Below are 57,671 nucleotides of genomic sequence, written 5' to 3'. Positions count from 1 at the left end.
ATTATCGGGCAACTTGAACCTCTACCAGGCACTATTCTCCCTTATATAGATCGGATTTTTATGATTATTTTCGCTACATTTCTAGCTTATATGTTCATTTCATGCATTATAGGTTATATGTTACATAATAAAAAAGAGGATTTATCTTATGCATATCAAGACTCTGCAATAGACAGACCAATTGAATTAATTGAAGAAGACATGCTACAGAGAAAACGATTTGCAATGCATCTTGTGAGCTACCTTAATCGACATGAAAAAGGCGGATACTCAGTAGGAATCATGGGAGAATGGGGTAGTGGAAAATCCTCTGTTTTCAATTTTCTCCAATCTTTTTTACCTGATGATACGATACAGATTAATTTCAAACCCTGGTACTTCGGTAAGGATAATCATAATATTATCCAGAATTTCCTCGAACAAATGTCAGAGAAACTGCGAACAACTTTCTTTTATAAACCTAAATTAGAAAGAGAATTAGCAGCATATGCTAAACTATTCTCTTCAATTCAAATGAAACAAGGCTTCATTACATTTTCTTTCAAAGATATCATAGATAGAACAATTTCTAGTGGTGACACAAGCCTCACACAACTGAAAGGTGAGATTGAACACTCTCTTCGGCAACTGGACAGGCCAATCTATGTCTTCATAGATGATCTTGATCGACTTGACCCACAGGAAATACAGACAATTCTTAAAATGATAAGACTCGTAGCTGACTTTCCAAATATAACCTACATTTTGGCGTTAGATGAGAATATCATAGTCAAATCTCTACAGGGGATGTATCAACAGGATCCGAATGAGAATACTTCGGAACAGGCCAGAAGATATCTGGAAAAATTCATACAGTTACCAGTATATCTGCCGCGGGTGGGGCAAACAGAACTCGGAGAACTGGCATGGAATATGTTGACTTCTTTAATGAAAGATCTAGACAAGACTATGATTAATATTGATAAGTCGGTTTTGACCAAATACATCACTCGTCTAAAATATAATATTCGAACCCTGAAGCGACTTATGAATATGTGGGAACTGATGATTGGAATGCTCGATCAGGAAGTTGAGCTGAAAGATCTGCTTCTTCTCCTGATGGTGAAGGTCAACAAACCGAACTTGTATGATTATATTTATGCAAATTCGACATACTTCCTGGAACATCAAGCAGACGTAGAAAAGGAACGGGTACGATTCATCACACTGTTTCCCGACTATCCAATCTACGAAGATTTACTTAAAGAGCTTCTGCCTTATAGTGAACAATTGTGGAACCCCGATTATAAAATAAAACTAAATTTAGTACGGGATTCGCAATTGAGTATCACTAATTCTAGAGTATTTAACCGATACTTCCAGTATGGATTACCTGAAAAAGAAGCATCCAACAAACAAATCGATGGACTCCTTTCTGCCTTGGAGAACAGTGATAAGAAATCGATTCTTAAGACATACTCCGATTTCATGAATCTGTTTACTCCAGATCAAACGAATGACGCTATCCGACGTAGAATTTCTAAGTTCCACGACTCCAAAACCAAGCTAAGTCAATTACTACTCGCTGTATCTTTACGTTTCTCCTCGCTGTATGATAAAGATAAACTATCGTACACAGCAGAACAGAGCAGTCTAGTCGGTTTAACGCGGGATCTGATAATTTATGTCCCTCAGGAGGCGCTTCTGAGCTTTATTAAATATGCAAATATCGCCCTCAGCGCCCACGTATACAGATTCGCTGCTAGAAAGAGAACAGATTTGCAGCAGCAACTTCAGAGTACCATGAAAGCAAACTTATCCTCAGAACTGAGATCCCCCCCCTCGCAGAAATACTTGTCTGAGGATGCGCATCTCATATTCACATTATGGCGTGAATTGGAAAATGAAGATAATATAAAAAAATCTGTAGAAAATTGGATCTCTGATACCAACTCACTATCCAATTTTCTTGAGTATGCTCTACCGATTTCCAAGATACAATTCATCGACTATACTACTCATGTGTACCTGTATAATCAGGTTGTTGAACTGCTAAAAGTTCTTCCAGCTAAACGACTATCGAATCTACTCATACCGTTAATTCAGCTTCCCGATCAGCTGGAAAAACTACAGCCTCTTCAAGAGACAAATGATGAGCAATTAAATCTCAAGGCATTTAGCTATGCTTACCATACGTTATCTAATTTTGTCGCTATGAAACTTTGTGAAATCATTGAGAATGCCCAACTAGCCAAAGAGATAGGTCCTCCAAATCAGGCAGTGATTAAACTAGCAGAAAATATCCACCTTTTTCCAAATAGCAAAGAAAGGGAGAAAGTGAAAAATCTCCAACAGCAACTTCATAATTTGATTTAAAGTATGAACAACATTTGATTTGGCAAGGTATACATCTATATAAATACCCCTTCAATTATTGAAGGGGTATTTATATAGAAAAGACGCTCCTGTTTTGAACGTAGCCTAAGAATTTAGTATTACCACTGGCCAAGCGAATTTCCGTTCCTTTCACCGTAGCTTCAACAAACTCTCACACTCAGGAATGGCCCCTTCGAAAGACAAAATGTTTGCATCACATGCATTTCTGATGGTGGAGATGTAATAATACACAATCAATATCCTCACCTGTATGTTAAACATTTGATCGGGACTGATTTATTCAATAAGCTCTGCTCTCCTCAACCTCTACGAGAATGCTCTAGAATATCTGAATTCAGAATCATCCAAACATATCAGTCCACATTTTCACTAAAATCTCCAGAGTCAATTCACCTGTTTTATTCATAAAGATCAGACTTCACGGTATTCTTGAAGCATTTTAAAAAAGAGCAACTCAACCTGCTTCAATAGGTTAATATTTCAATATTTAACGTGATTTTGCTCTTTCATAGCCTTGACCTTAAAGTATACTTCAGGCTTTATACTTTGAATAACTTAATTCAAATAGGAGAGGACGATCCTTAGATGAGTGTAAATATATATAACAAAAAACGCTCTATCAAGAGCTATTTACTAGAAAAATACATCGGAACTTTAGATAGCAAGAAGAATTTATCCACGCGAGAAAACACCCTGAAGCACTTGGAACACATGGGTGTAGAGAACACTAAGCCTTATGAGCTGGGTAAGGTTAAATTAATCTCCTCAGTCAACAAACGTTCCTTTGAAGACATGCAGGTGTTTACATTGAATGACCAGAAATCTGCTGATCAAAAAGTGATCCTATATATACATGGCGGCGCTCATACACACCAGCCTCTAACCTTTCATTGGAAGTTCATGGACCGCATCGCACAATCGTTGAATGCCAAAGTTATAGCCCCCATATATCCCAAAGTGCCTCATTTCAACTACCAGCATACATATCCAAGACTCTTGAACTTATACCGGGAAATCATTGAATCGATAATGAGTCCTGCTCAACTTACCATTATGGGAGATTCAGCGGGCGGAAATATTTCGCTTAGCTTTGCACATTACATCAAGACGAATCTTCTTCCTCAACCCAAAGATATCATTTTGTTATCTCCATGTGTGGATATGGTTCTGGACAATCCGGTCATATTCGATTATGAGACCCGAGATCCGATGCTGGCTGTGGAAGGCTATGATGTAATTCGAAGAATATGGGCGGCAGATAAAAATCTGGATGATCCATTGATCAGTCCAATCTACGGAGACTTCAAAGGACTTGGAAAGATTACCATTTTCATCGGAACTTATGAAGGTTTATTTCCCGACAACATGAAGCTCGACAAACTGCTTACCGACCAGGGCATTGACCATAATACCTTTGTATATCCCAAAATGAATCACGTCTTTGTGCTTTACCCTATTCCTGAAGCCAAGGATGCAGAGCGCAAAATCATTAATATTATTAAGCCTGTATCACAGGAATCGCATAAATAAGACTGCTACTGAAAAAAAACAGGAAAATAACATTCAACCCTTGTAAATTGTATTATTCCGGGTATAATACTCGGTATATAGAAAAGCGTAGCTGACTGGAGTGAATAACGCCATGGATTCTTTGACACAAACTTGGGTTAACGATTATTTGGACTTATATAATTATGCCCGTACCATAGAAGACTTGGAATGGGCTGAAGATATTCTCAGGAAGCTTCAAGATCAGAAGGACGCGTTACTGGAGGAAGAACGAAAAGCGATACTGCTCCGTGAGCTGCTTACAAGCTACGACCGAATCAACAAACAACTGATAGACATTTTCAGCAAACTGAGAGTCGCTTCAGAGGGTTACCAGACTGAGTCTTTACAGGAGCAATGGTTCAAATTGAAGCTAATGCGGATTGATGTCTCTCGGAAGATTCTTCAATATAAATAAAATAAATAAGAAAAAAAGCCGGTCTGCAGTTCGTCTGCTTAACCCGCCTTGATTAAAGGCTTGCTATTCTTTTGATGCGTACAGTCAACTGTTCCGCACATATGTAAAGCCCGCCAGCTTTACATGAAATGAATAATCGATAATTACATGGATGCTTTCTTCATGTTGCTCATCATGCCCATCATTGTAGTCATCATTTCGTCGCATTCTTGCATACAGGACATCATTTTATTCATGTCCATGCCTTCCATCATGCTTTTGTCTTCCATGCATTCCATCATCATCTTCATGGATTTCATCTTGCACATCATTTCTTCCATACACATGTTCATCATCATGTTCATACACATATTTTCCATTTCAACTTCCTCCTTTCAAATATAGTAAACTTCCTTTTTTTAGCATAAACGATTCCCCACTTAAAAGCAATCTTTTTCCTCTTGCCTTTTCTGTAAAATCGATGTATAATACGCACTTCACTTATCAATCCAGTCGGAAATAAAGGCTTTTGTGGAGAGATGATCTCTCCGCAAAGGCCTTTTTGTATGCCTACCTAAGTCTTGAATAACTGGATTATCTATCAAATTTATCCTTGTTCAGCAAATGTAGGTCCTTTACAATAACTTTAGAAATTCCCGTATATCGATTTCTTTATTGAACAATATCCATATATGGTATATGGAATAGCACTTCCTTAATTACGATATAAGCTCTTACTTGAGTTTATATAAAAAAAATGATACAGGAGGCTATCGAATGTTCAGATTCATTTTACCGTCTTCAAAGCTAGTAATGATTTGCTGTCTGCTGGTGCTCACAACGGTAAGCATGCTGTTCAACAGTCCCAAGGCGTTGTCACATGGTTACGTAGAAGGGCCAGCGAGCCGAGCTGCACTTTGTGCTTCGGGAGTCAATCAAGATTGCGGCAGTATCGTGTATGAACCCCAAAGCCTGGAAGCACCTAAAGGCTTCCCTACTGCAGGACCTACGGACGGCCATATTGCAAGCGCTAACGGCGTCTTCCCTAAGCTCGATGAGCAATCCGCCACACGTTGGTCGAAAGTGAATATGTCTAGTGGCAGTAATACGTTTACTTGGAAGCTGACAGCTAACCATTCAACGGCAAGCTGGAAATATTATATTACGAAAACGAACTGGAATCCGAACGCACCTCTATCCCGTGATTCGTTTGACCTGACACCGTTCTGTTCAGTTCCCTATAATGGCAGCCAGCCTCCATTTAGCTACACCAACTCATGCAACGTACCAGATCGCAGCGGTTATCATGTCATTCTGGCAGTCTGGGAGGTTGCGGATACTCCCAATGCCTTCTATAATGTCATCGACGTAAACTTCTCCGGGACGAACCCGGTTGATAATGTGGCACCAACACCTCCAACTGCACTTGTGGCAACTGCAACTGCTGCGACCAGTACATCCTTATCGTGGAAGGCTTCCTCAGATAATGTAGGGGTAACAGGGTATAAAATTTACAACGGGGCTACCTTAATAGGCAATGTATCTGGCACAACTACAAGCTATACCGTAACAGGGCTTACAGCAAGCACGGCTTATACCTTTACTGTCAAAGCAGTCGACGCAGCAGGCAATGAATCTGCAGCCAGTAATAGTGTAAGCGTTACCACAACTACACCTCCTGCAAACGACACTACCGCACCTACATCTCCAGGCGGGCTGCATGTGATGGGAACACCAACCGCGTCCAGCATTCAGCTGATGTGGACGGCATCCACGGATAATGTAGGCGTGACAGGGTATAAAATTTATAACGGCTCTACTTTAGTTACAACAACATCCGGGACGGCAACGTCTTATACGGTAACCAATCTTGAAGCGAACACAACCTACAACTTCTCGGTTTATGCTGTTGATGCAGCAGGCAACCAATCTGCTGCTAGCACAGTCAGCGGTAAAACAGCCGCAGCTGCTACTGCACCTGCATGGGCAGCCAACACGCAATACACAGTGGGCACAATCGTGAGCTACAATAACCTGACGTATAAATGCCTTCTTACACACACGTCTCAAGTGGATTGGATTCCTTCGGCAACACCAACCCTCTGGCAGGTGCAATAACTGGATTGACTGGAGGATTAGTTAAAAAGAAGTCCTTATAAGATTCTGATTACAACCATAGCCGGTCCATATTCAGGGGATCGGCTGTGTATTACACCATGCAAAATAAGACGCTTCAGGAATTAGTCCCGAACGTCTTATTGCTTGCTTTTTATGTTTCTATACCGATTTTATCATATGTCCATCTTCCAAGAACGACTCTGGCGCCTGAATCCTCACCCACCCCAAGGCCATAGCCAACAATGCTGTGATCCAGACGTGCAACCAAATAGATAAAAGCTTCAGGCACAGCGTAGATGGAATCGATTGAATTTTGCAGGAGGGCTCCACATTCCAAAATTCTTTGAACTGCTCCAGATCGTTCTTCTCCACACTAGAGCGAAACTGCGGATTCGTTAGATTGGATGACTTCCAGCAAATATTGCTCTACATTTTTTTCTTTTAGCCTCACAAAAAGCCGTTTAATCCACCAAATATATGCCCTAAAACATGAAAATATATCATAATGAACGACAGAACTATAGAAATTGGTAGAACAATCAGAAATCTTAACGGACTTTTAGGAACAATAAAAAGTAAAACAATGACCATAATCAGATATATTCCCATAAGTATAGGGATCAAATAGTAGTGAGTGTGCTCAGGTAAGTAAGCGTGCCGCAATTGAAATCCTTCTGACAGTAAGGCTGTAATCGGAAAGGATAAAATCAAACTAGATATGATTCCATAGCCACGTGCATACCATATTACATAAGCACATACCGGCGATATCAACGCGCATATTCCCCAAAATATAATTTCTCTCTTGGGGAAAAAGTGCAAAAAAAACACGGTGTACACATAGTAAACAGTTAATAGCGATACAAAAAAAGAGGATATCTTTAGAGCTGCTAATTTGGGAGAATAACTAAAAACCGATAAGAGTGTTGCAACAAAAATCCATATACCTAAACGTCCACCGATAGCGTCAAATATGGGGTTAATCCCCTGTGCATCTACAAGCTTTGCTGCTAAACCTAAAATTACCCCGATCACTATCGCACTTACAATGGAATTTTTTTTTTGTTCAGTTGTTGAATTGTTTCTAATTCTAATTTGATTCAACTTATTATGTATTTCCATTTCAACCCTCCAATTCCCATAATCACCATATACTTTAACATGATTTATTTGATATTTTCATATATTTTGTGAAATAACCCTGTTTTTAAAAGACGAATACCCTTTCTATACAAAATCTCATCCAAACTGAATAAAGATTACCTCCCCTAGTAAATATAGACGGAGTGGAAAATGTTCATGGTTGAGTCATAGAACAGGTTTACTTTTATGGTTTACATTATAAAAATATTCATGAGTAAAAATTCTTTTTAGCCCAAATAGACCGCTCCCTGGTCAGGAAACGGTCTATGCAGAAGATATTCTATGAGGACATCGATTTGGTTAAACCAATCTTGGTGATGACCGTATCATACGGAGCCAGTTCGAGCGTTTGTTTTCCGTAGTCCGTATCAATTGTCGTGGTTTGAACCTGATCACTATTGTTAATGACGACCAACATTTTACTCTCCGGATAATAAGTACACTCTGTAAATAAGTTATCCGTAATGTACTTCGAATCATGGAATTCATGACCTGCAAAGCGAATCAGATTCAGCAGCAGCCTTGTGTTCTCCCAACTGAATTCGAATGAAGGCAGGTAGATTCCTTTTCCTTTACCAAAATCATGTGTAGACAATGTAATCATGCCATCCGTTTCATCCACCACAGCAGCTGTTCCATCGGTAAGATATATGTTATTCTTCGGCGTTATTTTTGACCCTTCCGGCAACAAACCACGCTCATCGCGAGTCTCATATGTCCATTTTCCATGAACCACCCTGGCGCCAGTATCCTCATCCACCCCAAGAACATGTGCCATTCTAAAAAAGCTGTCGTAGCCTTCAATTGCGGATGGTTGGTTGATGCCAATAAAGGTACCGCCATCATACACCCATTTGGTCAGCAGGTCCACACATTGGTGGTCATTCCAATGTTCTCCGCCGCTCCAGGCTGAACCGGCAGAGCCGGCATTGATCACGACATCTATATGTTGCAGCACGCCCTGACGGATATCTTCAAAATCAATGAACTGCACTTCAACCGGTAAGCCTGACAAGGCTTCATTTACATGAATCAAGTCATGCATATACGTTTCATGGAAGTGGCCGGACAACGTCCACGATCTTAATTTGCCCCAGCTATGCAGAACCGCTACCCTCGTCTTAATCTGATAGGGCTTGCCTTTATGATGAAGCTCTTTTATTTCCCTGAACTCGTCCGCAATCTTCTCGATGTAATCGCAAAAGTCCGGGTAAGGCTCAACCAGATGCAGATATCCACCCAATCCAATCCGGTCAATCGGCTCCCTGAGCAAAGCGCGCCTGATATTGATCCAATACTTTTTAGCATCCAGTGTAGGGTTTCCGCCCTCCTTAAAGGTAGGAAGTCCGCCTAAACCAACCGGAAACAAGTAGGGATGCAGACGAATCTCATGGGTATCCACGTTGACACCTGAACACATCCTCGCCTCATAACCGGAAAACACACATTTAATCATCCCATCGAATCCAAACTCCTGAAAGCGGTCATTATAAGGCTCCTTACCAACCCAGCTGTCATCATAGAAGACATACGCCAGCTTGCCGTGGTTATGCACGATATCAATTAACTTCTTCCCAAATTCGATGACAAAATCATTGATAAACGCCATCCAGTCCAGCTTGCGCTGCTGCGCCGGGATATGACTTACGCGATATTTGCCGCCATTCACAAAATCCTCAGCAGAGAGCGAATATCCAACTTTTTTGGCAAACAGATCAAGTGCTCTTGAACTTACCGTGAAATCATATGAGCCCCAATCCGAGAAGAGATGGCGATTACGCTCGTCGCTGCCCCAGATCCAGGCGAAATTATAAAACAATGAGGTGAAACGAACCACCGTTGTTTCCTGATGCTGCTGACACCAGTCCTCCATCCAATCCAGCAGATATGTCTGCGTTTCCGTATAGATCGGATCAATTTGCATCAAGTGCTCCTTGTCCCAATGGTTCGTGGTGTGATTGTACATCGAGATTTCTTCCCAGATCCGATAGGCCATGAAGCTTACTGTGTATTTATGCCAAGGAACAATGCCGGTAATGACTACATGGCCGGATTCCCTCTCATAATTCCACTGTCCTCTTGGCACTTCCTCCCCGGTTGTCCGGTCAAAGACCTGCCAATACTTAAAGGCCTCTTTGGAATCATTCACCTTGAATTGTTCAGCAAAAAAATCCTCCATCAGATAAAACGATACATAATCTTGTACAGCTACCTTCGGATTCGTAATAAGAAAACATTGCTGGAGCTTATCTTGATTTTGGGATGCCCATTCGTTATGATCCCGGATGATGCAGATGGTCGAATAAATGCCATACCCCGCGTTGATAATTTCATCGGATAATTGTGTACCGTCACTGTCACGAATGACATCGGCACCCCACCGTTCGGCAAGTTCCAAAGTCAGTGCCTCATAACCGGATTCGCCGGGTAGTGTAAAGGAGCCTTTGATTGGTTTGGACAACTTGGTTCCCTCCCTATTTCAACATGTCAGACAGGAAAGCGAGTGCCAGGCCCTGACCCCAGCCCTGAATCCAGTCTTTTGGAATATTGCGATATCCTTCCCGATCTTTCATCACTGCTGTACCACCCGATACACCAAGCACACGTCCATCTTCACTAATGTTGTTCAGGATGCTTTCCAATGCTTTTTGCACGTATTTGGTATGTAACGGATTACCGTTATTGAGCATGGCTGCTGCAATACCAGCGGAAGCCGACACCTCTTCATACGACTGCTCGTCATCCAGAACTGTCCGCCACAAGCCATTCTCTGTCTGCACGAGTTTCAGAGCTGCCAGTTGATCCCGGAGCGAGCACTCCACGTCCATGCACTGTGGATATAGATACCAGTCCTTCAACTGTGGTTTTACTTGCGACATGGTGTAAGCACCCCAAGCGTTCGCTCTTCCCCAATACAATCCGGACATGTGGTCCTTGTTAACGTTATTGTAGCCGTGATACCAGAAACCGCTGCTCGGATCTTGCAAGTATTTGATATGCCAGTAATATTGATTAAGGGCATCCTGGATCATATCCTGATCCTTTAATTTGCTTCCTACACGGAGCAGGAAAAATGCCGCCATAAATAAGGTATCCGCCCATGCCTGCTCGGGAAAATCATTGGAAACGGATACGGTATGCTGCAGCACGTTATCTCCGAATCTGAGCGCATGATTTTGTAGATAATCCACCTTGCTCATCACAATATCCCAATATTTTTGGTTCCCTGTTTCTTCATATAAAGTAATCAGCATATGGCCCATCGCACATGTATTTACGGTCCAGTCCGGCAACCCCAGCTCGATGTATTCATCCGCCCATTGGACAAGCCTGTCCAAGTACTCTTGGTTGCCGGTCGTTTGATAAGCTCTGGAAACACCATAATACGCCACACCGCAAGGCCAATCCCACGTCAAATCCATTGCCAGTGTTTTTTTCGTAACGTTATCAATAACGTTTAAAATTTCTTCCCTGTCATATTTCACTTGAAGCATCGGTGATTCCCCTCTCGTGGCGCACATGCCCCCAAATGCGCTTGAGAGCTGTCCGTCCTTGGTTTGAAAACGCTTTACTTATTCCATTGTACGCAGTAAAATAGGGTCAATCTAAGCATATTCGCAACAAAACTGCGCAATTTCAATCATTTATGAATGGGAGTTATCGAATGTGCCCAGAAAAAAGCAGCCTATTATTGAATACCGCCACTATAGCTTGCCAATCCACTTTCCTATTCTGCTGTTAAGCGGTGAACGTTGGAAAATATCCGATATCAAAAGTGAGCATCTTCATTTCCATAACCATTTGGAGATTGGTATTTGTCATTCGGATAGCGGCATTATGGAGATCAAAGGAGAATCGGTACCTTTTAAAGCCGGTGACGTGACCTTTATCCCCAGATATCTTCCTCATACAACGTATAGTTCACCCAATGAAGCCAGCCTATGGTCTTATCTCTTTTTCTCGCCTGAGGACCTCTTTCAACAATCGTTTAAGAGCAGTGCCTACAGTAACTTTGAACCCAATTTGAGGGCCATTAAGGGATTGAACTGCATTTTAAACAGGGAGGAACATCCGAGGATTTATACCCTTGCGACATCTGTGGTAGAGGAATTAAAGCAGAAAAATCCTTTTTATCAGGAAAGTGCCTACGGCTTATTATTATCCCTTTATATCGAACTCCTGCGAATCCATTCCCGGAATGAACCCTTGGCAGACCAAGAAACGCAGCATAATCTAAAAGGTGACCTTGTTATTTCTCCGGTTCTGGAGTATATCACCAAAAACTATATGTCGCCCATTACCATCGATTTTCTCGCTGATCTGTGCCACCTAAGCACCACTCATTTTCGAAGAAAATTTCATGACATTATGGGAACCGCGCCTCTGGATTTCCTGAACAGCACCCGGATTGAAGAAGCCTGCAAACAATTAAAAAGCACAGACGCTTCCATTCTTTCGATCTCTGAACAAGTCGGTTTTCAGTCCATTTCCAGCTTCAATCGCTGCTTCTCCAAACTTATGGGGAAATCGCCGAAAGAATGGCGCAAAGGCGCACAGTCCGAAGTGCAATCTGCGAAAGCCTCCATTTTGGAGTTTACGGGGTGGGTGTAGGGAAGGGATATCTGCGATAGAGTTTATAGGCAAATTAAAGACGCTTCGGGAGCGAGTCTCGAGCGTCTTCTTTGAACTGAAATGTTTAGTTTAATTACTATGCTAACTACAGTACCTCTGTTGTAAGCGTGAACCCTTCAATCACGACATCTTCGTCCACTTCAATCATGATACACCGTCTGCCTTGAAAATTCACTTGTTTCACATATCTCAAGTCTTGTGGGCTAACTGAAATCGTAGCAACTTTAGTTTCAATTTTAATGGACTTGGACGTAAACTTCGGCATAACACTGGTCGCTTTCATTTCATAATTCTTGTTGTCGACGATGGTTTCAAATGCACGTTCCACCTTCTCCGACGTCAGGTCCTCTACACCGCTTGCCGTCAGTACACGTTCCAGATCTTTATAATCCAACTTCGGAGGTTCTTCCTCATGTGACTCTTCGTTAATTTCGATGACCCGGTTGATTTCTTCATACACATGTGCGATTGTGGCTGAGTCCAGTTGTTCACCGGCCACTTCCTTCACGATATCTTCGAAGATCGCTCGTTCTTCCAGCGCTGTCACAGACCTTTCTCCATTCAAAACATTTTCAACAAAATGCGGATCCGGGAAATTGGATTTCCCTGTGCAATATAGAACACGATTCACATCGGAGTAGTTGTCCGTTACGCTCGGGTACAGGAAACCCTGCTCCGGGGTGCTTAATTTGACAACCGGATCTACAATGACATTGTACTTAAATTCTCTCTCCACGTAATCAAACAAGAGCGTTTTCCGCTGCTTCTCCGTGGAATTCACACTGCACAGAATGAATGGATGTGCGAACACTTCATTTTTCTCGCTCTCTTCCGCTTCATCGTTCCGAGCCTTGGTTGGCAAGTAATACTGTCCACGAACAAACGTGATCACCATATCCCGTTCATACTTGGCATCCACCAACATTCTTTCTACTAACAGGAGCATCAGGTCCTGCCATTCCTCCGGATCTCCTGTTACCAGTGCTTGGTGAAGCATCACCTGAGCCGGCTCCTCCGCTTGCTCCTGGAACTTCAGCTCAAACAATTTCTGATCCAGCTCACCTGTCAGCAATTTTTTGAAATTGCCCATGTACAGTTCCTGTTTCTCTCTATCCACCAGCTCAAACGGATGGCGCTCCCAATGATAAATCTCGTTCGTTTCTTTCGTAATATACACGTTGAGAATATCGTAAATATTCAGTAAATCATGATCCATCTTAAACTGTTTGCGTATATGCGCGACTTCTTTTTTATTCATGATTCGTTAGACAACTCCTCAAGTAAATTGGCCTTACAAGTATAAACGATATAAAAAACCTTCGCTAGAAGGACCTTTATCTTTATAAGTCATCTGCGGTAACTAAACAGAAAGACGCATCAGGAATGATTCCCGTGCGTCTGTTTTTTCGATTCACTGCTTATCTTTTCAATTAACTGCTGCTCGGCAACATATCTGCATTCAATAGGGGTTCCCGGCTGGTAGAAGCTTTCCTCGTTTCCCGCAGAAACAGTAACCCCATGAACAAGGACACAACGCCAATAATAATTAGCAATGCCCCCAACTCCTGACTGTAGGCTGTAAGCGCTCCGTCCCGAAAAACCATTCCACGAATCAGGCGGTTAAGCCAGTTCATGGGTAGTGCCCATGCGAAAATTTGGAACGGTTCTGGAAACGCCAGCGGCGTTAGTTGAATTCCCGTAGCCAGAAAGGAGGGATACAATACAAAACTGGTTCGTAGGCTGACTTTGGATATGTCTTTGGCTGTGTATCCAATCAACATACCCAGAAGTGATAAGGCGAAGGCATAAATAACCAATGGGATGATAAAAAGATAAGGCTCCGCTTCAAAACGCATTCCCCCCACCTGCTTTAACAATCCATAGGATAGAAGCAGCGATAGGGAGCTCAACACAGCGTACGGCACACTCCTAACCCATAGCTGGAAAGGTGACCTTCCGTTTGAAAATAGCTTCCCTTCCCGGCGAAGCCGAGGTGCAATCGAGCCTGCTGCACTTGTTGTAATCATCAATACTACGATATTCACAAATCCAAGCACCATAAAACCGACATAACTGGAGGTTGGATTAAATAGCATCCTTTGCTGAAGCGAGATCGGCGACACGATTCCTTTAGCTGTTTCTGCATCCATCCCTTTCTGGATCAGTCGTGTCATGGAAAGGGTCATATTTTCCGTCTGGATGATCTCCTGAATCGCGGTCCGGATTCCGGTTAGCCCCGAGGGCATTGTGTTATCCATCAAGATGCCGATATTCGTCGATTTTCCCTGTTGTTGACGTAATCCCAATTGATTGGGAAGCATAATGACAGCTACTGCCTGCTCGTTGACAAGTAATGTTTCCGGACTCATTCGGCTCGCATATACGCTTTTGACGCTCATATATTGCGAGGCATTTATTTTGGAGATCAACTGCCGTGAATATTCGCTATGATCCTCATCAATGACCACAACTGGCGATTTGCTAATTTGATTCTGCGAGAACATTAAACCAAAGAATAGGGCTGCAATAAGCGGGCCGATAAAAATCAATCGAACATACTTACTTCCCGATACGTACTTCCACTCGTCAATCAGTGATTTCATCAAGTTTCACCTCTGCTGTCATCCCAGGAAGTAAATCAGCATTCGAATCCATCGATATTCGGACCAAAAACATACTTAGATCGGCTTGCCCCTTTTCCCGTGACATGCGCAAGCTCGCGAATTGTGGGGCAGATGAGATGGACGTAACCACCCCGCTCACCTGTGTTGGCTGATCCAAATACGGAAAATGAACATCAATGGCTTGATTCACTTCAAGCTTTTGAATTTCACTCTCCTGTATGTAAATGTCCGTATAGTAATTATTCTTTTGCAGAACTGCCAGCGGCACGCCTACTTGTACTTGATCTCCCTGCTTTACAGCAACTCGGTCGACCAAACCATCATACGGTGCAAGTACATCCACATCTCCTTCCCCAGCTGATTTCACTTTGAAAAGCACCTCTCCCTCTTTCACGGAGTCACCTGCAGACGCACCCGCCTCTAAAATCGCCCCCGGACTATTCTGATAAAACAATGTCGTTTGCTCTGCCTCAAGTATGCCTTGTTTCCTGCTCTCGGCCTGACTTACAGCATCCTTCCCTTTAACAGCCAGAAGTGAACCTCCAACAATGAGCACCATTGCAATTCCGATATACAAACCTGCTTTTAACTTCATCCTTTTATCTCTCCCATTCCCAATCCTCGTGTATGGTTAAATTTGCTGAATTTTTTTCTTTTTCATTTTGGTGACCGCGTTCTCGGCAGCCTCCATGATCACTTCTCCCAACGTGGGATGAGGGTGAATCGTCATGGCCAGATCTTCTACGGTTGCACCCATCTCAATTGCAAGCGCAAGCTCCGATATCAGTGTGGATGCCTCCACGCCAACGATTTGCGCACCAATAACAATTCCTGAGGTTGTGTCAGCCACAATTTTTACAAATCCTTCGGTTTCCCTTAATGCCAATGCTCTTCCGTTGATCCCAAAAGAAAATTTTCCGATAACCACCGGAATGGCCTGTGCTTTGGCTTCCGTCTCACTTACTCCAACACTGGATAGCTCCGGTTCAGAAAAGACAACAAGCGGAATCACCTTGTAATCGACTTTGGAGGTAAGACCCGCAATGGCCTCTGCTGCTACTTTGGCTTCATAGGAGGCCTTGTGAGCGAGTGCCGGACCAGCTGTAATATCTCCAATGGCATAAATGTGCGGGATAACCGTTCTGCATTGTTCATCCGTCTCAACCAGTCCCTTGTTTGTTACGGGCAAACCTATGCGTTCCAGTTCTAACTGGCCGTCTGTATTGGGTTTCCTGCCGATTGTGACCAATACATATTCCGCTGTAACCTGGTGCTGCTCTTGATTTTTGGAATAATGCAGTGTAATGGAATCACCCTTCTGCTCCACCTTTTCAGCAATCGCTTCAGTTACGATGTGGATGCCATCCGCCTTCAATTGTTTGACTACAGGGGCAGCAAGTTCCGCCTCGAATCCGGGCAATACTTGTGCTCCTCCCTCCAGAATTGTCACCTTTGTTCCGAATTTGGCATACATCTGTCCAAGCTCCACACCAATATACCCTCCGCCGATCACAACCAGACTACTCGGAACCTCCTGCAGAGACAGTGCTTCTGTGGAAGACAAGATACGACCTCCAACTGGAAATGCTGGCAGCTCAATTGGACGAGACCCCGTTGCCAGTATGAGGTTTTTAAAAGAAATGCTTTGCTCCTGTCCAGTTTGCTGGATCATCGCTGTGTGCTCATCCACCAGACTGGCCTCGCCTTCGAGTATGGTCACATTCGCAGTCTTTAACAAATAGTGGACGCCACCTGCCTGTTTATTCACAACCCCCTGCTTAAAATGCTGAGCAATCTTAAATGTCGCTGCCGCGTCAGCTTGATTGAACTGTCTGAACAAATCATAGCGATGTGATTCCGCAATTAATGCTTTGGATGGTATACAACCCACATGCGTGCAAACCCCGCCTAGCTGTTGACGTTCGACGATTGCCGTCTTCATTCCCAGTTGCGAAGAACGAAGCGCCGCCACATATCCTCCCGGACCTGATCCAATAACTAACGTATCTACAGATTCAAGCTTACTCATATCCTGATACCTCCCGATTTGAAGCCGATTTAAAATATGATGATCGTAATATATTATAACCATCATATTTTGAGGCAGTCAACAACCGTATTTGGCCCTTTTGTAAATCAACAAACATCCAAACGCCAAATTGACAAGCTTTATTATGATGACTATAATATTTTAAAAAAGCAGAATGATGAAGCTATGGAGTGAATGATAATGCCCTATCCCAAAGGCCATAAAATAAAAGTACGAGGTAAAATTGTTGAAAGTGCTGCTCGGGCTTTTCGCACCAACGGTATTCAAGATGTCAGTGTACCGTTCATTATGAAGGGTGCCGGATTAACTCATGGAGGGTTTTATTCACACTTTGACAACAAGGAACAGTTGGTCGCCGAAGCCTGTGAATATGCCATTAGCGATACCATCGCACTTCTTCAAAAAGTCGCGGATCAGGAAGAGCAGAATCCCAAAATTAATACAGTCATCGATTATTATCTCAGTCCCTATCACCGCGACAAAACGGAAATGAGCTGCATATTCCCTGCCCTTTCCGGCGAAATATCCCGCTCTTCCGAAGAGGTTCGGCAGGTATTCACTCATGAACTGGAGCGGATGGTCACTTTTATCTCTGACCTGGCAGATATGGATGTGTCCAAAAGTCGTGCACTGTTTAGTACATTAGTCGGCTCGCTTGTTCTTGCACGCTCTGTTAATGATCCTGAACTAAGCGACAGCTTTCTTGCGGCGGGCAGGCAGCAAGCCAAAGAAATGGTTAAACGGAACGATATGTAGAGGTTTCGGGCTTTTATACGATACGTAGCTTTGAGGTTGTTTCATTTTGTTATCAAGCTGAAAACACAAGTAGACCGCCCACCTTTGTGAAGGTTGCGGTCTACTTGATCGTGTATCCTCTTGTTAAGCCTACCGCCCTTAAAAGCAGCTATTTCATTAGAGAGATATGCTCCGTATAAGAGAAATGACGATACGGCGAAAATTTCAGCATCTTACATATTTACGCTTGAACCCCGTCCGCCCTTTATCCACTGCCTTTTGGATATTTTCAGAGGCATTCAGCAGCTTGCTCTTGGGCATGTTCTTGTTCACTTCGACAGGTCCCACAGCCCTGGCTGTCTCCACCGCCTGATCATGCAACGGTTGATAGGAGGTCGCGACGGTATACAGGAAGTTGTTCATCGAATATTTCGTTCGTTCCGGAGATTCGTGAATCGTGTTTTTCACCAGTTCGAGCATCTCCATCATTTTATTCTCCGAAAATTCAGCATCCTTCCGGCTTCCGAGCAGCCAGCAGTAACAGCTCCATCCCGCTGACATTCTCAGTTCATCACCACTAGCAATCCATGCGTCAGCGACCTCTTGCGCAATATCTGTCTCGGCCAACGTCACAGCAACGATATAATCGGAGATCATGAAAAAATAAGCGGCATCGATCCAACGATCGAAATCAGCTGGCGTCATCACTTGGGGATCGGCAATCACTCCCGCAAAGTACATCGCATCATAATTCCCCGTAGCGTATAATTGCTCCGCCAAAGGTTGATCCTTTTTGATCTGCTTCGCCATCGGTTTCATCGCCCCGGTTGCCACGCCAAATAGCGGTTCATGCGCACCGTTGGAGATGTAAATTTTTTTCGTTCGATCTTTACCGAGCGCCTCAAGCTCCTGCATCACTTCTTCCACGTTCATGAATAACACCCCTTTTTATATTACTTACTCGCCAGATGATCCGTACAACAAATTCGCTCTCATTGTATCACAGCTTCTTCCCGTGCTTCTCATCCAGATTCTCCTAAAGCGCCATAATCACAGATCTGAAATGAGCTAATTATCGAGTAATAAAATGGCGGTACAGAATACTTTCTGTACCGCACTGTTCAATTATGCTTATTCAAGAGTTGTCCATATATCCAAAGCCATCAGACGGACAGCTTCCTGCTCATGGGTTCGATATACTCTTAAACGATCCGAACAGTCCTCATTCCATAATAATGCCTCGCCGGCGATCTTCAACAAACATAGCCCTATACGGAAAGCGGCCATGTGAGGCCGAGCATTCAACTGATCCACCATCTGAAGGAGGTCTTCCGGCTTCCAGTACCCTTTGCTTGCATTCACGACACGACTGACCTTCCGGTTCACAAAATCCAATACATACGGCTGTCTGTTCACTATGCCAATGACAGGGTCCAAGCCGCCTATCGCCAGGTCCGCCTTGCTCCAGTCTATCATAGCCAGATGCAACCGGATTACCGCCAGCTTCATGGTTTCATCAGAATTGAGACATGTAATGATACCCGTATACAAAGGAACAAGCATTTTCCTTTCCGTCAGAGACAACGAGGTTAACTTGTCGATCAGTGCGAGCAAACGCTGCCGTTGCGGCAGATCTCTCTCATTCCCCGCATTCCATTCGTCTATCGTTTCTGTGGCAGCCAGTTGTCTGCAAACCTCGATGACCTGTTCGTTTGTTTTGCTTTCCGAGCAAGCTGCAATAAGGGTGTCCAGCGCTGCCTTCCATCGGGTACTATCCTGAAAATCAAGCAGTGTGCTACTGGCACAAGTGGCGATTACTTCTTCATTCCCGTTCAACCACGAGATCATGGAGCGAAAAGCCTCTCTGGCTACAATCGGATCTGCATGGCCTGCGATCCCTGTAATCCATCTCAAATACCTTGGACGCGATTCCAGCGGAAGTTCGCTGGGCCGCTGGTTCAACAAGCTTTGGGCAATATCCCGCTCCGAAGAGGAAGCCATCGTACTCATCATGGTCCAGCTTCGCTCATCATCCAGACATTGCCTTGCCGCATGTCCAATGGCGATAATGACGTCTTTGTGAGTATTGGGCTTCTCGTATTCCCGAACGAGGAGGGTCATGCTGTCATTGCTTTTATAAGCACCAAGCAGCCGAATGGCTTCTTTTCTGACCGTAATCTTCAGTTTCTCCCGATTTAGCAACTCCGAAAGCATCGACGTTAGCAAAACTGGACTCACCCTGCGCGCGCATCTAGGGATTGAATACATGGCAACACGAGCACGGTCTCCATCCAGATTGTCCAGTAGAACAGGAAGTGCCTTCTCCGGTTCTTCACCTAACGAATAGGCATACAGTGCCGCCTCCACGACATGCACTTCCGAATCCTGCAACAGCACCTCCAATTGTTCGGACCAGTGGTCGGGCATGCTCGCCAGCCTTCGGATCACTGCAGCGCGTTCATAGGAAGTTCGTTTGGTATCGAGTGCGACTTGTTCCAGCAGGGAGGCCAGTGCTTTCTGTTGACGTGGCAGCCACCTATAAAATCCGTCACTAGCAGGCACAACATAAATGGTTTTTCCCGACAAATGCTTGCCCTTAATGACTGTTCCCGCGATGAACGGATCCAGCCACTCCTGTCGCTTCAGGTGCAAATGCCAAAACACCTCATGGAACGAGATGAAGGACGGGTCTCTGTCGAGCAACTCTCTGACTCTTTCATCCCGCGTTTCGTAAGGAGCCAGCCAATATCGGATCGCCTGAGCAGGAGCCTTCTTTGTCTTCACCAGTTCCTCCAGCAAGTGTTGTAGCTTAGGCAAACGATCAATCGCCTTACCGAAAGATTCGGCCATACGCAAGACCACAACATCGTTCTCTCGCTTGTTCGCTTCTATACCCAATGCATACAACTCATCGAACAAAACCTCAAGCGCATGATCAGGTATACTATTCCAATCTCTCTCATACAACACGAACTGCCCATCCCGCACGACCATTCTCTTCAACGTTCTCAAACCAAACCTAAAAAGCCTGCTATCCGGCGATTGCGCATGCTCACGTAGTATGGAGAAGGCCAGTCTCTCTGTCGCATTCTTCGTCCCATATGAGGTATCTCTGGCTTCGACCACGCTGTCTGCCAGCACAGTTAGGTCGTCCACATGCTGCTCGGTGAACATGGGAACAGGACAGTTCGACAGTTCAGACATCACCGTCCAACGTACCGGGTCCTGATCATTCTTGACTCGTGTCAGGAAACGCAATGTCTCATCCATCCCCCGGCGGGATATCGCCGTGCTTCGAATAAGCCGACCATACGCCGCAGCACGTTCATCCGCATTCGATACCTGAACAGCTTGCTCCAGCTTTTCCCTCGCATGAATGATCAAACGGCGGGCTGTAATCTCAAGCGTCTGTTCCCGATCATCCCGGATGTCGCGCAATCCGAGCATGCGCGTTGCTTCCTTGTCACGCAGTTGGTGCGGTAGAACGTCCAATAACGACGTAGGAAAAATGCGTGTCCTCCGCTCATTTTCCTTATATGCCTTATCAAATATCGCTTCACGACTTGACGGTGCAAGTGTTTCCAATACTTTGGCAAGGTGTATGGGTTCGTCAATGAGTAGGGTAACCAGCGTGGTCCACTGGGCTGTAGTGAACCATTTTCTTTTTTTCAGAACACCGGCTGGTACCCCCTCCTCTAAGAGATAACCTCGTGTCTCCTCCCGTGTCAGCAGTTCGAAGACACTTTCAGGGCTCGTCTGGATCAGGACACCCAATTGCTGCTTAATCACAGGATGTATCGTATCGAATGGTCCATATTTGAGCGCATATTCCAGCACGATCGCTGGTCTGGATTCACTCAGCTTCTCCACCGCCGAAGAAAGTGTCCACCATACGCTATTTCTTCCACGTTGTGTCGCGCTTTGCAGAGCATGCTCCAGATATGTTGCGACCAGATCAGGAAAACGCTTCGTAATTACCCGCCAATTGCGGAGCGCATAGCCGAGTTCCGGAAGTCTGCCGCGAACCGTCTCTTCACCGCACACGGACAGTACCAAAGCCGCTTCCTGTGCCCCCCAGCGAACCAGCACAAGTGGTAACAGACGCTCCGCCCAATCCTGTCTACGATGGTTCACAATGCTTTGCAATAATTGACGGCGGGAATGATAGGACATAGAAATGATTTCGGATTCAATTGAATAATCTGGATCTGTCACCACTGTAGTCAACAGTCCGGCTGCCCGACCTCTGACCCCTGCCTTGGGATGCTTCAAAGCAAGCAATACGGCATTTACATCATTTATTACACTCGCACCAGTCAATGCCAGATGTGCTTCATAGGCAGTACCGCTATCGAGTAAAGCTATAAGTAACGCAGAATACCCTGCCTGATCCGAATGCTGGTGACCCAGTTGAGCTATTTGCTTCATCCGGTCCGAGTATCCAAGCGAATCCAGTTTCTTAAGAACCCGGTCTTTTTCTAACGGTGTTTGATTCATTATTATCTTGTCCCCTCTCCCTTTCACTCTATATAACCACTCAATGCATCCATGCCATTGTTTCTCATCGCAGGAGTTTGAAAGTATATAACTTCTGCGTGGGCAAGAGCTTTTCCTTTTGGATAGATGTTTCCGGGGTGGGCATAGTCCGTGGAATCGATCTCCACCTATGCTATAAAAGCCAAGCGTGTCTTCGACTATATGCAAAAAGATGACTCGCAGGTCCACCAATGGCCCTACGAGTCATCCCTATTCATTCAAGATGGTGCAATTCTAATTTAGTTGTTCCAGTATTGCTTGGCGATCTTCTGACCCTGATCAATCTTCGCCCATTGCTGAGCTTCGCTTAATTCGTTACCACCATCGCAGGATGCAAAGCCGCATTGGTGAGACAGCAGCAGTCGATCTTTATCGATGATTTTGGATGCTTCGTCCAGCAAACGAACAACACGCGCTTCATCATCGAGTGTACTCGTTTTGGAGGAAAGCAAACCTAATACGACTTCTGTTTCAGGTCTGTCCTTGAACACTTCCAACGCCTCAAGCGAACCCGCACGATCATCATCCCACTCCAGGAAGAAACGATCATATTTCAATTGCTTCAGGAACAGGTTCGCAATTTTCGCATAAGATCCACCGCCCATGTTGCGAGAATCATAGTTGCCGCGGCAATTATGTGTCCACATTTTCAAGCCCAGGCTATGACCGAAGTCAATCACTGTATTGTTAATATCAATAAATTCGGTAGCGAGACCCTGTACTTCTTCTTGATTGATATGCTCCCCTGTAAACGGAGAGTTCGGGTTATCGTCTGCAAACAGCTCCCACAAGCAATCATCCATTTGCAGGATTTTACCGCCTACCGCAGCGAATTCTTCCACAAATTCCTTATAAGCTTTCACAAGACCCGCTTTGAGCTCCTGAATATTCTGATAAACAGCGTCCGTACCGCCGATATTATCCGACCAGGAGAGTTCACCAAAAATATGGGATGGCGATGGAACGCAAAGTTTCGTTTGCTGGTCACCCGCCGTGTCTTGCAATTGTTTAAACAGTTGAATGAAATGATGATTTTTACCGCTCAATTCGCCCGTTATGCGCAGGCCAATATCTTTACGTGTTTCATATTTTGAAGATCCATCGACATCACGGAAAAAATAGCCATGGTCTGCAATATAACGCTCAACTCCACCAAAGCCCCAAACAAAATCCAGATGCCACATCGATTTGGAGAACTCTCCATCTGTAATAATCGACAGGTCATGCTCGATTTCTTTTTTCACCACTTGTTTGATGGCATCAGTCTCGCATTTTTCATAACCTTCAAAACTATCATAGAATGGATATTTGATATCATCACGATGTTCAATTTGCGTTTTATATGTCAGCAGCTCATCAGGACGCAACAAACTACCTACGATCTGGAACTTATCAGTCATGTCAAAAACCCCCTCGTTGTATACCATTATCATATCATGCAGAACGAGGTTGGCTGAGATACTTAAATGCCATAACTAGTTATAGTTAAAAGCTATAGCAATATATCAATTTCACAACGTCCTGCGCCGTATTTCATAAAAATACTGCACAGCCGGATGCTTCATTTTAATCGAATCAGACATGTTCAGAATTCGCTTCTTGCCAACACGTCTGTCCACCAAAGCCAGAATATTGAACAGAATCTCCTTGCTCTCCAGATTATCCTCTATGGAAGTGGACAAAAACGTAGTCGCTGCTGCTGTAAAATTCGTTTTACTTAACGCGGTTTGTGCCAGCAACAGCTCTTTGGCATGTACGGAGACTTTTCTGCTTCTTGCCATGACTTGAAGACGGTCCTCCGGAACGTTCCCTTTGGTTTCGTTTCGAATAGCTTCAATCTCTTCATCACTTACAGATATCACGATATTGGGATCATTCTTAATCTCCTGATCGGAATGATACCAACGGATTGGTGAAGTTGTGTCTCCCATATTGAGGATATTCTTCTGATCCACGGTCAGATAACAACTACCTGATTTATCAGGTGAATAGCGATAGCTGGTCGCCCGGTAATCTACTTTTCCAACCAGCGCAGGACTAAGAAAACTTTCTAGCTGTTGCTTTAATTTACTCCAGGACATAGATCCTCCTATTCTCAAAAGCCTGCTGCCTCATCTAAGGCAATCAGTTCAAAACGATATTGATTTAAATTATAACATAGCACAACTAACAGACATCCTGGATTGATCTACCCAGCCCTTAAAGTCAAAACTCCTATTATTGGTTTTCCACTTCTGGATATGATAAACTTGCTGGAAATTATCTGTAATCTATTAAACTATCATTTGTCTGTCATTTGGGAAAATCTTATCTACCTTCAGAAGTCGATGATGCTATCCACAAAGGAGAGGAAGAGTTTAATGATTAAGGAGACAACGTTACCTGCTCATATGGAAAAACTCATTAAAGATAATGATATCGTTGCCGTAAAAGAGGTCTTCGAGCAATGCGAATGGAATGCCCGCGGGGGCTATAGCAAAGGTACGGCCCTCAGCTTTCGGCATATTTCCGATGAATTGGTTCGCTGGCTGGTAGAACAAGGGGCAGATATCAACGCACGTGACAATTATCAACGCACGCCATTACATGCACATGCTTCGCACTGGTCAGGAAATGTAGCCCTGTTCCTTGAATTAGGTGCGGATCTGGAAGCTGTGGACTACCAAAATGAAGCACCGTTGCACGCAGCGATCAATGCGTATAGAACCGAAGTGGTACAAGAGTTGGTAGCCCGAGGTGCTGATATCAATGTAGTCAATCAAAGAGGCAATACTCCGTTAGCCAAAGGATTAATGAATAGCCGAAATAGCGATATTGTCAGTATGTCGAAGATTTCCGCGATTCTGCTGGATGCCGGAGCAACAGTCACCCCGGAAATGAAAGAGTCCGTGAAGCGAATTGGCAAGGATTTTGAAATTGTCCGTGAGAAGTTCAATAAGGACAAGGTAGATGAAGTTTCAGACGCACTGAGCAAGCTCTATCAACAATTTGATGTCGAGCCGGTAGCGAGTCGAAAGATGCACGATGGAACAGCTCCCATTCAGGTAAAAGCAACCACTTGGCCCAAACAGCATCAGGAGCTGTGGGAGTATCTCATCCCGGCCCAGGGACATGCCCAAACGGTTCAGGGAGAAGTCATCCGCATCACAGGACGTGTGTCCCATGAAGTATTGGATAATGGCGGTGGAAACTGGGATGAACCGTATCGCAAAATGCTGGATGCACTGATTCGCCATCTGGGATCTAGTACGCCATTAGCGCCGGCACTTCTTCAAGAAGCAACAGACTTGGCCCACAGGCTTCGCCATGGATCGAATTATGATGCGCCTGCCCGATTAAGTGAGCTGGCGGTGTTATGGGTGCTGGATAATCCTCAACCCATTGCTATGGAGAAGCCGGAGTATAAGCGTTAACATCTTCAGTAGAATCGGAAAACGGCTCTGATGTTCCTGAATCTCGTAAATGGATGAAGTGCAGTAGACTTTTACCGCTAAAACCACATTAACAGCAAAAAAGAAGCGGAAGAGCTACCGCTTCTTTTTTGCTGTTAAATCTACCTGAATCATATTCCGTATCCATGATTACAACCATTACAACCATTCGTGTTCTTCGTCCTACTCTGTCTCCGCATGTTCCTGACTTCCGAACTCATCGAGCAATTCGCGTACTCTAGTCGTTGTTTTGGCGTTCATCAAGCTATTTCTCAGCTCACTTGCCCCGCGGAATCCACGGACGTAGATTTTGAAAAAGCGGGCCAGCGGGCTGAACGAACGCGGTTCAAGCTCTGAATATTGATCATGCAGGTCCAAGTGCAGCCGCAGCAGATGAAGGAACTCCTCTGTGGTATGTTCCCTTGGCTCCGTTTCAAAAGCAAACGGATTCTGGAAAATGCCTCGTCCAATCATAATGCCATCCACACCATATTGCTCAGCGAGCTTCAAGCCAGTCTGACGATCAGGGATATCCCCATTAATGGTTAGCAACGTATTCGGTGCAATCTCGTCCCGAAGTTTCTTGATCTCCGGGATCAGCTCCCAGTGCGCATCGACCTTGCTCATTTCCTCTCTTGTACGCAGATGAATGGACAGATTCACAATGTCTTGCTGCAAAATATGAGTCAACCAGTCGCGCCATTCGTCCACCTCGGTGAACCCGAGGCGAGTTTTGACACTGACGGGCAAGCCACCAGCTTTGGCCGCCTGAATGATCTCCGCTGCAAGCGCAGGACGGCAGATCAGACCGCTTCCTTTTCCATTCTCCGCCACATTGGCGACAGGACAGCCCATATTAATATCTATGCCTTTGAAACCTTCCTTGGCCATCCCGATGCTCATCTCGCGGAAGAACTCCGGCTTGTCTCCCCAAATATGTGCCACAATCGGCTGTTCATCTTCTGTAAAAGTCAGACGCCCGCGTACACTTTTGTTCCCCTCCGGGTGACAATAACTCTCTGTATTCGCAAACTCCGTAAAAAACACATCCGGTCTGCCCGCTTCACTTACGACATGGCGAAACACAACATCCGTCACATCTTCCATCGGCGCCAGTATAAAAAATGGTCGTGGCAAATCACGCCAAAAATTTTCTTTCATATTAGAAACTCCTCTATATATACCAGGACAACCTTTGCCCTCATTAATGTTAAAATCGTAAGCCATACATCTGCAATCGTATCATTTACATTAGCAGATTCGTTGCAATTTACATTTTGATGTCCTTGCTTCTTCTTCACTTATACCATGCAAATGTAACTTCGTTCAAACATCAGTATCTGTTAATCACATCAAGATGAATATATCCTACCCCGAAGAGAAGCGTACCCTTCAATAGACTCGCATGAAAAAGAGGGGCGACGCCGCCCTTTGCTAGTTACCGTATGGGTCCGGATTTCCCTTTTCTCCATTTATTACTCCACCAATTTTACCACGTCTTTAGTTGATTTTCAGCACGAGTTTATTAGTGATTATTTGAAGCATAACTTTACCTTCTCGTTTTGGCCCCCCAGTATAGAATTCAGACCGCCTCCATCGTTCTAATGATTCGCTTTGTTCGCTCTTGCCGAACGGGACTAGCTCCTCTACAATAAAAGTTCGGCAGGCTTTTGTACCTGCAAATCGTGACATGGAGGAGGCCTGAATCAAACATGGAAATTTCACTCGATATTATCAAAGACAAAGTTGAATGCTTGCAGGCTTATGACTTCAAGGAACTAGAACGAGCGATCGAAGACCGAATCGGAATGAACAAGGCATTGCTGCTCCGGGTGAAGCAGGTTCAGCATCAAGTCACGTTCGACCCGTTTCGCAACAAGATGTTATATAGTGCAGTTGTTCATTTTTCTGCAGAGTGATAGACGAGTTCTTTTACTTCGATATGAAATAGTAGAACTACCCCCGTCTGGATTTTACGGGGGTAGTCTTTTTTATCATCTGGTTTAATTAAACTTTACATTTACAATTCCCAGATCCGATAGAGAACCATCGCTGCTTCAGCACGGGTCAATGGTTCGGCTGGTGCGATTTTGCCATCTTTGCCGTTAACAATTCCGCTTCCTACGAGGGAAGTTACACTATCCATCGCGTAAGTGGAAATGCTTGCAGCATCGGAATATGGAGCTAGATTTCCGTTGCCGGTAGATTGCTTATCAGCTGCTTTCAGGGCTTTCGCCGTAAGAACCATCATATCTTGACGGGAAATGCTGTTGCCTGGCTTGAAAGTGTTATCTTCGAATCCAGAGACAATTCCAAGTTCTTTGGCAATAGCCACAGCCTGTGCATAGTGAGCAGTTGGCTGTACATCGCTGAAGGCTGCCCCGTTCGTGCCCGAACCCTTCAATTCAAGTGCTCTTACAAGCAAGGTGATAAAGTCGGCTCTCGTGATAGAAGCTGCAGGAGCGAAGCTGTCATCAGAGATTCCTTTAATAATATCGCGTGCAGCCAGCGCTTCGACTGCTTGTTTTGCCCACAGGACATTTTGCACATCGGCAAAAGTCTTGGTTACGTAGGCTACAGCATAAGTGCTGAAATGAGTTGTTTTAAACACCATCGAGCCGGATTTAGCATCATAGCGTCCGCTTGGCACAGCTGTTGCATGCCCTTGATTGTCAATGTAAAGAATCACGATTTGATGTGCATTGGTAAGCTCCTGTGCAGCGGGCGTGTACGGAACAGATACCGTTACAGGTGCCGCTGGATTGTTCCAGGCAAGGAGACGGTCACCAGCTTTTACACTTAGATCGATCACCGGACGGCTGCCCACAATAGCGCGAACATCTGCGTTCAGGCGATCTGCCGAGACTTTGTTAATCTGAATAGAGACTTGATCCGCTTGCCCCGTAATATTAGAAAGCATATTGGACGGAATTTGAATTGTTGCATTCTCCGTCTTAAGCACAAACTCAACATTATTGTTGCTTTGCAGGGTTGAAGTCGGCAATTGCACAACATAGGATTGTACATTTGCTTGCTTCGGCACTTCGATGGTAACCTGCTTCTTGCCATTTGCACCTGGAGAAGCTTTTTCAATCGCTTTATTGAGGCTGTCGCTTGAAATGGTTGCTGTGGCTGTTCCATTTTCGACTTTAATTACCGGCACAATCGCCGAGTCGCTGCCTGGAAGCTCTGGTTGAGGTTGTGACTGCGGAGTAGTCCCGGAATTTGATCCGCCACTGCTACCACCATTGTTCCCCCCGCTGTTGTTGCCTCCACCGTCGTTTCCTCCGCCATTGTTTCCGCCAGAAGAGGGTTTGCCAGTGAGCGTCAATTCACCGAATACGGAAGTATCCTGGTAACCTTGACCGGATGGATCGTTCCATGCATTCACACTGATTCTGTTGCCGTCTTTGGCATCATTGATCTGCGAATCAAAGCCAATTTTGGCATTGTTCGCAGGCTTAACCTTTTTGAACGGAATCTTCATTTCAACCGTGTAGTTGGTACCGGAAACAGAGACTTTGGATTCGAAGCCTGCAGCGATTTCCGCAGGATTAAAGGAAGCTAGGTTCTCAAAGTTCACTCTGTATTGTCCATCATCGTCTTGGAAGTTAGCTGTTTTCCCGTTGTTTTCATCGACGAATACTTCAACGGAATCCTGCTCCCATACATTCGGGTTGGACTTGTTCAGTTGATCATCTCTGACTTGAACCAATACATACAGATTGTCGTCATCCCACAGTGCTTTTGCCGTTCCTGTCGCACCTGACCACGCCATTTGCTTTGTATCCAGTTTCAATTCAGGAGCTTTGCTCCATATGCTGTCTACAGAGCCATCAATAGCTGGTGTCCCATAGTGAGCGCTTGAGCGCTTGTATTCAAGCTCTTCAGGCGGATTTTCCGCCATATACTTTTGCGGATCAACTACCGCGTAGAACGCCTGTTTTGCTTGAAAATTCTTATCGAACAAGGTTGGATTCTGCTCGACTCTCCAGCTGGTGCTGTCATTTAATCCCCAGAAGGTGACACGTGAAATATGCTCGCTGTTCTTCTTATAGAGATCCATCAATTGGGCATACAGATAGGCCTGCTGCTTTGCTTCTTTTTCAGTGATTGTAGAATTGGTGCCTGCCATAATGTCCAACTCGGTGACACTGACTTCTACTCCCAAAGAAATGAAACGCTCAAGCGACATCTTGACATTGTCCAGTCTCGTACCCAAATTGTAGTGGGCTTGCATGCCGATGCCGTCAATCAGTTTCTCGCCAGGGTGATTTACGGCATACTTCTCATTGATCTCTTTAACCATGCTGTAGATGGCTGTAGCTTTGTTTTGGTTGTCATCGTTGTAGTCATTGTAATAAAGCTTGATATCCCAGCCGTTTTCATCAATGACTTTTTTAGCTTCAAGGAAGGCCTCCTCAAGAAAGTCAGGGCCGATGGCTTGTAACCAGCCAGAATTACGCAATGCATTTTTCCAGTCTTCCGGATTAGCCGGGTTATCGTTCATGGCTTCGTTGACAACATCCCAGGAAATGACTTGGTCACCAAAATGCTCAACGACCGTTTTAACATGTGTTCTTAGGTTCGTCAGAGCTTCTTCACGACTTAAAGGTTCGCCGTTTGCTGCCGTATAAAGCCAAGTAGGTGATTGCGCATGCCATACGAGCACGTGACCGTGCAAATCTAGGCCCGCATCCTTTACTCTTTGGACTAGAGCATCTTCTGCGGTGAAATCAAATTGTCTGTCCGCGTTATAGGCATAATCCGGTTTCATATCATTCTCAAACGTGACGACATTGTGATGTTTCTTCAGAAGCTTGAGCCGAGTCTCGTCAAAGGTAGCCGAATTCACAATGTTCCCGATCAGAAAATCATTCTTGTAAATATCCTTGAGGTTAGGAAGGTTTTCTTGAATCGGAGGTGCGGCAGTTACAGGTCCCAGATATTTTAGAGCAAAGTCATCCAAGAAGAAGGTACGGTTCCCGCCGTCATTGTTTGCTGTTTCAATATAAGCATTAAGTACGCTTGGAGTAGTGGTGAGCGTATACTTACCCGTTAAGTGTACCCATTCTTGATCTGTAACGGTTGCATTTGGAGACACGTTCGCAAAGCCGCTGTCAGCATATTGAATACTAATACGAAGGGTTGTAGGCGCTTCGCCAGGTGCCATTTTCACCCAAGCAGACAGCTCATATTCGTGATTCTTCGCCATTTTGCCAGTTGCATCAACCAAGGCTGCATCATATTGTGTCGTAGTTGTCACAAGCAAGCTTTGCTTGCCGCCAGATGTATGATTATCGTTTTCGGAAAGGACTACCGTTTCACGGCCGTTCCGTGCTTTGAATCCATCCATACCATTCTCAAAATCGGCAGAGATGCCCGTTTTATCTACATTTTCCGGTGCGGTTTGATCAGGGGTTACATCGGTGATGATGACTTCATCAATGTAAATATCCGAGGTTAACGTATTGTCCGATGGTTCAACATAGATGATGACCTCATTCGTTTTAGAAGGGATTTCATAGCCTTTGGTTTCTAAGAGCGTCCAGTCAGAAGCGGTTACAAGCTTGTTGCCTATAATCCAAGGATACTTCTGATCATCTGCTAATACTTCTGAATTTATTTTGGAAGCCAGATGGAACTGGCCTTCACCTGAACCGAGTCTAACCTTGAGGGAAATATCATACTTACGGTCGGATTTCATTTTGCCCGTAAGTACGAGGGCAGGGACGGCTTTCTCATCGGCCCGGTTAAAGAACTTCAGAGATTTCGTGCCTTCGGAGGCTACGTCGTTGTCGACGACCGCAGTATCCCCGTTCGATCCCCAACCCAGCTTGCCCCATCCACCGGTACTGCCATCTTCAAAGCTTTGGTTAAGGACTACCGCTGGTTCAACAGGTGCTGCTGTCTGGGTAATCGTGATATTCCCGATATAGAATTGAACACCATTACCTGCTTCATCAGATTTAATCCGCAGAGCTGTCTTGTCCACACTGGTAACGGAGATAACGGCGGATAGCGTAATGCCTTGTCCTGCTTTAAAGTCAGCAGAGCTAATTCCGGTGTATCCTTCTGAGCCAGTAACGCCCTTATTGCTTACAATCTCCAGTACTGCTTTCCCAGCCGCAGGCGGGTTAGCATCCGTATCGACATAAACGGAAGCGGTTACAGAATACTCTTGGCCAACCGCCAAACCCAGATCACCGAATGTGAGGTCCACGCCATCCCAGTTGTTAGATCGGTTACTAACTTTTAGAGCTGCTTCATCATCATTGCCTTCAAAAGGCTTGCCTGTTACCGTGCTCAACTGGGCACCACCTGATTGAGTCACCTTGCCTTGACCATTCTGGAATGTTTCCTGATACACAATTTGTGAATTAGTTGCCACTAGATCTGCAGCGTTAACTGTCGGAGCTATCAAGCCGCCCGGAAGAAGCAGAGCCGCTGCGAGTAACCCGGAAACGACCCGCTTAAATGATTTCCTCATTCGAAGCATTCCCCCCACACCAAATTTTTCATCAAACATATAAAGCGCTTACATAATTTGTTGTGACCAGCCTCCTTTCACCCCAGATAATACCACTTCATGAAAGAGAATTCTTACTCCAAATTAAAGGGGAATCTTAGTTTTTTACAGAACTCTACCAAGTCTGATACGGGTATGGTCATGCTCTTCGTTCCGATGATCAGGCCGCGGCAGATAAATTCGTCGCAGCACCACAACAGATCCCCTCTTAATAATGCCTACCACCAGCCATACTTAAAAAAGATCAAAAAGGAGCAGGATTTCCCTGCTCCTTCGCTATGTGAAACTTCTTTCTCTCATCAAACGTAAATTCACAAGGTATAATGAAGTCAGATGACCGTTCAGCATGATCTTATGACCATCATAATGAAGGAGGGGACATTCGTGGCGTTTATCCCGTTAAACTGTCCCAATTGCAACGGAAGAATTGAATACAAAGAAGGTGAGATTTTAAAGTGTCCCTATTGTGAAACAGAGCTTTTATTGAAGCAAAATCATGTCCATTACGTAGACCAGACCATTAATCATTACCACGGAACGCCCCCTAAAGCACCGCTGAAGCAGGCTGCCTCCGTAAAGCTACTGCTGATGCTGATGTTAGTCCTAACTGGCGCGATCGGTACGTATTTTTATTATAGCAACAGCTCCACCTATCCAAAAACAGAAGCCAATCTGTCTGTGCGAAAGATGCCCGAAAGCGAGGTTCTGCTCTCATTTTTGCGAGATATCTTCGATAAAGGGTCTGCCTTGCCGACAGAGGAGGAACTGGCTCGTCTTCGCTATTTAACCGTAGAGCATTCGGAGAATGATCAGTGGACGTTTACATATAGCCTCTCCGATCCCTTCAGCGATGAACAGGCCGAGAAGATCACTTATATTACTCAGGACAAGAAACTGAATAGCCAGCGGATTGATCAGCGAGATTTTGAAGCCTTTACGGGACTGACGGCATTGGACCTGACGAATACCTATGAAATCTCCCAGACGGACCAAACCACTTTGGCCCATATGTCTGGATTAAAAAGTTATGGAGGCGCTTTTAACGAATCCTTCAGCAAATTTTCGGGCTACTTTGGTGACAAGTCTAAAATTACGGAGCTTTCCACTCAGCTTCGCAGCAATGAGGAATTGGCCCTACTGCTGGAATTTCCTAATCTGAGCTCTTTATCCATTACCTATGTGGATGAGTCTGTAACGGATTTCTTTCTGTTGAATAAACTGCCGCTCAAGTCCCTGTCGCTCACCTTTGTCGATGAACTCGGATGGTTGTCGTCCCTGACCGGGCTGACCTCCCTGTCCATCAATTACAGTGAAGCCACAGACCTACAGCCGCTATACGCCTTGACCCAGCTTCAGGAGCTTCGGCTATCCTTTTTAACGAATGTAAAGTCCATCGACTTTGTTCAAAATATGCCTGCTCTACAAACGCTAGATATCGAAAATGTAAACTTCTCCAGCCTAGAGCGCTTGACTGGTAAGGCCTCCATCACGAAATTACGTCTGGCTTCCTTAAACCAGCTCAGCTCGGTAAAAGCCATCAACAGCCTCTCCTCGCTGCGAGATTTAACGCTGTCCGGTTATTACGAGAAGCAAGAAGCCCTGACACTGCCTAAAGTAGAGCGAGTAGAAATTCCGAGCTCCTTTCTCACTGAGCTCAAGGCGCCCGCTACAACCAGCCTGACGCTTCGTGGTGGAAGCGGGGAATTGAACTTGGCTGCGCTGGGGAAATTCCCGAAACTGGAGCAGATCTCCCTCTGGGAGATCAGTGAAATAACCCGGCTTAGCGTCCTGGACGGCTTGCCTCGTCTGGAGACGTTAAACATTTACGACTCGTCACTGTTCAAGGAAAGCGATGCTTTATTTCGTTTAAAGCAGGTCAAATCTCTGATGTGCTCCGAGTGCAGGCTGAACTTTGAACAAAAGGCGGCCGCAGAGAACGGCGTGCTTGAACATTTGACCTTAGAGCAGCCATATTTCAGCATAAACAACACCTCTGTTACTGAAGTTGACCAAATGATGCCTTACTTTGCCAAAATGTCCGCTCTACGTTCCTTCACTCTGCAAGACAGCAATTTAGCTTCTCTCGAATTTATGAGTAACTGGCAGGCCATAGAAGAGCTTCATCTCGAGAACAATGCCATTTCCAATATCGAGACCCTAAGCCAACTGCCTGATCTGCAAAAGGTATATCTATCCGGTAATTCCGTGCAAAACAAGTCCGTGCTTGGTGCGGGTGTGCATGTGTATTAATTACCGGCTGGGAAGATGGCGATTTTTAGACTACTACAATTAATGGATGGTATTGAGATATAAACAGAGGGAAGGGGCGAATACACTTATGCCCTTCCTTTTCTCATGCCTGTATTATAGTTCTACACTTTTCTGGTCATCTTATATTTTACGTTTATGTCACAAAACTGAAAACATGTACTAAACAGCACGCCTAATTTATTTAATTTATTTTATTGCAGGTACAAATCAACTTAATCGCTTTCTTCGTCATTTTGCATAGCCTTCTTTTAAAATACTATATATTTCTAAATCGACAATTCCTTTACCTCCCCAAGATGTTGCTTGTCTCGAATCAGACGGTAAATCAACATTATATTAATTTAAGAACGAATGATTTAGATGAGTATTTGGAATTAAATACCACTACCTCATATCAATTACTTCTTGATAAGAGGGAAGGAGTCTAATTTTACATTAAATTTTTTAAGGAGTTAGAATACTGTTCTTTGAAAATAGTCCAACACTCTTCATTTTTAGCCCATTGTGTAACATTTCGTTCTCCAGCGGATATACGTAAATGATCCAATGTTGCTTTAGCTATTGTTTGAACACAGCGTTCCCATTCCGTAGATAATTTTTGTCTTTTCCAAATATATTCTATATCAATTTGATTTTTATATAGATGATTCACCATGGCAACAGTGTAGTAAATTACGTTTGCTTTATAGCCTTTTAAATTCATATTTTCCACAATACTTTTTACGTAATTATTGACAATACAGTAAGAAATTAAATGTGTATAGAAGGATTCATCAATACTTTTAATTTTGTCACTTTCTGATAAATCATGCTTCCAATATTCACTATTTAATGCCATGAATTTTGTAAAGGCTTCTTCGCCACCTTTACTTGAAACATGTGGGTAACCATGCCAGGACATAAAATACTTTGCAATATCTACTTTCCCTAAAACAAGTTCTTTGGGGTATATCTTTTTGAATTCATTCTGTTCTTTCCCTTTTTTTCGCCGGCCGATATCAACCATGTATTGACCACGTGCACGTTCAAAGTACCATTTAGACTCTTCTTTTCGTCCATCTTGGCTAGGAATCCATATATTACGTGAGTATTTTTCAATATCTGAAAGGAAGCGAGTATTTGCTAATAAATCAGATTTGTTGATCTTATTCTGTGTATTGGCATACTCGGATATTTTCGAGATCATTTCATCTTCTAACAGATAGCTATCTTCGACATTTTTAGTATCAGTATCTATATGGATAATAGTTAACTTTGCTTGAATAAACACTTCATCCAACGGCACATCATTTTTAAAAGCTTGATGAATTGAAGCGGTAGTTTGACCACCATTTACAATTTGCCAGCTCTTTAAGCTTTTAATCCGATATAAATTCGAATCATTAACTTGTTCAATATCTCCAGATTTCGCTACTGTAGAAATTCCATTGTTATAAGCAACAAATAAATCCCGTTGTTTGGGATTTTTTAAAGTGTCCCTTATTCCCTTGTTAGTACCACCACGTGCTTGTAAAAATGATCGTACATTTCGTTCAACTAATTTTGGTCCGAATTCATCATATAATTGTGCTAATATATGTGCTGGAACATAACCAATATAGCAATCAATACCAAGATTAATAGTGTCTGTTGATAGTTTAGGAACTTTCATCATCTCAAAGTATGTTTCGTATTTACTAAAGTCAATTTCAAAGTCTCTAATTCCTTGCTCAGCTTCAGTTAGTTTATAGATGCGGTCCATATCCCATACATAAACATTTACATTAGGTATACCAGAAATAGCTAAATCAACAGGCTTATTAGATGTGTAGAAGCGATTTGTCACAACATAGATATTTACTTCTTCTAATTCATTTTGAATGTCTAAAATATGTTTTGCTAAGTTAGCAACTTCCAAAGTTCGCTCTGCATAAGTATGAAAGGACTTTGCATTTGTGAAAAAACGCTTTGCTCGTGTAGCGACTTCTTGAACAGCTGTTTTTGTTATTTGAGGTAGAGAATTTTCATCATATTCAATATCGTAGTCCACTACATAAAGATTTAATGAATTACTTGCTTCTGAATAAAGATAACCATTTAGTTGGACCTTTGCATTAGAATTTCCAAAGTAAAAAACAGTTGGCTCATCTTCTTCCGAAATAAAGGGTAGAATCGCTTCTAGGAATGGGGTTTGGCGACTGCCGATTGCAGCACCGCGTCTTTCAACAGCCTCCATAAATTCGTTGAAAAACTCTAATTTTTGTTGAAATTCATTCATCTTTCACACTCATCTTCCATTGTTTAAATAGTACACATCTTGAGAATTCACTTTGAACTCTTCACAATGAGATAAATCTACAGAATAGGATATATATGAAACACCTTTTGGTAACATATTTGGTGTTAATTTAGGAAAATCTCCATTTACTTTATATGCTATATCTTCTAATACAGAAAATTTATTTTCCGTATAATCTTCTTTAATAATACGAAGTTCTAACAATAAATTTTCCAACGATACAATAGTTGAAGGCGCTCGAGTACTTAAAATATTGATGATATCCGTTAATATGTTGAATAAATCTTCTCCTTCTGTATCAGATATCTCAACACGTAAAACATATAAATATAAATTTTTAATAATAGGTGTTAACTCTAACTGACGCTCACTAGATATTCGAATATCTTCACGGATTTTAGGACATATTGTTTTAATTTCTACGCCAGTTTTAGCAACGACATAATCAATTCGATTCATTAATGGGCCTTTCCAATAATCCATAATTGTTGGTGGTGCATCAGGAAATTTGTTGAGCCAAGCTCTAAAGAAATATAATTCTCCAAAAAGACCCATCTGTTCCTCAATCGTTAATTTACCATCACGTTTATGCATGAAAAAGTTTTTCCATTGGTCCAATACTGTGTAAAGAGTAGAGAATAAATCTTCCTCCAAATTATGAATAATATTGTCATAGACACTTTGCATAACATTATCAAAAATTTCAATGCTTTGATCTGGCTCCTGATATAATACCAACATTTTTTTTTCTTTTATAGGTCCTATTTTTTTATGGAATTCCTCTTTAACCGTTAGACCACGCCATTTAGGGAAGGTTTTCATTTTATCTTTAGGCCAATTTTCTTTAGTTATATCGATATAAAGTCTGCGTTCTTTTGTTAAAGAATCCACGCCGATCATGATACAAGGTTTTTTAAAATGGATAGTTTTTAATTTATAAATTGCCTCACTTTCAGAGGGATTAATCTGAGTAAGTAATTCATTAAAAGCTACTGTAACTTTTGTCATTCTTTATTCTCCTTTTCATCAAAAACTGTTTTATTTTTCACATATTTTTGACGTGCTTCAACGATTTCTCCTTTTAAATTTTCTTTATATACTCTTGGGAAATCAAAAGCAATACCAATGGGTACAAAGTTTTCATTGAAATCATATTCCAGCTCATCGAATGCAGGTATCTGTGGATGTAATGGATAAATTATTAATAATGGATTAGCATTATCACGGATTTGTTCATTCTCTAAATCAATTAAAAAGTGTTTTCCGGAAGTGATTGCACCTAAATCAATAGAATAATCGTTAGTATGGTTTTCTTCTGGATTTATTCTACGTAAAACGGCATTTTCTATTTGTATATCGCCTAAGTTTACGGAAAACTCTTTTATATTTTTACCAGATGCATTTGCTTTTCTAACTTCACTTCCGTTCAATGATTTTTTTGTAGCGTCTACAACAACAATATTAAAGTTTAAATATTCTCCACGAGAAATTTGTTTTTGTATATAATCAAATATTTTGTTTGAAACTACTTTAGTTGCATTGGGATCAGTTTTATATGTTTTTAGGAACTGAAGAATGTTCTGAACAGAAACATTTTGGGTTACATAATATTTAGTATCTCCAACAGTACATGGAGTAATATTCTTAAGAGATTCTATTAACTTGATAGTACTATCCATATTTGTTTTATAAAAATCTAGATCCTTACTGAATAATCGTGTTTGAGGTTTTTTACCTCCTAGATAATGTAAGAATTCAGCTGTTTTCATTTTGGCAGGGCTTGTTATATCCATATAATCATGTCCTAGTACGGAGACAGCATAGTCATAAGGAGTAAGATTCTCGTGTTTTGCTAACCAATCGAATTCTTTACGTACTTCCACCATTACTTCTGCTAAATGTTCAAAGTTTGATGCAATTTGTTGTGAAGTATAGATACGACAAAGATCCATATAGCCATTACGGAAACCAAACCAACGCCCCATTTGTAAAAGAGAATCGTACATACTTGTTCCACGATAGTAGTAGGAAACAGTTAAACCATCCAGTGTCAAACCTCGTGATAATTTATTTCCACCGATAGCAATTACGTTCCATCCGTTTTCCTTGCGTGAATCATAATCTAATATATCTTTACTATCACCGTTAATAGCCAGAATGTCTATTTTTCCTAATACTTTTCTAATTTCTTTATAAACTTCTACCCATTCAAGTACTGGATAGCTATGTTCGGTATTTTTGTCATTGAACGTTTTTTGAACTTGTACAAAATCTTTTATATATAAGTTTTGTAATTGATTGATTGTTTCATCAGTCGACGCATAAAGGATAGTATTTGAAAATTCCTCAAAGTAGGCTTCTACTACTTTTTTTAGTTCTAATTGAATATCTGTTAAATGAGATGCATGGATTAACATAGAGTTATGCTCTTTTTCTTGTTTGCGTAAATTTCTCACTGCTGTAGCAATAATAAAGCTCTGAATAGCTTGTTTCATTGAATAAGGTACATAATTGATTAATTCTGTATGCTCTTTATTTTTAATATTATTGAATAAATCCAAATCATCCTGATTTAAATGTCGAATATATTGTGGTTTGTCATCATCTTCTTCATATCCAGTCACATTAAAGTATTCCTCTGGACCACAATATCCATCTGGTTTGGGTAATGCAACAATAAAATCTTTTGGATATAAGTCTTCTTGTACTTCCTCATCAGTCGTTCGAGAGTCAATGAGTAAGTTAGCAAACGGAGTTGCAGTATAACCTACGTATGATTTACGGTTAAATTGATTTAAAAGGCGGCGGATTAAACTATTAATTGTTTTTGGTTTCTCATTAGCATCTGCTGTGTCAACAGATGCTTGATCGGCCTCATCATCAATTACTAAGACAGGAACGTTACGATAATCAGCTGATAAGTTGCAACAAGCTTCGATCACGGTATTTAATGTTTCAAGAACATCTTTATTTTTTTTAACAACCATTAAATTTGGTACATTCAAATTATGGCGTTGATCTTTGGCTTTAATAGAAATATCATTTTCTACATCAGTCCATGTTTGTACTAGTTCCCCCTTATTAGATATTGAAGCAACTCCCGTAGCAACTTTAGTAACTTTATCAATCACACCAACGACCTCTTTTTCAAGCCGTAATTGTGTTTGAGAACGTAAATCATTATGCATACCGGCTAGTACAATAACTAATTTGTAACCAACATCATAAGCTTTGTTGATTAAACCAGTGAAGTTTGCTGTTTTACCAGATTGTACATATCCCAACACCAATCCTCTATAATCAAATTCAGTTTGTTTATTAGGGTTTCCAATACTTTTTAGAATTTCATTAGTTGTGGTATCGATTGATCTAATAGTGTCGATTGGCCAATGTTTGATCTCTTCCAAATACTTAGAATAGCGATACCAATAGTAACTAAATTCTAATTCACCATCTTCCCATGCACTATCTTTAGAAGCACGAATTACACTTGTTGGTTTTATAATAATTTCTTGCACATGCGTATCATATATTTCTAATAGCCACTCCTCTAACTTCTCCGCTGTTAAGTCGAGATGTTTCTTTTTAATCTTCATTTTTGCAGCATTCATTGCTATATCAGCTGCATCTTCTGTATTGAATATAAGAAGCTTTTTGTATGTTTCAACAAATGCTTTTTCTAATTCATTTTTAATAGTATCTTGTGTGTCAATCATTGATAACATCCTTTAATATAATTTGTTCTAATGCAATTCTACCAATAGTTTCGAATTGTGGGAAAAGCATAAGAGATTCGACTAATTCATCTAGTGGCATATCTGGGTTCTTTTTCAATAATTCTTCTGAAATTAACACTAATAAGTTTTTCAATTTCAAATCAAGGGACTCTTCTTCACATTGAATTAAATGTTCCATTTCAAATAAATTCATTGGCGACCCAAGTTCAATTAAGTTTAAATATAATTTTAACTGTTTTGTAGTTTCGTCATCTATATTAGCCAAAATTTCATTTAGGATAGGGTGGAGCCTATTTAATACATACTTACCATGGTTGCTATCATTATCTAGCTCCCATGTATTTAATGTGCCAATAGCTCTTTTTGTCTGAGAGCCGGATGCTCGTTTAGTACGATATAACATAATATCTTGAGATATCTGACGATAAAATCTACCGATGGATTCTAGATTTTCTTTTGCTTCTTCAGGAATGGAAATGCTGGATTTTTTAATGTCAATTTTCCAATCATCATCAGAAGCATTCAAAAAATCTACTCGTATTCGAATTAGATCATAAATACTTTCTTTTTTGAATAAACCTAGCCAATCTCCGAATGTTACAAGCCTATTTTCACGATAAATATAAAAGCCTTGATGTTCACGCCAGCCCCTAATGCCCCCAGCTAGAGAAAATTCTGTACTATTATAATTTGAAGGGTGTGGTAATACATATGGTCGTACTATTACTCGTTTTCCATTAACCCGAAATGCTTGTTTCTCACCTTCTATTATTTTTTCCCGAATAACTTCGGGCATATCTAATAGAAATGGGTCCCACCCCATCAGTTTATTATTATTAATTGTGATGGTTAAATTATCATTTAAAAGTAGATGGTAAACTAATTCTAAGTAATCATGGATTCTTTTAATTTTTGCAAAATAACTATTCTTTTTTAAAGGAGTGGATGATCCAGCTTTTGAAAAACGATCCAATTTATCTATATATACAATAGTTCCACTATCGCCTTCAATATTAGGTAATTTTCGGAGGATACCTTCAGGTACATTCTTAAACAAATACCATTTGTTATGTTTACTAACTAAATCTAAGTCCCAGCAACGCTCCGATAAGATGCCGTTTTTTTTTGAGATAACACTTACTCGTTTTCCTAAAGAAAAACCCGCTGTTTTAAGTCCCATTCCGAAACGTCCTAATTCATTTTTGTCTCGTTCTTCTCGAGGATCTTTAGAGCCGATTGTCATTGCTTTTTGTAATTCATCATTGTCCATTCCACTTCCATTATCCTTGATTAATATGTATCCATCGCCATCGCCATATTCAAATTTTAAGTCGATAGCTGAAGCATGTGCATCAATACTGTTATCAACAATATCTGCAATAGCTGTTTGAGATTTATAGCCGATATTTCGTAAAGCCTGAATAACAGGAGCAGCTGCTGGTTGAGTGTGAATAGTACCGTCCATATATTCCAACTCCTAATTTATAAAATCAAAAACAACAAAACACCATATAATGGATAAAACAAAGGATATATATACTAGATTAGCGATTTAGTTTATATTGATTTTACCATATCAACTTTATATGATGTTCACTCTATATTAAATCACTCAACTTTCGTACCTAGATTAATTTTTTTCTACACTTCACATCAAGAAAGCCTTGCGGTACGAAGGGATTCAGCTATTTTTCGAATCGAGTTCTCATTGGTTTTTGAAGGGATTAGTTTCGCCTTCTGGAAAGTGACCGCGGCGTTAAGTCTTCAGATCGTACGCTATTTTGAATCGCTCATTTCCTCCAAACACGTGCTTGTATTTATCGTTGACGATTCAGTACTCAGGCGAAACCGGAGGTGAAAAGTAGAGCTACTGGCACGTGTATTTGACCATTCCATGCGGTTGTAAGCTTGTTCGATCGGGCTTTAAAAGCCGGCTTCATTGCGGATTACGTGCTCATGGACAGCAAGTTTACGCAAGCTACTGCTTCGCCAGCTCACAGACAGAGGTCTGCCTGTGTTGGAACAAATCATGGAAATGATATGGCGATATTTCGTACAGGGACAGCGAAAACACATCAAAGGTTCCGTGGTTGTGCATACTTCGTGCGGTCTGCCCGTGAAACTTGTTTTTGCTCGCAACTGGAATAAAAGACGTGAGCAGCTTACCACCTTAATACAGACGTCACGCTGGATGCGACTGAAATTGTACGAATTTACGGCATGCGTTGGAGTATTGAATCCTATTTTAAGAGCTAATTGAAACTGGGAATCGAATTTCAAGAAAGCTATTTTGACCAACTGACTAGCTATCAAGAAATCCTCACTCGTCTGCATCTGCAATATTATCCAAATCTCACTGTCTGACTGAAGACTTTTTGTCTTTCTTAGAAATAACCGTTAGACATTTGCACTGGGAAAAAGAAGCTGTTTTCAAGCAAAACCAAATCTGCCCAAGTCAGACTTATTTCTCTCTTCATTGGGATTTTTGGTATCCAGTCTCATAGCCTCAACTAGCTCAGAAGTGGCCATTCCATTGCCATTATCGAGCATGCAAAAACAAGCACTGGCTCTTCAAGCATCTGAATATGTACCTCCGAGGCCCCATCTGCAATACTATTATCTAAAACATCGGCTACAGCTACAATCAAATGTATATCCTACTTCACGTAGTGACATTATAAAATTTCTAAGGTTTGGACTTACGACTTCTTTTTTATATTTCCACACCTTTACGCTATGCTTATGGATTATTAAATATTGAATTTCAGAAGTGCCTTTGCTTATGTTAATCGGCCAAGGTTTAATTTAAAATTAGTGTACAAACTGCAAAAAGGTGAAAAATGAAAAAAACATCCTTCTTTTGGATTACTCTGAGACTATGGTTTAAGCAAAATCAAAGGATTTATCGCTGGCGTAATACCAAAAACCCATACCACGTACTCATCGCCGAATTTTTACTTCAACAGACCCAGGTAAGGAAGGTTGAAGAAGTGTATAATTCTCTGCTCTCTAGTTTCCCTACTGTGCAAAAACTGTCTAAGGCTTCAGAATCAAAGCTGATTGAAATAATTAGTCCTATTGGTCTAATTTACCGCGCATTTAGAATTAAATCAACAGCTATCCAAATAACTGCTAATTTTAATGGAAAAGTTCCAGATAATCTGATACACTAATAAAATTTCCTGGGATTGGAGACTATATTGCCAACGCAGTGCTCTGTTATGCCTATCACAAGAACAGTACCTATCGATACTAATGTCATTAGATTATTTATTAGGTTCTTTGACCTCAAATCTGACAAATCCCGTCCAAGAACAGATAAAATACTTGCTTCGAAGATTAGAGACTTGTATAGTTTCAACTTTGACTTCAAAACAGCGAATTTAGCTGTATTAGACTTCGCAGGAATCATTTGTACAACAGTCAATCCCAAATGTAAAGAGTGTCCTCTTAATATTCAATGTAATTATTATATAGAAGAATCCCTGCTCTAATAGAGCAGGGATTTTTCTATATATCTACAGTTTGTGGTAATGTAATTATTTCTTTTAAAGATTTTATTGGAGAACGCCCTAAATAATAGAGAAGTTGATCTGCCACTGCTCTCCCTAACAGAGGTGGTACCGCATTCCCTACTTGCTGATATTGAGCATCCTTTGATCCCATAAATACAAAGTTATCAGGGAAAGTTTGTAACCTAGCTGCTTCTCTTATACTTACCGCCCTATCTTTTACAGGATGGATCCACATAGATTTCCTAATATTCAGAACAGTTCCCGAAGGATTATTATAATTTAAGCGCAGATATACAGTATTTTGTGTTCGTTGTGGATTAGAATAGGTACCTTTATATGAATCATCTAAGTGGTGAAAATTTTGTCCCTGTTGCAGCATCTGAAATCTCTGAAGTGCAGTTTCCCTTGTATCAGTCATAATGTGGTTATGAACATTTCCCAAGCCTGCCTGTAAATACGTTAACAGTGGGTTTCTATTTATCATAGTTGCTTTTGTAAGAGGCTGCTGATCATCTTCCATAAGAACGTAAGGCCATACATTTTCAAGATCTTCTATCGCATCTTTCACAGTGTAAAATTGTTCCGGATTTCTGATAATTGGCTCAGGGAGTCTTACTTCATTCTGCTCACACAACCCATTTTTCACACCAACAAGAAACAATCGCTCTCTTTGTTGAGGTGCTCCAAAATTAGCTGAATTTAGAACCAGCTGATCCTCGTTGAATTTATAGCCTAAACTCTTGAATTTCGCTTTTAGGTAATCTAATACGATGTATGTTTGAAGATTCACGATTATTTCATTATCGATTGTATAAAATTGATCAACTATTAAACCATTAGTTTCTATCTCTCCAGCTCGCATAATAATCTGCTGGATAATGATAACTTCATTAAGACATGAGAATACCTCTTCTAATGGGCTCTCCTCATCCTGTAAAAGATCTTTTAACTGCATCCACTTCTCTTTATACTCTGGACACCAATAATAGTCATGTAGTTTTTCCCAATTCTCATAAAAATTCTTAATCGCGCTGCGAGTTTTCTTAAGATATAACTCTGCTTCTTTTTTCTTACGGTTTAAGTGATTTAGTTTAGAAAATAGAATCTTATCCAAGACTTCATACTTTGCAAAAGGGGCACGCAATGATTCATTTAAGAAATCTAACAGCTCAGTCTTGAATGAAGTCACTTCCCCAAGAGAGACTTTTTCTTCAGATGTTACTATGCCCATTCCAACAATCTCCTGCTCATCATGGGATGACAAGAAAAACTTATGTTTACTGGATTTAAGTTCTTTAACATTTTCTAATACAAAACCATCTGGATTAAGCAATTTTATAGCTTTTACAAATTCTTTAACTAGCTGATTATTAGCCGAAATTAGTGAGGCCTTCTGTCTATTGGCATTTGAGAATCCTTGACAAGGCGGTCCTCCAAATACAATATCAACTTTTTCTGTACCTTTTCTCTTACATTCATCTAATATCAAATTGTAATCAACATTTTGAATATCACCAAATAACTCCACATCAGGATGATTAGCTAAATAAGTTTGTTGAGCTGATGCATTGTTCTCAACTGCTGCTATTATTTCCACATGACCGGTCTGTATGAAACCTAAACTCAAGCCTCCTGCTCCAGAGAAAAGATCAACAGCCGTTAACTTACCACTCATTTCTGTGAACCCTCCTCAGTCAAGAACGCGCGTTCCCTTTAGATGCAGCTTATCATAATCAAGTATAAAAAACAAACCATTTTCTTAATTAAAGAACTACATTGTACTGCAAATTAATATTGCTGACTAGTACAAAAAGTCTGCCATATGGCAGACCGTCAGTCTTCAGATAAGAGAGAATTTAGCTTTGCTTCAAACAGTGTCTCTAACTCTGATCGATCAAGTGCATCTAGAATGGTAACTCCACCTAATTGGTTGATATACATCATCAGACTTCTGAAAACGTTCCTGCTTACTGCAACACCTTCGACCTTATCTTTCTGATGTATAACTGCTAATACAGCTCGAGTGATGTCCCTATTTCCGGAAAATACACGTTCAAGCAAACTTTGCGCAATATCCAACTTAGATAAGAGAATTGCAGTAAGTTCGAAAGGATCCTCCCTCTCCTCATCATATGATACATAGCCGTACCACCATAGTCGAGCAATTCCGTTACGGACAAGTGCCCTACCTTTGTTCGACATAAAAAAATAACGTTCCCTTATCGCATCTTCAGGTTTGCCCTTTTTTAAGTAGGATTCCACCGGCCATCTCTCTCGCATATAATTCCAAAAAGCTTGATGGGCTAGATAAGTCCACATTCGCTCATCGCATGCTTGAATTAAAGTTATATCTTTTAATGTAGAGTACACCTTTTTAGTATTTTCTAAATCAAAATGAACAGTGGAACTTATTGGCATGTGTAGGTCTATACCCTCTACTCGAATCTTTGAAGGAAAACTCCAAGACTGAGATCTAAAGTATTTATCCATCCAAGGGATATCAGATGAATAATACGGAATATTATGTTTTATATTTGATTTTATATCATCTAGTGAACTGTCACTTACATAATGTAAATTCAATCTTTAGCACCTCAATCTTCCTCTAAATTCATTAATACTGAAAAAGACTGACTAAGTGGATCTCCAATCAGTTTCTGTGCAATGGAGATTGTAGACTCCTGCTCAAAACTGTGAGAACCTAATTCTATTCCAAAATCCTTTAGTCTCAGCAAAATGACCTGATACCAACGGCATTCTTCATAGTCAATATCCGTCTCTTCGTGTCTTAGCGTCTCAAGAATGGATACTAGAGCCGGAATAACAATTAAAGAAGATAGGATTGGTTGAAAGTTAGAATTTAAAGAAATAGACTTATAATAATCAAAGTTTTCTTCGGACAGTTTAATGATAATTTTATTTCCTGATGAATCTACTTCAATAGCTTGAGCATCATCACTACGATTAGGTTGAATAGAGAAAATTGATGGAATTCGCTTTAATGGATCTATGTCTTTTTCAGCAAAAAATGATCTTTCAGCATCAATAGCAAGAATATCTCCCTTACTAATTTGAAAGCTGTAGCCTTCATAGTCAGGATGAAACTCCGTTAGTTCATAATTTTGTATATCTTCGACAGCTATAATAAATGCACAGATTTGCACTTTCCCTTCAATATCTTGAGCAGGAAGATTGAAGGAGAAATCATTATCAAAAGAAGAGAATATTTTACGATAACGCGTTGTTTGGCATTCAAAATGAAATGCAAACTTAGCCTTATGGTCCTGTATAAGCTCGTTTATCCCATCACTGCTTGTGACACAGTTTGCATTAAAAATATATAAACTGTTTGTTTTAGTATTTTTAAGGGAAGCCTGAAAATCACTGTTTGTAAAATCATCAGAAGTGTAAGAAAGAACAGGATGTGGGAACTGTCTTGAACTAATTTGCATAGATAGCCACCTCCAGAGCACACCGTAGTGGTTCTTTAAGTGTAATAGTTATCACCGTTCGCTCGTTCTTATCAAAGCGCACTGGACCGATTTTCACATTATTCTCTATATGCATATTCTCTCCAAACTGCTTAGCTGAACGTACTTCAGCCTTTTCTCCTCCTACTTCCCCTATAATATTTACCCCAACGTATCCATACCCTTCCTCGTTAGAATTAAGTGTCATCTTATACTCACCTTTAGCAGGATTAGTACAAAAAATTCTAGATTGGGTTATACGCAGGTTTTTATTTATTTTAGGCTGTAACTGTTTCTCTTCTCCTGTATGTTCCAGGTCAGTATTATTATCTTCACCCGATTTATTGTCTTCAGACGGATCATGTACTTCTGAATCTTCCTTCTCTTCCTCTTCCTTTTCCTCGTTGCTCTGTTCAATATTGTTATCAAACGAGTCTATATTATCAATATCTAGGTCCATACCAGAATCAAGATCGCTTTCTTCCGCTTCTTCTTGTTCCTTATTGTATCCTGGTAAATCCCCTTCACTTATTATATTTACAGTATTCGGCTTGCTCTGCCGGTAATTTACTTGGAGCTCAATTTCTTTCGGCTCACTCTTCTCTCCCTCTTCTTCAGCTAATGCAGGAGACGAATTAGTTTCCTCTCCTTTATCGGGGAGAAAGTCACTTAGCCCCTCAACATCTAATTCTTCAGCAGCATCTCCCAGCGTAATTGATCTTATCTGCTCGTTCATCCAACCATATAATTTTTTTATTATCCCTTTTGCATAACTCGGATCATCATGCCGTTCAGCTTCCCAAGCCGTATGCGTAGGAGGCTCTATCTTTCGAAGAAATTCATTAATTTCGTCTCCATCTGCAATCAACACACCGGAGAATTTAAATGGAGTTCGGAAGCTGCCTTTATCATAGATCTTCATCCCTGTACTTCTAACCATTGCAACTCGTTTGGGTGCATCTTTACCGGGCAGGATGTACATTCGAATCTCCCCAAGACCCTCAAAGTTATCATTCGAAAATTTGGAAGTATTAGACAGAGTGTAAGCCTCATAATAAGTAAAAGACAAGCAATCTGCCTCACCTTTGGTATACTGGCCCAGTATACCAGGAATCGTTTCGGCGTTTATCTCTGTTTCTCCAACTTTCACTATCAACTTTTGATCCAGAATTGCAACGAAAAAGCTTTCTAAAACGGAGCGAATGACTTTAGTCTCCCAATCTTTTTCCGCATTGAATCCCGCTATAAATATATCAGTCCCGACTTCTTCTCTTCTGAAAAACTCATTGATTTCTTCTTTATTAAGTAACGGCTCATTTTTCTCTTTTTGACCATAATAACCAGTCCCCTGAGTAGGCTCCCCGTGCTCATTATAGTGAGTGACCAGCTTGGCAACCCCTTGGAACGCCTCAATGCCTTTTTGATCTTTAGTACTGTAAAAAACAGTCCTAAGGTCGGAGCATGCAAAAGGAGCGTGTTTTCCAATGCCGAAGGAACCTCCAGACTTGGAATCTTTGTTTGATGAGCCAACAGACTTGATTAAATTATGCCATCCTCCTTGATGGCCTTGATCTGCTCCTGTTAGTCCCGTTGTATTGTAGTCACTTATTTTCAAGAATTTGATCGTTTCAGACTGCATAACGTTTAGTGCCTGCTCAAAAAAGCTGACTGTTTTCGCATTCTCATTCCAGTAATCCATACTTTGATTCAGAACATTAATGAAAATGTCTTTTCTTGGGAAGACCGAAGCAGGAAGTTCTTTAATTTCAAACTCTACTCTAACAGGTTCGATACTCCCAGAAACTCTAGCATCACAAGAATTCTGGTTAATCTCTCGGGCGAGTGAATCCCATGGGTTCCCCTTAAATGTTTCTATTCCGGCATCGTTTAACCCGGTAACTTGTCCGTAGTTGTTAGGTGGAAAATTCCAATTTATCATCGTCTTGCTCCCTGCTCAGTTAAGTTTCTTCTACATTCTGCTGCTAACATCTGCACCAAGTCTACTGTGACTGCGTTGCCAACCTGCTTGTATTGCTTGCCTTTAGGCATACCTTTCGGAAAAGAAAAAAAGGAATCTTGAAATCCTTGTAGCCTAGCACATTCAATAGGTGATAGCTTCCTTATTCCCCAATCATCCTTGATTACCGGTACGTTGTGCCCACCTTCCCCCATATTTGCAGTCAGGGTAAAAGTAGCAGCACTCTTATTTTCACGTACATATGCACGCCGCAGAAGATAAACTGAATCCTCATTTCCTTCAGCTATTTTCTCAGCAAACATCCTACCATACTTACTATTCTCGTCAAAATAATATTCTTCGTCTGCTTTTTGCTGAATATCAAGATATGATCTTACTTCGTTCATTTCTTCTACAGGACCAGGGAACTTAAATGTATTCATTTTAAAATGCTCCTGCGAAAAAGCAACCATATAGAGACGTTCCCTATTTTGTGGGATATCTGTATGTTCCTTAGTATTTAGGACTACTGCATTACTACGTTTGGTTATCAAGTTACCTTTTTGATCCAGAGGAACTCTGAACCAATAACCAGCTCTTTTTAGTTCTTCTTCAATTGTATTAATTGTGTTTTTATTGTCGTGGTAAATTAAATTTTTCACATTTTCTAATACAATGATTTTAGGTTTTCGCTCACCAAACTCTTTTATTAATCGGATAATCTCAAAAAACAACTGTCCTCGTGGATCTTTAAATCCCAGTTTGTTACCCGCAAGGGAAAAAGACTGACACGGAAAGCCAGCAGTTAGAACGTCTACCGGCTCCAGCTCATCAGCTTGTACCGAAAGTTCTTCTACGGATTTCTCGATCAGTCTAGTTTCCGGGTAATTATGCCGATATGTCTGAGATGCATAGCTGTCCAATTCATTTGCCCATACAACATTAAAGCCTTCATTCTTGAAAGATCGGCAGAATCCACCAATCCCTGCAAAAAGACTACCTACCGTATATTGATTTTGCATAATCAAATCCAAAGATGCCCCACTCCAAAATTAAATTTCGTTCATTTATATAATGATATATTTAATAATAGATGAGTTTCAGAGAAAATGTAAGACATCTACGTATTAGAAAGATGACGCTAAACAGAAAATCTTTAACTTAAAAATAATATGCAATAAGGTTAGTTCATTGAGAAACTATTTCTTATTAATTCTATTTATTCTTTTTTGTAACTCTTCTACTGACATAACTATGTCCCTCTGACGATGAATCATACTATGACAATTAGAGCATAAAGGTATTAAATCTATTGCGGGGTCTATATTTTGTTGTTCTTCACTTATTTTAGATAACGGAGTGATATGGTGAACCTCAATAAAATGTCGTGCCAAGTCACTCCCATAAAATTCATTAAAGTTAAATCCGCAAGCTTTACAAGTCGTCCCATGGATCTCTATTGCTTTAGCTCGATTCTTTAAACTGCGTTCATAACTAACATGAACTTTAACTCTTTTTTCTCCTTCTTTATCTGGAATGAATCTTTCTTCTGAAAAGTTTGTTTTATTTTGTTCTGTCGAAAGTGATTTTAAACCAATAGCTAGACTATAAGAAGTAGCTAGAATAAATGTACTTGGTTTATCTGTGTTTATTTTGTAATCGACTAGAAATACCCTACCGTAATAGACGAAAGGAGTGTGATGAATATCCCGATAAAAGAGATAAATTGAATCATTGTTTAATTCTGAATTTATTAATCGTTGGTCGTTACTATGATTAGTTTCCCCTTCCATATGTAGGATGCCCTCTTCAATGAAATAATTCTTATATTGGGTATCTAATTTTTGTTTAATATTTGTTACAAATAGGATAATTTTATCTTCATCAGCAGGAGTGAATATCCCCCGGCTAATTGCTTGTCTTCCTTTATATCCCCATGTTGAAGATAAGAAGTCGCGGTCATATTCTTTACCCATCTCTATATAATCCATGTTAAATGGCATTCCTCTCCTCCTATAGATGTTATTTCTTTTATTTAATAATATAGCACTATATTGTTGTATTGCCTCATCCAGCAACAAGCCACCCAGTTCTCTTATTTTCATGAATAAGCTTGAAATAATGTAAAAAAGCTAAACAGCCTTCTTCCAGATTATCGGAAGAATTACCGTTTAGCTTTTTTATAATTAGTATTTTCTAACTAGCCTCTTAATCTTTTAATAATAGACCAAACCTAATTTATTTCCTGTCCAACACCGCCACGCTCTCCACATGCACCGTATGTGGAAACATGTCCACCGGCGTCACCTCAACCGTGCGATACCCGCCATCCTCTAGCACACGCAGATCACGTGCCAGCGTACTCGGATTACAGCTCACATACACCACACGCTCCGGCTTCATCTCCAGAATCGTGTCCAACAAACGCGGATCGCAGCCTTTCCGCGGTGGATCGACAACGATGACGTCTGCTTCAATGCCTTGTTCTTTCCAGCGTGGAATGACATCTTCGGAAGCACCGACTTCGAACTTGACGTTCTTCATCTCGTTCAACATCGCATTGCTGCGTGCGTCTTCGATCGCTTCAGGCACAATCTCTACCCCGTACACCTGATCCGCATGTTGCGCGAGGAAAAGAGAGATCGTACCGATGCCGCAATAAGCATCAATGACTGTTTCTTTTCCGCTCAGCTCGGCGTACTCTACCGTCTTCCCGTACAGCACTTCTGTCTGTACTGGATTCACCTGATAGAACGAACGCGCCGAAATCGCAAACTGTACATCCCCGATATAATCGTAGATCACATCACGGCCCCACAGGACGCGAGTTTCATCGCCAAATATAACATTGGTCTGCTTTTTGTTAACGTTCTGGCAAATGCTCGCCACATGCGGGATCGCTTCACGGATACTACCGATCCATGCATCCTTGTGTGGGATGTCGCGGCCATTCGTGACCAGAACTAGCATCATCTCACCTGTACGGAATGCCTTTTTCACGACCACATGACGCAGTAGGCCGCGGCCTGTCTCTTCGTTGTACGCACTAATACCGAGATGGCTGCCTAGCTCCTTGACCTTGGCGACGACTTCATCGTTATGCTCATGCTGAATGAGACAGGTCTCCATGTCGATGATCCGATGACTTCCCTTGGCGTAAAAACCACCTACCAGACCACCCTCGGCTGCTCCAATCGGCACCTGTGCCTTATTCCGATAGCGCCATGGCTCGTCCATACCCAGGGTAGGCAGCACACGAATGCCCTGCTCGGCATCTTCTTCATTCATGACACCTTCCATGCGAAGGCGGATACGGTTGCTGCCATTCATTTGTTCTTCAGGAGAGATTTGTTCAGTTTGAATCGCCTGCTCCTCATCCTCCACCAACACATTCAGCTTGCCGATCCGCTGCAAATTATCCACTACGAGCTGGCGTTTCCACGCAAGCTGTCCGGCGTAACTCATATGCTGGATCTGGCATCCGCCGCATTGATCATAGATCGGGCAAGGTGCGGATACACGATCCGGACTGGCCTTCACGATCTCCAGCAGTTTGGCGTAGCCGTACTGCTTCTTGGTTTTCATCACTCTTACGCGTACAGTTTCGCCCGGAAGCGCACCTTGCACGAACAGCGTGTATCCATTGGCACGGCCGACACCTTCACCGTCATGGTTCATGCCGATGATATCGATGACGGTCTCTTCATTTTTGCTTACAGGAAGTCCTTCGATTGGTGCAGATTCACGTTCCCGTCCCTTCGGACGAACGGCAGAAAGAGATGCGCCTTGTGGCCGCACCTCTTTCCCTTGCTGACGTGTAGATGGACGAGATGATTTGCTCGGCTGGCGGGAGGCTGAAGCATTCCCTTGCCCCTGAGAGGCAGCCGAATTCCGGCGGTTTTTTCCACGACCGCTGCGGTTCGTATTAGACAACGTACATTCACTTCTTTCTTCATATATGTTCATCCCTTGTGCAAGGGAGATTCCATTCATTTTCAGGCACCATGAGATTATACGTGATCCCACTGCCCACGGCAACAGGAAATCACATTTTCTCCCCGATCCATACTACGCTTAACGATACAACATCAGGTGATGACGCAGGTTCTTGAATGTCGCAGGCAATGTGCCGCCTAACTCGCCATCCAGGTTCAACTGTACATAGCCCGGCGACGTTACTTCCATATAATCCGTTTGGAAATGAACGACTTTCTTATCATTCAGATGTTCACCACGCAGCGCAAGGGTTACGAGGCGAATCATATCAGCCAGATTACATTTGCGCACACCGATCACATCGAACAGACCATCATCAATGGTGGCACCTGGAGCCAACTTCTCGAAGCCCCCGACAGAGTTTGTATTGGCAATGAGGAACAGCATGAATTCATCATGAATTTCTTCCTGACCCGCAGCACGGATAACCAACTCCTGCGGAGATAGGCTCGCCATTTTCTCAATACCCTTCATATAGTAGGCCAGTTGCCCAATCATCGTTTTCAGACGGCTTGGCACCTCATAGGTCAGTTCGGTTAACGAACCCCCGCCTGCAATATTGATAAAATATTTATCATTTGCCTTGCCCAGATCGAGCGGACGAAGCTGCTGGTTAATGACCAGATCGACGTAATCTTCCCACTGTCTTGGAATACCGAGCGCACGCGCAAAATCATTGGTTGTTCCCAGAGGGAATACACCAAGCGGAGGACGATTCTCCCGCTCGGCCATGCCGTTGATGACTTCATACAATGTACCGTCGCCACCAGCGGCAATAATCATGTCATATCCCCGTTCAATCGCCAGCTCCGCTTCTCGGGTTGCATCTCCCTCACCCGTTGTTGCGTGACACGAGGCTTCGATACCACCTTGATCCAAACGCTGCAAAATATCTGCCAGACGTTTCTTCATTTCTTCCCGGCCTGAGGTCGGATTATATATCAAGCGAGCCTTTTTCATCTCATACGCCACCTATTCCACATTATCCATGAGTCTGAACGACCTCATATTCTTACTATCTGAGAGTGACCGTAGTCGGGCATCATTTTACACAATGACTCACGTCCGTTAATCCTGCCCCAACACTTTTCTCTACTTATATATATGCATAAGGAATTCCGTCTCATTCCAAAGCCTTTATGTACTATCATATCATCAAATGTAAAGATGTCCTAGCCTGTGATACATAAGTAATTATTTTCATATCGATTATAACGAAATTTTACATCTGGATAATAATAACGATTAAACCTAAAGAACTATCCCACTCCAGCAATGACGAGCATGCTCTCTGTTCACTTCCGAACTTGTCTATCCTTTACAAAATAAACCTCTAGCACTCCTCTTGAATCTAATCCTATGGATTTCCTGTCATTTATAACCATCCATCACCATTCTGCCCGCTTGGGCCGGAAATAGTCTAATACCCTCTCAAATCATGAGGACTGCAGCTCAAGCAGAGGCCAAGTGTACTCGCGTTCGGCATGGCACAATGGCGTATGGGCTATTATGTACGCATGGTACTTCCCGAAAGACTCCCCTTCCTCCGGTCTCGGCCATCGTCATGACTGGGAAGGTATCGTTGTATGGGTAGACAATCCCGCAGCACCAAATCCTCAAATCCTCTCCATCGCCTATTCAGGACATGGGCAGTTCACGAATGTTGCACCAAGTAACACGAACCTGAACGGTACGAATCCTTTGATTAGTTACAACAGTACTTGGCCTCTAAACCATGAGCTTGGTGTTACTGGAACCGTCGGCGGAATGCAGCCTTTGATCGGCTGGGATGATCTGACGTCTGCGGCACGCTATGCTCTGAATACGACCGATTTTGGCAGTGCTAATGTTCCGTTGAACGACAGCAATTTTACAAACAATTTAAACAAGGCCAGGTTTAGATAAAAAAAGTAAAATCCCCTTCAAGTAGACACAGAACTTGGAGGGGAGTGTTTTGCAATCACATATAGTTTAAAAACCAATCTTTCTGCCAGCTCGGAGATGTTTATACCAAAAATATACGGTGCAGCCCACACAGTAACCGAGCAATGCAGCACTTGCAGCCAGGAGAAGCATCGACGAGAAAATATAACCTGCTACCTGCCAACCAAGGCCGAATGAGACAAGTGCCAGCGTGAGAAATAATACGGCCAGAACATTGTTGAAGCGTTGCAGTTCCACTGCCTGTGTCTCTGTCCCTTTTCCCGTTAACACAGCCTTCCCAATCTGCACAAACAAATTAAGCTTGCCTCCGGATGCCAAACCAATGACTTGGATGATCCATAATGCTCCCAGAATTAACGGCTGGTTGAACAGAAATGACAGGACAACAAATAGGACAATCCCAATCTGGTTCGCTTTGACATAGCGCATAGGCACTTCCCGCATCTGCATATCTCCTTATCCCTATTTTATTAGTTGGTTTAATTGTAGTCGGGATCGGGACTTTGAGCAATAGTCATCTCATTTGAGATTAGAATATTCTTTTTTGAGCACATCCCAATGAGGAGTGGGCGTGCGGGAAGCCTTTTTCCAATCAGTAAATGCATTATCTAACGCCTCAATTTCCCCAAAGGAACCCGCAACCAGTTTATAGATCGGAAGCATACTATACATCTTCAGTAGAAGGTAAAACATCCGTTGATGTTTGCGAATCAGTTTGGCCTGAATCTCGGGTATAATCGTTATGCCCATAGCCTCAAGCACGCTAAAGCCCTCATCCATCGCCCCAATCATATGCTGGAGTTGCTTCCTGTTCCCGTCCAGCTTGATCATCTCATGCTTCTCATTAAAGCTCACCGCATTAAGCATCAGAATGGGCACAATATGGCTTTTCAGCCAGGCATCGATATCGTCCAAGTAATTCAACTTGTATTTCGTCTTCTCAAAAGCTTGATCCAGTATGGATTTAAATGCAATCTCACCGTCCAGCCCACCAATCACCATTTGCCCGCTTGCTCCACCAATGGATAACATCCGGTCTTCTTGCCGCCGCCCACCGCTGACCTGAAAACCAAAGGCGACCTTTTTCTCCACCTTGCTGTTTTCCTCCAAAAAGATTTGCATGCTTCGTGCATCTGCATTGTTGCCGACGATCACCAAGTTCCTGCTCTGATTAGCTGCCAAAATAGGCAATACCGATGGAAAATCGTTATACTTCATAACCACGAAAATAAGATCATATTCATCATTTTCTTCCAGCGCTCTTGTTACCCGAACCGGATCAATGGTCGTTTTAAACTGGAACACATGACGAATGACAATACCATCTCTCTCCAGTTCCTCTGCCCTCTTCCCTCTAGCCAGAATGGTGACGTCATTTCCCCCACGTACCAGAACCTGCGCCAACTGACTGCCCAGAACGCCTGCGCCATACACTAATATATTCATTAGTTATCCCTCTATTTCAAATTTTTATGGATATTCGTTGCTTTATCAACATTTGTTGATAAAATAAGAGTAACAAAGCATCTGCAACGCTTCAATCGCTAAAATATCCGTTATTGTTGAATAATCAACGAATGGATCCATATTGTTGAAAACATCAAAGGAGGAGCCATGGACAGACGAGTTGTCAAAACAAGAAAAGCCATAACCGATGCCTTTATCGGGTTGTTAGAAGAGCAGGATTTCGAGCAAATTACGATTAATGAGATTGCTGATCGGGCCAATGTGAACCGTGGTACCGTCTATTTGCACTACACGGACAAGTTTGATCTGCTAGATCAAAGCATTGAGACGTATTTGCAGCAGCTGGTAGAGAGCTGTATGGTGGAGAGTCCTACAACGCCCTTAACCATCAAGGACGCGTTGCTCCGCACCTTCCGTTACCTGGAGCTGCACGCCCCTGTTTATACCACCCTATTAACCCAAAAAGGCATTCCTGCCTTTCGAAACCGGCTGATGAAACTCCTGATTCAGGGAGTGGAAGAACAGATTGATGCGTGCGGCATTCACAAAGGAATTAACCGGGAGATCACTGTGCAATTTCTGGCTTCTGCCGCCACTGGCCTGCTGGAATGGTGGATTATGAATTCCATGCCTTATCCAGCCGAACAGATTGTTGAAGAACTGATGTCTTTGCTGGAGCTTCATCTGATTCTTCCTTCTCAGGTATAGGGTTAATAAGGAGCTACGGATTGAATGAACAGGAGATCATATGTTGCAGAGACTCCTCCCTTTATGCTGAACTTGTCCTCATACTCCTTATACATGTTGGTGAACAAACGTCGTAAACTGTACCCAGGAATCGTTGCTGCTTCTGAAGTGCTGGCTCCCATTCCTTTAACCGAATACAGGAAATCTCTTGCGGAAGTATACTTTTCTGT

Annotated in this window: 43 protein-coding genes and 1 pseudogene (2 of these 44 cut by a window edge); 13 read left to right on the top strand and 31 right to left on the bottom strand. The window is 42.1% G+C overall.

The genetic code is table 11. The features are described 5' to 3' along the window. From HP548_RS04140 to HP548_RS04130, 3 genes are all read left to right on the top strand, one after another. Window positions 1-2,355, top strand: the 3' portion of a protein-coding gene (locus tag HP548_RS04140; protein ID WP_175380978.1) for a KAP family P-loop NTPase fold protein. Its footprint begins 540 nt before the window's first position; the window shows 2,355 of its 2,895 coding nt (coding positions 541-2,895); its start codon lies off the left edge, out of view; the stop codon is at window positions 2,353-2,355. Between the two features lie 606 nt (window positions 2,356-2,961). Then, window positions 2,962-3,906, top strand: coding sequence for an alpha/beta hydrolase fold domain-containing protein (locus HP548_RS04135; protein WP_175380977.1), 945 nt, complete (start codon window positions 2,962-2,964; stop codon window positions 3,904-3,906). Between the two features lie 112 nt (window positions 3,907-4,018). Beyond that, window positions 4,019-4,342 carry a hypothetical protein gene (locus tag HP548_RS04130; RefSeq protein ID WP_175380976.1) on the top strand — a complete coding sequence of 108 codons (324 nt, stop codon included), beginning with the start codon at window positions 4,019-4,021 and terminating at the stop codon, window positions 4,340-4,342. Window positions 4,343-4,485: 143 nt separating this feature from the next. Here HP548_RS04130 and HP548_RS04125 read toward each other — a convergent pair whose 3' ends face one another. After that, window positions 4,486-4,701: a hypothetical protein gene (locus HP548_RS04125; protein WP_063567124.1), complete on the bottom strand. Its 216-nt coding sequence runs from the start codon at window positions 4,699-4,701 to the stop codon at window positions 4,486-4,488. Between the two features lie 397 nt (window positions 4,702-5,098). Here HP548_RS04125 and HP548_RS04120 point away from each other — a divergent pair, with 397 nt between their 5' ends. Further along, window positions 5,099-6,439: a lytic polysaccharide monooxygenase gene (locus HP548_RS04120; protein ID WP_175380975.1), complete on the top strand. Its 1,341-nt coding sequence runs from the start codon at window positions 5,099-5,101 to the stop codon at window positions 6,437-6,439. Window positions 6,440-6,590: 151 nt separating this feature from the next. On the opposite strand, the gene HP548_RS04115 is transcribed toward HP548_RS04120, so the two are convergent. From HP548_RS04115 to HP548_RS04100, 4 genes are all read right to left on the bottom strand, one after another. Next, window positions 6,591-6,776, bottom strand: coding sequence for a hypothetical protein (locus tag HP548_RS04115; RefSeq protein WP_175380974.1), 186 nt, complete (start codon window positions 6,774-6,776; stop codon window positions 6,591-6,593). Window positions 6,777-6,886: 110 nt separating this feature from the next. Continuing rightward, entirely contained in the window at window positions 6,887-7,561 is a 675-nt protein-coding gene (locus tag HP548_RS04110; protein ID WP_175380973.1) for a hypothetical protein, read from the bottom strand. Between the two features lie 301 nt (window positions 7,562-7,862). Further along, window positions 7,863-10,043 carry a 1,3-beta-galactosyl-N-acetylhexosamine phosphorylase gene (gene gnpA, locus HP548_RS04105; RefSeq protein WP_175380972.1) on the bottom strand — a complete coding sequence of 727 codons (2,181 nt, stop codon included), beginning with the start codon at window positions 10,041-10,043 and terminating at the stop codon, window positions 7,863-7,865. A 13-nt stretch (window positions 10,044-10,056) separates the two neighbouring features. Then, on the bottom strand, window positions 10,057-11,076 hold the full coding sequence (locus tag HP548_RS04100) for a glycoside hydrolase family 88/105 protein (RefSeq protein ID WP_175380971.1): 1,020 nt from the start codon (window positions 11,074-11,076) through the stop codon (window positions 10,057-10,059). 172 nt (window positions 11,077-11,248) lie between these two features. Between HP548_RS04100 and HP548_RS04095 the strand changes: the two genes are divergently transcribed. Beyond that, window positions 11,249-12,193, top strand: a complete 945-nt coding sequence (locus HP548_RS04095) for an AraC family transcriptional regulator (RefSeq protein WP_076291629.1) — start codon at window positions 11,249-11,251, stop codon at window positions 12,191-12,193. 106 nt (window positions 12,194-12,299) lie between these two features. On the opposite strand, the gene HP548_RS04090 is transcribed toward HP548_RS04095, so the two are convergent. From HP548_RS04090 to lpdA, 4 genes are all read right to left on the bottom strand, one after another. Continuing rightward, window positions 12,300-13,472: a DUF4317 domain-containing protein gene (locus tag HP548_RS04090; protein ID WP_076291628.1), complete on the bottom strand. Its 1,173-nt coding sequence runs from the start codon at window positions 13,470-13,472 to the stop codon at window positions 12,300-12,302. 172 nt (window positions 13,473-13,644) lie between these two features. Beyond that, window positions 13,645-14,817 (bottom strand): ABC transporter permease, encoded by a 1,173-nt coding sequence (locus HP548_RS04085; RefSeq protein WP_175380970.1) that lies wholly within the window; start codon window positions 14,815-14,817, stop codon window positions 13,645-13,647. Then, window positions 14,801-15,433 (bottom strand): HlyD family efflux transporter periplasmic adaptor subunit, encoded by a 633-nt coding sequence (locus tag HP548_RS04080; protein ID WP_175380969.1) that lies wholly within the window; start codon window positions 15,431-15,433, stop codon window positions 14,801-14,803. The genes HP548_RS04085 and HP548_RS04080 overlap by 17 nt, the downstream gene beginning before the upstream one ends. Window positions 15,434-15,469: 36 nt before the next feature. Then, a complete protein-coding gene (gene lpdA, locus HP548_RS04075) occupies window positions 15,470-16,867 on the bottom strand; it encodes a dihydrolipoyl dehydrogenase (protein WP_175380968.1) in 1,398 nt (465 codons plus the stop codon). A gap of 201 nt (window positions 16,868-17,068) precedes the next feature. On the opposite strand from lpdA, the gene HP548_RS04070 reads away from it, so the two are divergent. Then, window positions 17,069-17,644, top strand: a complete 576-nt coding sequence (locus tag HP548_RS04070) for a TetR/AcrR family transcriptional regulator (protein WP_175380967.1) — start codon at window positions 17,069-17,071, stop codon at window positions 17,642-17,644. Between the two features lie 204 nt (window positions 17,645-17,848). Here the strand turns inward: HP548_RS04070 and HP548_RS04065 are convergent, their stop codons facing one another. From HP548_RS04065 to HP548_RS04050, 4 genes are all read right to left on the bottom strand, one after another. After that, entirely contained in the window at window positions 17,849-18,556 is a 708-nt protein-coding gene (locus tag HP548_RS04065) for a DNA alkylation repair protein (protein WP_175380966.1), read from the bottom strand. A gap of 198 nt (window positions 18,557-18,754) precedes the next feature. Further along, window positions 18,755-22,120, bottom strand: a complete 3,366-nt coding sequence (locus tag HP548_RS04060; RefSeq protein ID WP_217504606.1) for a HEAT repeat domain-containing protein — start codon at window positions 22,118-22,120, stop codon at window positions 18,755-18,757. A 278-nt stretch (window positions 22,121-22,398) separates the two neighbouring features. Beyond that, window positions 22,399-23,559: a cobalamin-independent methionine synthase II family protein gene (locus tag HP548_RS04055; protein WP_175380965.1), complete on the bottom strand. Its 1,161-nt coding sequence runs from the start codon at window positions 23,557-23,559 to the stop codon at window positions 22,399-22,401. A 111-nt stretch (window positions 23,560-23,670) separates the two neighbouring features. Then, window positions 23,671-24,240: an SF0329 family protein gene (locus HP548_RS04050; protein WP_175380964.1), complete on the bottom strand. Its 570-nt coding sequence runs from the start codon at window positions 24,238-24,240 to the stop codon at window positions 23,671-23,673. Window positions 24,241-24,519: 279 nt separating this feature from the next. On the opposite strand from HP548_RS04050, the gene HP548_RS04045 reads away from it, so the two are divergent. Then, window positions 24,520-25,572 (top strand): ankyrin repeat domain-containing protein, encoded by a 1,053-nt coding sequence (locus tag HP548_RS04045; protein WP_246317912.1) that lies wholly within the window; start codon window positions 24,520-24,522, stop codon window positions 25,570-25,572. A 201-nt stretch (window positions 25,573-25,773) separates the two neighbouring features. Here HP548_RS04045 and HP548_RS04040 read toward each other — a convergent pair whose 3' ends face one another. Then, window positions 25,774-26,751, bottom strand: a complete 978-nt coding sequence (locus HP548_RS04040; RefSeq protein WP_175380962.1) for a tRNA dihydrouridine synthase — start codon at window positions 26,749-26,751, stop codon at window positions 25,774-25,776. A gap of 551 nt (window positions 26,752-27,302) precedes the next feature. Here HP548_RS04040 and HP548_RS04035 point away from each other — a divergent pair. After that, window positions 27,303-27,509, top strand: a complete 207-nt coding sequence (locus HP548_RS04035; protein ID WP_076291617.1) for a DUF2536 family protein — start codon at window positions 27,303-27,305, stop codon at window positions 27,507-27,509. 101 nt (window positions 27,510-27,610) lie between these two features. Here HP548_RS04035 and HP548_RS04030 read toward each other — a convergent pair whose 3' ends face one another. Continuing rightward, window positions 27,611-32,080: an endo-1,4-beta-xylanase gene (locus HP548_RS04030; protein WP_175380961.1), complete on the bottom strand. Its 4,470-nt coding sequence runs from the start codon at window positions 32,078-32,080 to the stop codon at window positions 27,611-27,613. A gap of 423 nt (window positions 32,081-32,503) precedes the next feature. Between HP548_RS04030 and HP548_RS04025 the strand changes: the two genes are divergently transcribed. Then, window positions 32,504-34,369 carry a leucine-rich repeat domain-containing protein gene (locus HP548_RS04025; RefSeq protein WP_175380960.1) on the top strand — a complete coding sequence of 622 codons (1,866 nt, stop codon included), beginning with the start codon at window positions 32,504-32,506 and terminating at the stop codon, window positions 34,367-34,369. A gap of 451 nt (window positions 34,370-34,820) precedes the next feature. Here the strand turns inward: HP548_RS04025 and HP548_RS04020 are convergent, their stop codons facing one another. The 4 genes from HP548_RS04020 to HP548_RS04005 are packed head-to-tail and all read right to left on the bottom strand — an operon-like array spanning window position 34,821 to window position 41,870. Next, the gene (locus HP548_RS04020; protein ID WP_175380959.1) at window positions 34,821-36,647 is read right to left on the bottom strand and encodes an AIPR family protein; all 1,827 of its coding nucleotides are present in this window, start codon (window positions 36,645-36,647) and stop codon (window positions 34,821-34,823) included. Between the two features lie 9 nt (window positions 36,648-36,656). Then, window positions 36,657-37,676 carry a PD-(D/E)XK motif protein gene (locus HP548_RS04015; RefSeq protein WP_175380958.1) on the bottom strand — a complete coding sequence of 340 codons (1,020 nt, stop codon included), beginning with the start codon at window positions 37,674-37,676 and terminating at the stop codon, window positions 36,657-36,659. Continuing rightward, window positions 37,673-40,384: a Z1 domain-containing protein gene (locus HP548_RS04010; RefSeq protein WP_246317911.1), complete on the bottom strand. Its 2,712-nt coding sequence runs from the start codon at window positions 40,382-40,384 to the stop codon at window positions 37,673-37,675. Before HP548_RS04010 ends, HP548_RS04015 begins: the two co-directional genes overlap by 4 nt. Further along, window positions 40,377-41,870, bottom strand: a complete 1,494-nt coding sequence (locus HP548_RS04005) for an ATP-binding protein (RefSeq protein WP_175380957.1) — start codon at window positions 41,868-41,870, stop codon at window positions 40,377-40,379. The genes HP548_RS04010 and HP548_RS04005 overlap by 8 nt, the downstream gene beginning before the upstream one ends. Before the next feature lie 474 nt (window positions 41,871-42,344). Here HP548_RS04005 and HP548_RS04000 point away from each other — a divergent pair, with 474 nt between their 5' ends. Further along, window positions 42,345-42,665, top strand: a complete 321-nt coding sequence (locus tag HP548_RS04000) for a hypothetical protein (RefSeq protein WP_175380956.1) — start codon at window positions 42,345-42,347, stop codon at window positions 42,663-42,665. Between the two features lie 170 nt (window positions 42,666-42,835). Here HP548_RS04000 and HP548_RS34060 read toward each other — a convergent pair whose 3' ends face one another. Further along, window positions 42,836-42,907, bottom strand: coding sequence for a hypothetical protein (locus tag HP548_RS34060; protein WP_409347645.1), 72 nt, complete (start codon window positions 42,905-42,907; stop codon window positions 42,836-42,838). Window positions 42,908-43,245: 338 nt separating this feature from the next. Between HP548_RS34060 and HP548_RS34055 the strand changes: the two genes are divergently transcribed. After that, entirely contained in the window at window positions 43,246-43,578 is a 333-nt protein-coding gene (locus tag HP548_RS34055; RefSeq protein WP_175380954.1) for an HhH-GPD family protein, read from the top strand. 337 nt (window positions 43,579-43,915) lie between these two features. Here the strand turns inward: HP548_RS34055 and HP548_RS03985 are convergent, their stop codons facing one another. The 8 genes from HP548_RS03985 to HP548_RS03950 all read right to left on the bottom strand — a co-directional run bounded on the left by HP548_RS03985 (window position 43,916) and on the right by HP548_RS03950 (window position 54,303). Continuing rightward, complete coding sequence (locus tag HP548_RS03985) at window positions 43,916-45,595, bottom strand: DNA cytosine methyltransferase (RefSeq protein ID WP_175380953.1); 1,680 nt, start codon at window positions 45,593-45,595, stop codon at window positions 43,916-43,918. Between the two features lie 158 nt (window positions 45,596-45,753). Continuing rightward, the gene (locus tag HP548_RS03980; RefSeq protein WP_175380952.1) at window positions 45,754-46,503 is read right to left on the bottom strand and encodes a DUF6339 family protein; all 750 of its coding nucleotides are present in this window, start codon (window positions 46,501-46,503) and stop codon (window positions 45,754-45,756) included. Window positions 46,504-46,514: 11 nt separating this feature from the next. Further along, window positions 46,515-47,372: a hypothetical protein gene (locus HP548_RS03975; RefSeq protein WP_175380951.1), complete on the bottom strand. Its 858-nt coding sequence runs from the start codon at window positions 47,370-47,372 to the stop codon at window positions 46,515-46,517. Next, complete coding sequence (locus HP548_RS03970; protein WP_175380950.1) at window positions 47,362-49,329, bottom strand: hypothetical protein; 1,968 nt, start codon at window positions 49,327-49,329, stop codon at window positions 47,362-47,364. The genes HP548_RS03975 and HP548_RS03970 overlap by 11 nt, the downstream gene beginning before the upstream one ends. Then, the gene (locus HP548_RS03965; RefSeq protein ID WP_175380949.1) at window positions 49,326-50,381 is read right to left on the bottom strand and encodes a DNA cytosine methyltransferase; all 1,056 of its coding nucleotides are present in this window, start codon (window positions 50,379-50,381) and stop codon (window positions 49,326-49,328) included. Before HP548_RS03965 ends, HP548_RS03970 begins: the two co-directional genes overlap by 4 nt. 165 nt (window positions 50,382-50,546) lie before the next feature. Further along, window positions 50,547-51,452, bottom strand: a complete 906-nt coding sequence (locus tag HP548_RS03960; RefSeq protein ID WP_175380948.1) for an HNH endonuclease — start codon at window positions 51,450-51,452, stop codon at window positions 50,547-50,549. A gap of 133 nt (window positions 51,453-51,585) precedes the next feature. Continuing rightward, a complete protein-coding gene (gene rlmD / locus HP548_RS03955) occupies window positions 51,586-53,313 on the bottom strand; it encodes a 23S rRNA (uracil(1939)-C(5))-methyltransferase RlmD (protein ID WP_175381012.1) in 1,728 nt (575 codons plus the stop codon). Between the two features lie 108 nt (window positions 53,314-53,421). Then, on the bottom strand, window positions 53,422-54,303 hold the full coding sequence (locus HP548_RS03950; RefSeq protein ID WP_063568189.1) for a diacylglycerol kinase: 882 nt from the start codon (window positions 54,301-54,303) through the stop codon (window positions 53,422-53,424). Between the two features lie 471 nt (window positions 54,304-54,774). On the opposite strand from HP548_RS03950, the pseudogene HP548_RS03945 reads away from it, so the two are divergent. Beyond that, window positions 54,775-55,248, top strand: a pseudogene (locus tag HP548_RS03945) (NPP1 family protein); the annotation flags it as partial. Between the two features lie 66 nt (window positions 55,249-55,314). On the opposite strand, the gene HP548_RS03940 reads toward HP548_RS03945, so the two are convergent. Both HP548_RS03940 and HP548_RS03935 read right to left on the bottom strand, forming a co-directional pair. Further along, a complete protein-coding gene (locus tag HP548_RS03940) occupies window positions 55,315-55,731 on the bottom strand; it encodes a DUF4395 domain-containing protein (RefSeq protein WP_175380947.1) in 417 nt (138 codons plus the stop codon). A gap of 75 nt (window positions 55,732-55,806) precedes the next feature. Further along, complete coding sequence (locus HP548_RS03935; protein WP_175380946.1) at window positions 55,807-56,733, bottom strand: ketopantoate reductase family protein; 927 nt, start codon at window positions 56,731-56,733, stop codon at window positions 55,807-55,809. A 168-nt stretch (window positions 56,734-56,901) separates the two neighbouring features. On the opposite strand from HP548_RS03935, the gene HP548_RS03930 reads away from it, so the two are divergent. After that, entirely contained in the window at window positions 56,902-57,462 is a 561-nt protein-coding gene (locus tag HP548_RS03930; RefSeq protein WP_175380945.1) for a TetR/AcrR family transcriptional regulator, read from the top strand. 2 nt (window positions 57,463-57,464) lie between these two features. On the opposite strand, the gene bioC is transcribed toward HP548_RS03930, so the two are convergent. Next, window positions 57,465-57,671: the 3' portion of a malonyl-ACP O-methyltransferase BioC gene (bioC, locus tag HP548_RS03925; protein ID WP_246317907.1), read on the bottom strand. It continues 678 nt past the right edge of the window; the window shows 207 of its 885 coding nt (coding positions 679-885); its start codon lies beyond the right edge, outside the window — the gene reads right to left on this strand; it ends in the stop codon at window positions 57,465-57,467.

The sequence above is a fragment of the Paenibacillus taichungensis genome, from assembly GCF_013359905.1.
GTDB lineage: Bacteria > Bacillota > Bacilli > Paenibacillales > Paenibacillaceae > Paenibacillus > Paenibacillus taichungensis.
This window is presented reverse-complemented; position numbering and strand designations above follow the sequence as displayed.

Bases quoted from the DNA above. Each gene is read 5' to 3' on its own strand.
- HP548_RS04125 (WP_063567124.1), bottom strand. From the start codon at position 4,701: ATGGAAAATATGTGTATGAACATGATGATGAACATGTGTATGGAAGAA.
- HP548_RS03935 (WP_175380946.1), bottom strand. From the start codon at position 56,733: ATGAATATATTAGTGTATGGCGCAGGCGTTCTGGGCAGTCAGTTGGCG.
- HP548_RS03970 (WP_175380950.1), bottom strand. From the start codon at position 49,329: ATGATAAATTGGAATTTTCCACCTAACAACTACGGACAAGTTACCGGG.
- HP548_RS03960 (WP_175380948.1), bottom strand. From the start codon at position 51,452: ATGAAAATAAGAGAACTGGGTGGCTTGTTGCTGGATGAGGCAATACAA.
- HP548_RS03950 (WP_063568189.1), bottom strand. From the start codon at position 54,303: ATGAAAAAGGCTCGCTTGATATATAATCCGACCTCAGGCCGGGAAGAA.
- HP548_RS04065 (WP_175380966.1), bottom strand. From the start codon at position 18,556: ATGAACGTGGAAGAAGTGATGCAGGAGCTTGAGGCGCTCGGTAAAGAT.
- HP548_RS34055 (WP_175380954.1), top strand. From the start codon at position 43,246: ATGAAAAAAACATCCTTCTTTTGGATTACTCTGAGACTATGGTTTAAG.
- HP548_RS04130 (WP_175380976.1), top strand. From the start codon at position 4,019: ATGGATTCTTTGACACAAACTTGGGTTAACGATTATTTGGACTTATAT.
- HP548_RS04080 (WP_175380969.1), bottom strand. From the start codon at position 15,433: ATGAAGTTAAAAGCAGGTTTGTATATCGGAATTGCAATGGTGCTCATT.
- HP548_RS04040 (WP_175380962.1), bottom strand. From the start codon at position 26,751: ATGAAAGAAAATTTTTGGCGTGATTTGCCACGACCATTTTTTATACTG.
- HP548_RS04005 (WP_175380957.1), bottom strand. From the start codon at position 41,870: ATGGACGGTACTATTCACACTCAACCAGCAGCTGCTCCTGTTATTCAG.
- rlmD (WP_175381012.1), bottom strand. From the start codon at position 53,313: ATGAACATATATGAAGAAAGAAGTGAATGTACGTTGTCTAATACGAAC.
- HP548_RS04090 (WP_076291628.1), bottom strand. From the start codon at position 13,472: ATGAATAAAAAAGAAGTCGCGCATATACGCAAACAGTTTAAGATGGAT.
- HP548_RS04070 (WP_175380967.1), top strand. From the start codon at position 17,069: ATGCCCTATCCCAAAGGCCATAAAATAAAAGTACGAGGTAAAATTGTT.
- HP548_RS04085 (WP_175380970.1), bottom strand. From the start codon at position 14,817: ATGAAATCACTGATTGACGAGTGGAAGTACGTATCGGGAAGTAAGTAT.
- HP548_RS04120 (WP_175380975.1), top strand. From the start codon at position 5,099: ATGTTCAGATTCATTTTACCGTCTTCAAAGCTAGTAATGATTTGCTGT.
- HP548_RS04030 (WP_175380961.1), bottom strand. From the start codon at position 32,080: ATGAGGAAATCATTTAAGCGGGTCGTTTCCGGGTTACTCGCAGCGGCT.
- HP548_RS03985 (WP_175380953.1), bottom strand. From the start codon at position 45,595: ATGAGTGGTAAGTTAACGGCTGTTGATCTTTTCTCTGGAGCAGGAGGC.
- HP548_RS03975 (WP_175380951.1), bottom strand. From the start codon at position 47,372: ATGCAAATTAGTTCAAGACAGTTCCCACATCCTGTTCTTTCTTACACT.
- HP548_RS04015 (WP_175380958.1), bottom strand. From the start codon at position 37,676: ATGACAAAAGTTACAGTAGCTTTTAATGAATTACTTACTCAGATTAAT.
- HP548_RS04060 (WP_217504606.1), bottom strand. From the start codon at position 22,120: ATGAATCAAACACCGTTAGAAAAAGACCGGGTTCTTAAGAAACTGGAT.
- HP548_RS04045 (WP_246317912.1), top strand. From the start codon at position 24,520: ATGATTAAGGAGACAACGTTACCTGCTCATATGGAAAAACTCATTAAA.
- HP548_RS03940 (WP_175380947.1), bottom strand. From the start codon at position 55,731: ATGCGGGAAGTGCCTATGCGCTATGTCAAAGCGAACCAGATTGGGATT.
- lpdA (WP_175380968.1), bottom strand. From the start codon at position 16,867: ATGAGTAAGCTTGAATCTGTAGATACGTTAGTTATTGGATCAGGTCCG.
- HP548_RS04100 (WP_175380971.1), bottom strand. From the start codon at position 11,076: ATGCTTCAAGTGAAATATGACAGGGAAGAAATTTTAAACGTTATTGAT.
- HP548_RS04050 (WP_175380964.1), bottom strand. From the start codon at position 24,240: ATGTCCTGGAGTAAATTAAAGCAACAGCTAGAAAGTTTTCTTAGTCCT.
- HP548_RS04035 (WP_076291617.1), top strand. From the start codon at position 27,303: ATGGAAATTTCACTCGATATTATCAAAGACAAAGTTGAATGCTTGCAG.
- HP548_RS04110 (WP_175380973.1), bottom strand. From the start codon at position 7,561: ATGGAAATACATAATAAGTTGAATCAAATTAGAATTAGAAACAATTCA.
- HP548_RS04135 (WP_175380977.1), top strand. From the start codon at position 2,962: ATGAGTGTAAATATATATAACAAAAAACGCTCTATCAAGAGCTATTTA.
- HP548_RS04055 (WP_175380965.1), bottom strand. From the start codon at position 23,559: ATGACTGATAAGTTCCAGATCGTAGGTAGTTTGTTGCGTCCTGATGAG.
- HP548_RS03930 (WP_175380945.1), top strand. From the start codon at position 56,902: ATGGACAGACGAGTTGTCAAAACAAGAAAAGCCATAACCGATGCCTTT.
- HP548_RS04020 (WP_175380959.1), bottom strand. From the start codon at position 36,647: ATGAATGAATTTCAACAAAAATTAGAGTTTTTCAACGAATTTATGGAG.
- HP548_RS04010 (WP_246317911.1), bottom strand. From the start codon at position 40,384: ATGATTGACACACAAGATACTATTAAAAATGAATTAGAAAAAGCATTT.